At 75.4% G+C, this 41,923-nt stretch carries 43 protein-coding genes; 25 read left to right on the top strand and 18 right to left on the bottom strand.

What is annotated here, in order from left to right; translation table 11 throughout:
• Window positions 1-51: 51 nt before the first annotated feature.
• The 3 genes from CS2_RS08195 to ligD form a co-directional block, all read right to left on the bottom strand.
• Window positions 52-1,251 carry an App1 family protein phosphatidate phosphatase gene (locus CS2_RS08195; protein WP_082739974.1) on the bottom strand — a complete coding sequence of 400 codons (1,200 nt, stop codon included), beginning with the start codon at window positions 1,249-1,251 and terminating at the stop codon, window positions 52-54.
• Window positions 1,248-1,820 carry a Dps family protein gene (locus tag CS2_RS08200; protein WP_046528424.1) on the bottom strand — a complete coding sequence of 191 codons (573 nt, stop codon included), beginning with the start codon at window positions 1,818-1,820 and terminating at the stop codon, window positions 1,248-1,250. The genes CS2_RS08195 and CS2_RS08200 overlap by 4 nt, the downstream gene beginning before the upstream one ends.
• A gap of 117 nt (window positions 1,821-1,937) precedes the next feature.
• Window positions 1,938-2,864: a non-homologous end-joining DNA ligase gene (gene ligD, locus CS2_RS08205; protein WP_070319625.1), complete on the bottom strand. Its 927-nt coding sequence runs from the start codon at window positions 2,862-2,864 to the stop codon at window positions 1,938-1,940.
• A gap of 95 nt (window positions 2,865-2,959) precedes the next feature.
• Between ligD and ku the strand changes: the two genes are divergently transcribed.
• The 3 genes from ku to CS2_RS08220 all read left to right on the top strand — a co-directional run bounded on the left by ku (window position 2,960) and on the right by CS2_RS08220 (window position 5,514).
• Window positions 2,960-4,042, top strand: coding sequence for a non-homologous end joining protein Ku (gene ku, locus CS2_RS08210; protein ID WP_070319598.1), 1,083 nt, complete (start codon window positions 2,960-2,962; stop codon window positions 4,040-4,042).
• A 7-nt stretch (window positions 4,043-4,049) separates the two neighbouring features.
• The gene (locus CS2_RS08215; RefSeq protein WP_070319599.1) at window positions 4,050-5,096 is read left to right on the top strand and encodes a PHP domain-containing protein; all 1,047 of its coding nucleotides are present in this window, start codon (window positions 4,050-4,052) and stop codon (window positions 5,094-5,096) included.
• A 136-nt stretch (window positions 5,097-5,232) separates the two neighbouring features.
• Window positions 5,233-5,514, top strand: a complete 282-nt coding sequence (locus tag CS2_RS08220; protein WP_046528422.1) for an HU family DNA-binding protein — start codon at window positions 5,233-5,235, stop codon at window positions 5,512-5,514.
• An 87-nt stretch (window positions 5,515-5,601) separates the two neighbouring features.
• Here CS2_RS08220 and CS2_RS08225 read toward each other — a convergent pair whose 3' ends face one another.
• Window positions 5,602-6,156: a DUF6328 family protein gene (locus tag CS2_RS08225; protein WP_070319626.1), complete on the bottom strand. Its 555-nt coding sequence runs from the start codon at window positions 6,154-6,156 to the stop codon at window positions 5,602-5,604.
• Between the two features lie 35 nt (window positions 6,157-6,191).
• On the opposite strand from CS2_RS08225, the gene CS2_RS08230 reads away from it, so the two are divergent.
• Complete coding sequence (locus tag CS2_RS08230) at window positions 6,192-7,307, top strand: threonine aldolase family protein (protein ID WP_070319600.1); 1,116 nt, start codon at window positions 6,192-6,194, stop codon at window positions 7,305-7,307.
• A 76-nt stretch (window positions 7,308-7,383) separates the two neighbouring features.
• Here the strand turns inward: CS2_RS08230 and CS2_RS08235 are convergent, their stop codons facing one another.
• The 3 genes from CS2_RS08235 to CS2_RS08245 all read right to left on the bottom strand — a co-directional run bounded on the left by CS2_RS08235 (window position 7,384) and on the right by CS2_RS08245 (window position 12,564).
• Window positions 7,384-9,168 carry a cellulase family glycosylhydrolase gene (locus tag CS2_RS08235; RefSeq protein WP_070319601.1) on the bottom strand — a complete coding sequence of 595 codons (1,785 nt, stop codon included), beginning with the start codon at window positions 9,166-9,168 and terminating at the stop codon, window positions 7,384-7,386.
• Between the two features lie 133 nt (window positions 9,169-9,301).
• Window positions 9,302-11,203 (bottom strand): glycoside hydrolase family 6 protein, encoded by a 1,902-nt coding sequence (locus CS2_RS08240; RefSeq protein ID WP_070319602.1) that lies wholly within the window; start codon window positions 11,201-11,203, stop codon window positions 9,302-9,304.
• Window positions 11,204-11,469: 266 nt separating this feature from the next.
• The gene (locus CS2_RS08245; RefSeq protein WP_082131690.1) at window positions 11,470-12,564 is read right to left on the bottom strand and encodes a LacI family DNA-binding transcriptional regulator; all 1,095 of its coding nucleotides are present in this window, start codon (window positions 12,562-12,564) and stop codon (window positions 11,470-11,472) included.
• A 125-nt stretch (window positions 12,565-12,689) separates the two neighbouring features.
• Between CS2_RS08245 and CS2_RS08250 the strand changes: the two genes are divergently transcribed.
• A complete protein-coding gene (locus tag CS2_RS08250; protein WP_233421117.1) occupies window positions 12,690-15,299 on the top strand; it encodes a substrate-binding domain-containing protein in 2,610 nt (869 codons plus the stop codon).
• A 121-nt stretch (window positions 15,300-15,420) separates the two neighbouring features.
• Here the strand turns inward: CS2_RS08250 and CS2_RS08255 are convergent, their stop codons facing one another.
• Both CS2_RS08255 and CS2_RS08260 read right to left on the bottom strand, forming a co-directional pair.
• Window positions 15,421-17,193, bottom strand: coding sequence for a DEAD/DEAH box helicase (locus CS2_RS08255; RefSeq protein WP_070319604.1), 1,773 nt, complete (start codon window positions 17,191-17,193; stop codon window positions 15,421-15,423).
• A 277-nt stretch (window positions 17,194-17,470) separates the two neighbouring features.
• Window positions 17,471-17,887, bottom strand: a complete 417-nt coding sequence (locus tag CS2_RS08260) for a CoA-binding protein (protein ID WP_070319605.1) — start codon at window positions 17,885-17,887, stop codon at window positions 17,471-17,473.
• Between the two features lie 200 nt (window positions 17,888-18,087).
• Here CS2_RS08260 and CS2_RS08265 point away from each other — a divergent pair, with 200 nt between their 5' ends.
• The 8 genes from CS2_RS08265 (at window position 18,088) to CS2_RS08300 (ending at window position 23,699) form a co-directional block, all read left to right on the top strand.
• Window positions 18,088-18,642 (top strand): CDP-alcohol phosphatidyltransferase family protein, encoded by a 555-nt coding sequence (locus CS2_RS08265; protein WP_233421119.1) that lies wholly within the window; start codon window positions 18,088-18,090, stop codon window positions 18,640-18,642.
• On the top strand, window positions 18,639-19,592 hold the full coding sequence (locus tag CS2_RS08270; RefSeq protein WP_070319606.1) for a DUF881 domain-containing protein: 954 nt from the start codon (window positions 18,639-18,641) through the stop codon (window positions 19,590-19,592). Before CS2_RS08265 ends, CS2_RS08270 begins: the two co-directional genes overlap by 4 nt.
• Window positions 19,589-19,921, top strand: a complete 333-nt coding sequence (locus CS2_RS08275) for a small basic family protein (RefSeq protein ID WP_046528414.1) — start codon at window positions 19,589-19,591, stop codon at window positions 19,919-19,921. Before CS2_RS08270 ends, CS2_RS08275 begins: the two co-directional genes overlap by 4 nt.
• Entirely contained in the window at window positions 19,918-20,982 is a 1,065-nt protein-coding gene (locus tag CS2_RS08280; protein ID WP_070319607.1) for a DUF881 domain-containing protein, read from the top strand. The genes CS2_RS08275 and CS2_RS08280 overlap by 4 nt, the downstream gene beginning before the upstream one ends.
• A gap of 152 nt (window positions 20,983-21,134) precedes the next feature.
• The gene (locus tag CS2_RS08285; RefSeq protein WP_046528413.1) at window positions 21,135-21,605 is read left to right on the top strand and encodes an FHA domain-containing protein; all 471 of its coding nucleotides are present in this window, start codon (window positions 21,135-21,137) and stop codon (window positions 21,603-21,605) included.
• A 7-nt stretch (window positions 21,606-21,612) separates the two neighbouring features.
• Entirely contained in the window at window positions 21,613-22,359 is a 747-nt protein-coding gene (gene ftsR / locus CS2_RS08290) for a transcriptional regulator FtsR (RefSeq protein ID WP_070319627.1), read from the top strand.
• Between the two features lie 87 nt (window positions 22,360-22,446).
• Window positions 22,447-22,953 (top strand): bifunctional nuclease family protein, encoded by a 507-nt coding sequence (locus tag CS2_RS08295; RefSeq protein ID WP_046530533.1) that lies wholly within the window; start codon window positions 22,447-22,449, stop codon window positions 22,951-22,953.
• 164 nt (window positions 22,954-23,117) lie between these two features.
• Window positions 23,118-23,699: a MerR family transcriptional regulator gene (locus CS2_RS08300; RefSeq protein ID WP_070319608.1), complete on the top strand. Its 582-nt coding sequence runs from the start codon at window positions 23,118-23,120 to the stop codon at window positions 23,697-23,699.
• 95 nt (window positions 23,700-23,794) lie between these two features.
• Here the strand turns inward: CS2_RS08300 and CS2_RS08305 are convergent, their stop codons facing one another.
• Window positions 23,795-24,559: a ParA family protein gene (locus CS2_RS08305; RefSeq protein ID WP_046528411.1), complete on the bottom strand. Its 765-nt coding sequence runs from the start codon at window positions 24,557-24,559 to the stop codon at window positions 23,795-23,797.
• Between the two features lie 119 nt (window positions 24,560-24,678).
• Here CS2_RS08305 and CS2_RS08310 point away from each other — a divergent pair, with 119 nt between their 5' ends.
• The 4 genes from CS2_RS08310 to CS2_RS08320 all read left to right on the top strand — a co-directional run bounded on the left by CS2_RS08310 (window position 24,679) and on the right by CS2_RS08320 (window position 26,661).
• Complete coding sequence (locus CS2_RS08310; RefSeq protein WP_082739975.1) at window positions 24,679-25,320, top strand: MBL fold metallo-hydrolase; 642 nt, start codon at window positions 24,679-24,681, stop codon at window positions 25,318-25,320.
• Between the two features lie 87 nt (window positions 25,321-25,407).
• On the top strand, window positions 25,408-25,926 hold the full coding sequence (locus CS2_RS08315; RefSeq protein WP_206120071.1) for a GNAT family N-acetyltransferase: 519 nt from the start codon (window positions 25,408-25,410) through the stop codon (window positions 25,924-25,926).
• Between the two features lie 26 nt (window positions 25,927-25,952).
• Window positions 25,953-26,111: a hypothetical protein gene (locus tag CS2_RS19045; RefSeq protein WP_163274616.1), complete on the top strand. Its 159-nt coding sequence runs from the start codon at window positions 25,953-25,955 to the stop codon at window positions 26,109-26,111.
• Between the two features lie 46 nt (window positions 26,112-26,157).
• A complete protein-coding gene (locus CS2_RS08320; protein ID WP_046530531.1) occupies window positions 26,158-26,661 on the top strand; it encodes a GNAT family N-acetyltransferase in 504 nt (167 codons plus the stop codon).
• Window positions 26,662-26,682: 21 nt separating this feature from the next.
• Here the strand turns inward: CS2_RS08320 and CS2_RS08325 are convergent, their stop codons facing one another.
• The 3 genes from CS2_RS08325 to CS2_RS08335 all read right to left on the bottom strand — a co-directional run bounded on the left by CS2_RS08325 (window position 26,683) and on the right by CS2_RS08335 (window position 29,041).
• Entirely contained in the window at window positions 26,683-27,231 is a 549-nt protein-coding gene (locus tag CS2_RS08325; RefSeq protein ID WP_070319610.1) for a VanZ family protein, read from the bottom strand.
• Between the two features lie 135 nt (window positions 27,232-27,366).
• A complete protein-coding gene (locus CS2_RS08330; protein ID WP_070319611.1) occupies window positions 27,367-28,122 on the bottom strand; it encodes an ABC transporter permease in 756 nt (251 codons plus the stop codon).
• A gap of 1 nt (window position 28,123) precedes the next feature.
• A complete protein-coding gene (locus CS2_RS08335; RefSeq protein WP_070319612.1) occupies window positions 28,124-29,041 on the bottom strand; it encodes an ABC transporter ATP-binding protein in 918 nt (305 codons plus the stop codon).
• Window positions 29,042-29,118: 77 nt separating this feature from the next.
• Between CS2_RS08335 and CS2_RS08340 the strand changes: the two genes are divergently transcribed.
• From CS2_RS08340 to CS2_RS08370, 7 genes are all read left to right on the top strand, one after another.
• Complete coding sequence (locus CS2_RS08340) at window positions 29,119-29,772, top strand: TetR/AcrR family transcriptional regulator (RefSeq protein WP_070319613.1); 654 nt, start codon at window positions 29,119-29,121, stop codon at window positions 29,770-29,772.
• On the top strand, window positions 29,769-30,290 hold the full coding sequence (locus CS2_RS18805; protein ID WP_070319614.1) for a hypothetical protein: 522 nt from the start codon (window positions 29,769-29,771) through the stop codon (window positions 30,288-30,290). The genes CS2_RS08340 and CS2_RS18805 overlap by 4 nt, the downstream gene beginning before the upstream one ends.
• Window positions 30,291-30,342: 52 nt before the next feature.
• Window positions 30,343-31,239 carry an oxidoreductase gene (locus CS2_RS08350; RefSeq protein ID WP_070319615.1) on the top strand — a complete coding sequence of 299 codons (897 nt, stop codon included), beginning with the start codon at window positions 30,343-30,345 and terminating at the stop codon, window positions 31,237-31,239.
• A 106-nt stretch (window positions 31,240-31,345) separates the two neighbouring features.
• Window positions 31,346-31,678, top strand: a complete 333-nt coding sequence (locus tag CS2_RS08355) for a hypothetical protein (RefSeq protein ID WP_070319616.1) — start codon at window positions 31,346-31,348, stop codon at window positions 31,676-31,678.
• A gap of 166 nt (window positions 31,679-31,844) precedes the next feature.
• A complete protein-coding gene (locus tag CS2_RS08360) occupies window positions 31,845-32,489 on the top strand; it encodes an HAD family hydrolase (RefSeq protein WP_070319617.1) in 645 nt (214 codons plus the stop codon).
• Window positions 32,490-32,875: 386 nt separating this feature from the next.
• Window positions 32,876-33,091: a hypothetical protein gene (locus tag CS2_RS08365; RefSeq protein ID WP_134852322.1), complete on the top strand. Its 216-nt coding sequence runs from the start codon at window positions 32,876-32,878 to the stop codon at window positions 33,089-33,091.
• A 146-nt stretch (window positions 33,092-33,237) separates the two neighbouring features.
• On the top strand, window positions 33,238-33,684 hold the full coding sequence (locus CS2_RS08370; protein WP_070319619.1) for a hypothetical protein: 447 nt from the start codon (window positions 33,238-33,240) through the stop codon (window positions 33,682-33,684).
• Window positions 33,685-33,728: 44 nt separating this feature from the next.
• Here CS2_RS08370 and CS2_RS08375 read toward each other — a convergent pair whose 3' ends face one another.
• Both CS2_RS08375 and CS2_RS08380 read right to left on the bottom strand, forming a co-directional pair.
• Complete coding sequence (locus CS2_RS08375) at window positions 33,729-34,256, bottom strand: ASCH domain-containing protein (protein WP_070319620.1); 528 nt, start codon at window positions 34,254-34,256, stop codon at window positions 33,729-33,731.
• Between the two features lie 199 nt (window positions 34,257-34,455).
• The gene (locus CS2_RS08380) at window positions 34,456-35,403 is read right to left on the bottom strand and encodes an aldo/keto reductase (protein WP_070319628.1); all 948 of its coding nucleotides are present in this window, start codon (window positions 35,401-35,403) and stop codon (window positions 34,456-34,458) included.
• A gap of 220 nt (window positions 35,404-35,623) precedes the next feature.
• On the opposite strand from CS2_RS08380, the gene CS2_RS08385 reads away from it, so the two are divergent.
• Complete coding sequence (locus CS2_RS08385) at window positions 35,624-35,968, top strand: RNA polymerase-binding protein RbpA (protein WP_046528400.1); 345 nt, start codon at window positions 35,624-35,626, stop codon at window positions 35,966-35,968.
• Window positions 35,969-36,192: 224 nt separating this feature from the next.
• Here the strand turns inward: CS2_RS08385 and lnt are convergent, their stop codons facing one another.
• The 3 genes from lnt to CS2_RS08400 all read right to left on the bottom strand — a co-directional run.
• Window positions 36,193-37,761 (bottom strand): apolipoprotein N-acyltransferase, encoded by a 1,569-nt coding sequence (lnt, locus tag CS2_RS08390; protein ID WP_070319621.1) that lies wholly within the window; start codon window positions 37,759-37,761, stop codon window positions 36,193-36,195.
• A 411-nt stretch (window positions 37,762-38,172) separates the two neighbouring features.
• A complete protein-coding gene (locus CS2_RS08395; RefSeq protein WP_070319622.1) occupies window positions 38,173-39,804 on the bottom strand; it encodes an amidohydrolase in 1,632 nt (543 codons plus the stop codon).
• A gap of 96 nt (window positions 39,805-39,900) precedes the next feature.
• A partial coding sequence (locus CS2_RS08400) for a DEAD/DEAH box helicase (protein ID WP_070319623.1) occupies window positions 39,901-41,923 on the bottom strand: 2,023 nt, incomplete at its 5' end.

A 41,923-nucleotide genomic window follows, 5' to 3' on the forward strand; every position in this document is an offset into this window, starting at 1 on the left:
GGGCCGACCTCGTCGGTCGGCCCCCGCGGGTCCACGGCTCGTCGGCCGAGGTCAGTCCACCAGCCCTGCCTCGCGCGCCCGGGCCAGCAGCTCCTCGCCGTCGGCCCCCTGCAGCAGCACGACCCCCGGGGCGTCGGCGCTCTCCTCGGACTCCTCCTGCTGCGCCGTCGCCCCGGGCAGACCGTGCGACAGCACGTGCTCGGCGGCCGTGAGCTGCCGGATCAGCACGCCCGCGACGCGGTCGCGGTGGTGCTCGACGGCGCCTGCGTAGATCTGCGGGTCGTGCTGGCCGTCGTCGCCCACGAGCAGCCAGCGCACCTGCGGCAGCTCGGCGAACAGCCGTCGCAGCTGCGTGACCTTGTGCCGCTGCCCGCTGCGGAACACGCCCGTGTTGGTGGGGCCCCAGTCCGTCAGCAGCAGCGGACCGGCGGGGTAGTCGTGCCGGCGCAGGAAGCGGCCGATCGCGGGCGCGGCGTTCCACGCCCCGGTCGACAGGTACACCACGGGGGAGTCGGGGCGCGTCGCGCGCAGCTCGTGGTAGAGCCGCGCCATGCCGGGCACGGCCTCGCGCGCGTTCTCGTGCCGCACGAACTGGTTCCACGCCGCGACCAGCGGACGTGGCAGTCGCGTGACCATGACGGTGTCGTCGACGTCGCTGACGATCCCGACGGTGGGCTCGGGCCCGACGACCACCACGCGTGCGGTCGTGCGCGCGTCGTCGATCGACGTCAGGGTGACGTCGTGCCACCCGGGTGCGAGGTCGGCCTCGACGACCGCGTCGAGGTAGCCGCCGCGGTCGGTCGTGAGGCGGTGCGTGCGGCCGCCGACGGTCACCTCGACGGGCGCACCGGCGACCGACGCCGTGAAGAACGACCGCCACCCGCGCACCGAGGGCGCGGGACGCTCGCCGGCCTGCGCCGCACCGCCCGCGTCGGGCAGGTCGCGCTCGTGCACCTGCGGGGACGCGAGCAGCGTGCGCGCGAGCACGCGCACACGCCCCGCGGTGCCGTAGCCCACGAAGCCGACGATGCGCACCGTCCAGCCGCGGCGGCGCAGAACGCCCGCGAGCGCGGCGTCGAACCTGTCCTCGAGGCGTGCCGCGAGGTGCGGGCGCCGCACGGGCGAGCCGTCGGGGTTCTCCAGGGGTGGCGTGACGCGGCCCGTACGCAGGCCGTCCCCGCCGGGCGTCGTGGCCCGGGCGGGGACGGGAGCTGCGGTGGGCGGCGCCGCCGAGCGGTGCCGTGCCGTCACGGTGCCGTGCGAGCGGCCGACGCGGCGGCCTGCGCCGCGCCTTCCTCGGTGCTCTCGCCGTCGGTCGACAGCGCGCCGCCCGAGGACTCGAGGTGCGCGCGGACGAACCAGTGGAACAGCTCGAGCTCGTGCAGGTGCCCGACCAGCAGGTCGTTGGTGACGGTGTCGAGCTCCTCCGTCGCGGCGGCGGCCTCGCGGTGGTCGGTGATGACGCCGACGTAGACCTCGTCGAGCGCGCCGAGGTGCTCGGTCGTGCTGGCGCGGCCGATCGAGTAGTCGTCCCACGTGCGGGCCTTCACGAGGGCGCCGGGCGTGCCGACGGGCGCGACGCCGAGCGTCGCGATGCGCTCGGCGATCGCGTCGACCATGAGGCGCACGGCGTCGACCTGCGGGTCGAGCATCTCGTGCACCGCGATGAAGTGCGGGCCGACGACGTTCCAGTGGATGTGCTTGAGGGTCAGCGCGAGGTCGTTGAGCGCGTTGAGGCGTCCCTGCAGGATCTCCGCCACCTTCGCGCCGTCCTCGGGGGTGAGCGACGGGACGGTGTACTTCGGCAGATCGCGGGCCATGTCCACTCCTTCACGTGCGGGTACGGGCCGCTGCGGCCCGGGTGACGTCCACGCTGCCAGCACCGACGCGGCCTCGCCATCCGAGAGCGGCGCGTCGCGGCGTGGGTGCGCGGTCGCTCACTCCTGCTCCCACGGGTCGGGCGTCGTGTCGGTGCGCAGGCCCCGCACGACGGGCTGACGCAGCCGGCCCGACGGCGTGCGCACGAGGTACCGGGTGTCGACCAGGACGACGGGCTCGACCCACACGGTGCCGCGCGCGTCGACCGGTGGCACGGGGTCGGCGAACGGGCTGGTGGCGCGCTCGTGGGTCTGCAGCACGGTGCGCAGGCCGCGGGCTCCCAGCACCGTGAGGCCGGACCCGGCGCGCCCGAGGTACCGCAGGTCGCCCGCGGCGTCGGGTGCGCCGAGCAGCACGGCGCCGAGGTGACCGGTGCCGGTGGACTGCGGGCGCCAGCCGCCGACGAGCGCGGTGCGGGTGCGGCGGTGCGCGGCCTTGACCCAGTCCGCCGAGCGGCGCCCGGCACGGTAGGGCGCGTCGCGGCGCTTGGCGACGACGCCCTCGAGCCCGTGCGCGCGGGTGACCTGCCACAGGTCGTCGCCGTCGTCGTACCAGGGGGAGGCCTGCACGTGGTCGGGCAGGTCGAGCGCGTCGAGCACGGCGCGGCGCGTCTCGAGGGGCAGCGGCGCGAGGTCGTGGCCGTCGCGGCGCAGGACGTCGAACACGAGGTAGGTCACGGGCCGGGCGGCGGCGAGCGCGGCGGCGCGGCGCGGCTCGCGCACGTGCATGCGCTCGGCGAGGGCCGCGAAGGACGGGACGCCCGCGTCGAGGAGCACGACCTCGCCATCGAGGAGCACGTCGCCGAGGTCCGCGAGCGCCGCGAGCTCGGGGTAGGCGGGCGTGACGTCGCGGCCGTTGCGGCTCGTGAGGTGCAGCGTGCCGTCGCGGACGTCGGCGAGGACCCGGACGCCGTCCCACTTGACCTCGAACACCCACGCTGCGCCCCGCGGCAGCGCGGTGCCTCTCGGCGCTGGGGTGGCGAGCATGGGCTCCACGGGTCCATCCTGCCCGGGGACGGTGCTGCGGGCGCGGTGTGCGCCCAGGTGCGGCGCTGCACGGGCGGCGACGAGGAGGACGTGGCGTGCGGGCGATCTGGAAGGGCGCCGTGGCCTTCGGCCTGGTGAACGTGCCGGTGCGGCTGTACGCCGCGACGGGGGAGCACGAGGTGCGGCTGCACCAGGTGCACCGCGAGGACGGTGGCCGCATCCGCTACCGCAAGGTCTGCAGCCTGGACGGCGAGCAGGTCGAGTGGGCCGACATCGCGAAGGGGTACGAGACCGAGGACGGTGAGCTGGTCGTGCTCACGGACGAGGACTTCGACCAGCTGCCGCTGTCGACCGAGCGCGAGATCGAGGTGCTGGAGTTCGTGCCGGCCGAGCAGGTCGACCCGATCCTGCTGCAGAAGACGTACTACCTGGAGCCGGACCGCACGGCGGCGAAGCCGTACGCGCTGCTGCGCGGTGCGCTCGAGCAGACGGACCGCGTCGCGGTGGTGAAGGTCGCGATCCGGCAGCGCGAGTCGATGGCGGTGCTGCGCGTGCGGGACAAGGTCATCGTGCTGCAGACGCTGCTGTGGCCGGACGAGGTGCGCGAGGCCGACTTCCCGGTGCTCGACGACGACGTGAGCGTGCGCCCGCAGGAGCTGACGATGGCGTCGTCGCTCGTGGAGTCGCTCGCGGCCGACTTCGACCCGTCGCAGTACGAGGACGCGTACGTCACGGCCCTCGAGGAGCTCATCGCGGCGAAGGTGTCGTCGGGGGACACGCGGGCCCCCGCGGCGCCGCCGGAGGAGGAGGGCTCGTCCGAGGGCGGGGCGGAGGTCGTGGACCTGCTGGCGGCGCTGCAGCGGTCGGTCGACAAGGCGCGTGCCGCGCGCGGCGAGGACGCGGACGAGGGCTCGGCGGGTGCGGGCGCGGGTTCGCAGAAGTCGTCGAGGCGGTCGGCGTCGACGGCGCGCGGCGCGACGGGCGGCGCGGCGAAGGGCCGCGCGAGCACGTCGTCGTCATCCACCGCGAAGGGCACGGCGAAGGGCGCGGCGAAGGACGCGCCCGCGAGCAAGGCGCCCGCGAAGAAGACCGCGGCGAAGAAGGCGCCGGCGAAGAAGTCCGCCGACGACGGGGACGCGACCCCCGCGCGCCGCAAGGCACGCAGCAAGGCCTCGTGACGACGTCGTGACGGACGACGACCCGCACGGTCGCGTCGCCGACGCGGTCGCGACGCTGCGGCGCGTCGCGCTCCTGCTCGAGCGCGCGCAGGCGAGCGGCTACCGCTCGGAGGCCTACCGCACGGCGGCGCGCACGGTCGAGGCGCAGCCCGCCGACCGCGTCGCCGCGCTGGCGGACGCGGGCTCGCTCACCGACCTGCCGGGCGTCGGGGCCACGACCGCCGACGTCGTCGCACGCGTGCTCGCGGGCCGCGACGTCCCGACGCTCGACGAGCTCGAGGCGCAGGCCCGGGCCGCCGACGACGCACTGCCGGACGCCGCGGCCCGGCTGCACGGTGCGCTGCGCGGCGACCTGCACACGCACACCGAGGCGAGCGACGGCTCGGCGCCCGTGCAGGAGATGGTGCTGGCGGCCCTCGAGCTGGGGCGCGAGTACGTCGCGGTCACCGACCACTCGCCGCGCCTCACGGTCGCCCACGGGCTCAGCGCCGCACGCCTGCGGGCCCAGCTCGACCAGCTCGCCGCGCTGCGCCCCGCGGTCGCGCCGTTCGAGGTGCTGAGCGGCATCGAGGTCGACGTCCTCGACGACGGCACGCTCGACCAGGACCCCGACCTGCTCGACGAGCTCGACGTGGTCGTCGCGTCGGTGCACTCGAAGCTCCGCATGGACCGTGACGCGATGACGCGCCGCATGCTCGCCGCGGTGCGGGACCCGCGCACCGACGTGCTCGGGCACTGCACGGGCCGCCGCCTGACCGGGCGCCCGCGGCCGCCCAGCGACTTCGACGCCCGTGCGGTGTTCGACGCGTGCGCCGAGCACGGCGTCGCCGTCGAGATCAACAGCCGGCCCGACCGGCTCGACCCGCCGCACGCGCTGCTGCAGGTCGCCGTCGACGCGGGCTGCGAGTTCACGATCGACTCCGACGCGCACGCCCCCGGGCAGCTCGACTGGCTCCGCGCGGGCTGCGAGCGCGCCGCCGCGCACGGCATCGGACCCGAGCGCGTCGTGACGACGCGCAGCGCGCAGGAGGTCCGCGCGCGGGGCCGACGTTGACGCGACACGCCCGTCGCGGTGCGCCGAGCGGGCTCCGCGCCGTTAGGGTCGGAGGCCGTGCGCACGCGCGTCGTGCGGCACCGCCCCGGCCGGTGATCGACCGGGGCAGCGAACCGAGTACCAAGGAGCACCCGACGTGAGCGTCAACCGCACCGAGCTCGTCCAGGCCGTCGCGGCCAAGGCCGGCCTGACCAACACCGACGCCGACAAGGCCCTCAAGGCCTTCCAGGAGGTCGTCGTGGAGCAGCTCGCCGCCGGTGGCGGCGTGTCCATCCCCGGCTTCCTCGCGGTGGCCAGCGCGGACCGCGCCGCCCGCACGGGTGTCAACCCGCAGACCGGCGAGAAGCTCGAGATCCCGGCGGGTCACCGCGTGAAGATCACCGCGGGCAGCGCCCTCAAGCGCGCCGTCCAGGGCTGACGCACGCCCCTGACGCCCCGGTCCGCCGCGCGCGGGCCGGGGCGTCGTCGCGTCCGGGCCCGGTCGCCCGGGTCGTCGGCGGCGACGTCAGGCCCGGTGGTCGCCTCCGGGTCGCGCCTCGGGGTCGTCGTCGGCGCGGCGCGCGATGACGTGCGGCAGCACGACCCACGCGAGCGTGATGACGACCACGAGCACGCCCGCGGACACCCGGCCCGCCGTGCGCGTGAGCACGACGTCGAACAGCAGCATGACCGCACCCGTGAGCACGAGCGCGAGGGCCGCGAGGCCGCCGCGCGCGAACCGGTGGCCCGCGTCGACGAGCTGCGGCTTGAGGCGGCGGCGGAACAGCAGCCGGTGCAGCGACACGGGCGCGATGATCAGCACGGTCGCGAGCGCCGCGAGCACGACCAGCACGAGGTACAGGTCGCGCTGGTACGCGTCGAGGTCGGCGAACCCCGACTGGAACGGGATGGTCAGCAGGAACCCGGTGAGGATCTGCGCACCGGTCTGCGTCACGCGCAGCTCCTGGAGCAGCTCGTCCCAGTTGCGGTCCATGCGCTCGGTGTAGGTCTCGTGCCGGCCGTCGCCGGGGACGTCCGCGTCCGGGTCGGGACGGGGGTCGTCGGGGGCCGTGCGGGTCATGCCGTCCTCCTGCGCTGCGTCGGGCTGCACGGATCATGCCCGCGCCGTCCCGGCGGCGCACGACGAGCGCCGGACCACGCGTCCGCGTCGGCGAGACTGGTGCCGTGACCGACCCGCAGCCCGCCCGCCACTTCGCCTCCGACAACTACGCGGGGGTGCACCCCGAGGTCCTCGACGCGATCGTCGCCGCCAACGTCGGGCACGTCCCCGCGTACGGCGACGACCCCTGGACCGAGCGCCTGCAGGACGTCGTGCGGGGTCACCTCGGCGAGTCGGCCACCGCGTACCCGGTGCTCAACGGCACGGGTGCCAACGTCGTCGCGCTGCAGGCGATGCTGCCGCGCTGGGGTGCGGTCGTGTGCACCGAGGCCGCGCACGTGCAGAACGACGAGAACGCGGCGCCGGAGCGCGTCGGCGGCCTCAAGCTGCTCACGGTCCCCGCACCCGACGGACGCCTGACGCCCGAGCTCGTCGAGCGGCAGGCGTGGGGCTTCGGCGACGTGCACCGCGCGCAGCCGGGCGTCGTGTCGCTCACGCAGTCCACCGAGCTCGGCACGGTGTACACGCCCGACCAGGTGCGCGCGCTGTGCGACCAGGCCCACGCGCTCGGCATGCGCGTGCACGTCGACGGTGCGCGGCTCGCGAACGCGGCTGCGAGCCTCGGGCTGCCGCTGCGCGCGCTGACCACGGACTGCGGCGTCGACGTCGTGTCGCTCGGCGGCACCAAGAACGGGCTGCTGCTCGGCGAGGCCGTCGTCGTGCTCGACCCGGCCGCGGTCGACGGCGTGGGGTACCTGCGCAAGTCCGGCATGCAGCTCGCCTCGAAGATGCGGTTCGTGTCGGCGCAGCTCGTCGCGCTGCTCGAGGGCGACCTGTGGCTGCGCTCGGCCGCGCACGCCAACGCGATGGCCGCGCGCCTGCGCGCGGGCGTCGACGCGATCGGGACCCTCGACGTCACGCAGCCCACCGAGGCGAACGCGGTGTTCGTCCGCCTGCCGGCCGCGGTCGCGGCCGAGCTGCGCCGCCGCTGGCGGTTCTACGACTGGGACCACGCCGACGGCACCGTGCGCCTCATGTGCGCGTTCGACACCACCGCGCAGGACGTCGACGACCTCCTCGCAGCGCTGCGGGACGCGCTCGCGCGCGCCTGAGACCCGGCGCCCGGCCTCGCCGCGCGCGACGGCCCGCCACCCCGCGTGCAGGTGGCGGGCCGTCGCGCGTGCGTCGTCAGGCCGTGGTGCAGGTGGCGCCGTCGAGCGTGAAGCCGGACGCGGCGGCCGGCGTGCCGCCGCCGTGCGACGCGTTGAACCCGATCTCGGCCGTGCCGCCGCTCGCGAGGGCGCCGTTCCAGGCCGCGCTCGTGACCGTCACGGTCGCGCCCGTCTGGGACCACGTGCCGCCCCAGCCCTGCGTGACCGTGACGCCGGCGGGGAGCGTGAAGCGCAGCGTCCAGGACTGCCGCGCCGCGCCCGTGTTCGTCAGCCGCACCGCACCCGTCAGCCCCGAGCTCCACGAGCTCGCGGTGTAGCGCACCGTGCACGAGCCCGTGGGCGTGGTGGGGCTCGCGGTCGGCGTGGGTGTGGTGGTCGGGGTGGGGGTGACGCTCGGCGTCGGCGTCGGCGTCGGCGTCGGCGTGGGGGTGGGCGTGGGCGTCGGCGTGGGGGTGGGCGTGGCGGTCGGGGACGGGCCGCCGCCCGTGGCCTGCGACAGCGATATGCCGGTCGCGCTGCCGACGCCGCCGAGGGGCACGTCGTGGTCGAGCCCCACGAACTTGCCGCCCTGCTGCCACAGCGCGGGCTTCAGCAGCGCGTACTTCTCCTCGTCCCACGTCGCCCAGTCGTAGCCGAGCAGACCACCGGTGTCGCCGGAGTTCGGGTTGAGCACCCAGAACGTGTGGCTCAGGCGACGGTCGGCGATGAGGTCGCGCAGCGCGACCATCCAGCGCTCGTTGCGGCCGCCGTCCATGAACCCGCCCCACTCGCCGATGAGCAGCGGAGCGGTGTTCTCCTTGTGGAGGTACAGCCAGTTCGGGTCCCACACGTCGCGCTCGAGGCTCGCGCGGTCGAAGTCGCCCGCGAACCACTTCTGCTCGTACACGAGCGGTCCGTAGTCGTGCGGCGAGTACACGAGCTGGTCCTGGTTCGCCCCGAGGTCGATCGGGAAGTCCCGCACGCCGCGCAGGTTCCCGCCCCACCACGTGCCGTAGTAGTCCGTCAGGCCGGTCGACGTCCACGGCACGCCCGGCTTGGGGTAGACCTCGACGCCCTCGATGAAGACCAGCCAGTTCGGGTTGATCGCGAGCACCTTGCGCGACGCGGTCTGCGCGAAGTGCTTGAAGTTGTCCTTGTCGGTCGACCCGTCCCACTTGGCGCGCTCGGTGGCGCCCTGCGTGCCGTGCGGCTCGTTCTTGATGTCCGCGCCGATGATCGTGTCGTCGTCCTTCCAGCGCGTCGCGGCCCACTCCCACCCGGTGTACACGTCCTCGGTGGTGATGTCGCCCTTCCACCACACGGGGTGGACGTGGCCGGAGTTGTCGGCCTCCGCGCTGTGCACGTCGAGGAAGACCTTGAGGCCGTACTCCTCGCACATGTCGAGCCACTTCTCGAAGATCTGCAGGCTGTTGAGGCCCGCGAGCTCGGGGTTGGCGTACTCGTTGACGTTCGGCTTGAGGAACGTGCCGGCCTTCCACTCGAGCAGCAGCTGCGTCGAGATCGGCACGCGCACGACGTTCATGCCGCGGTCGGCGATGCCCTTGGTCAGCGTGCGCATGTTCGCCGACCACAGGCCGTGGAACACGCGCTCGGAGGCGTTGAAGCCGAACCAGTTGACGCCGGTCAGCCACACCTCCTTGCCGGAGGCGTCGACGATCTGGTTGCCGCGCGTGTGCAGCCAGTCGGGTGTCGCGGCGGCCTGCGCGGGGGCTGCCGACAGTGCGAGGGGGAGGGCGAGGGCGCCGGCGGCGAGGACGCCTCCGAGCGCGGTGCGCACGCGGCGCACGCGAGAGCTGGTCACGGTTCTCCTGGGTGCGAGGAGCGGGTCGGGGGAGCGGGGCCGCCGGTGGCGGACCCGCCGCGAAGGGCCCTCCCGGAGCGGTCCGGGAGGGCCCTTCGTCGTCACGTCGGACGCGTCGGCGTCCGGGGGCTCGTCAGCCCACCTGGCAGGTGGTGCCGTTGAGCGTGAAGGACGTCGGTGCCGTGTTGGTGCCCGAGTGGGAGCCGTTGAAGCCGATGTCCACCGACGCGCCCGGCGCGAGCGCACCGTTCCACGCCGCGTTGGTCGCCGTCACCGTGGAGCCGGACTGCGCCCACGTGGCGCTCCAGCCCTGCTGCACGGTCTGGCCGTTCGCGAACGCGAACCTCAGCGTCCAGCCCGACAGCGCGGTCGTGCCCGTGTTCTTCACGCGCACCGAGGCCGTGAAGCCCGAGTTCCAGCTGCTGGCCGTGTAGCTCACGCTGCACGTGCCGCCCGGGTTCTGCGTGGGCGTGGGCGTGGGGGTCGGCGTCACGGTCGGCGTCGGGGTCGGGGTGACCGTCGGCGTCGGCGTGGGCGTCGGGGTGACCGTCGGTGTCGGCGTCGGGGTGGGCGTCGGCGTGACCGTCGGCGTGGGCGTCGGGGTCGGCGTGGGCGTCGTGCCGTCGGCCGGGATGACCGGGTACGCGTTCTTGACCAGCGTCTTGAACTGCGCCTCGAACCACTGGCCCGCGAGCGGAGCGTCGGGCGTGGCGCCCGTCGGCAGGTTGCTCAGCTTGGGGGCGACGTAGGTCGGGTCGCACATGCGGTCGAAGCTCTTGCCCTGGTCGTTCGGGATCTCCTTCGACGCGCCGTCGGACTCGCCCGGGGGCTTGATCCACACGTACGCGTCGAGGTAGGAGTCCGCCGGCGCGTCGGCCGGCGTGGCCCGCGGGAGCTCGCCGATGCCGGCGCCCAGCGGGTTGCACCACGCACCGCGGTGGTTGCGGCGGTCGATGCGCGACTCGTTGACGTAGGTGTCGACGTTGGTGCTGGTCGAGACCTTCGTCGGACGGTCCGGGCCGCCCCAGCCGTTGCGCGAGGTGTCGATGAGCATGCCCGTCGACGCCGGGAAGCCCTCCGCGACCAGCAGGCGGTGCAGCTGCGCGGTCCACGCGTGCTCGCCGAAGTCCGGGTTCCACTCGTAGAACTTGGCCGAGCGGACCTGAGCCGAGCCGACCTGGAGGTTCGGGTTCGGCAGGAACGGCTCGGCGAGCGGCGTCGAGTTCGCGGTGTTCGTGACGAAGCCGTCGATCGACGCGAAGCCCTTCTTGGTGCTCTTCGCGACCTCCGCGAACAGCTTGGCGGTCGGGCCCGAGTTCGAGTCCCAGCCCAGCCAGCCGGAGTGCGCCGCGTCGAGGTACGTGTAGACGTTCGGCAGCGTCTTGAGCTCGTCGAGCGCGTACTTGACGCCCTCGCGGTAGTACGGCGCGGACTGCTGGCACGCCTGCTCGGAGATGTTCGTCACCAGGTTCGGCAGCGAGTCCGGCTCGATGGTCGCCGCGATCCGCAGGTCCTGGTACTTCGGGTCGGACAGCAGGTCGACGATCGGGTCGATGTACTCGGTCTGGTAGCGGGTCAGACCGGCGGCGGTGGCGGGCAGCTCGCCGTTCGACGCGAGCGCGAAGCAGTCGCGTCCGGGCAGGTTGTAGATCACGAGGTTGAAGACCAGCGGCTGGCTGCCGGACTTCTGCTTGAGCGCCTCGTCGAGGTGGAACTTCAGGCCGTTGCCGTCCGCGTTGCCGGTGATCGCGCTGATGCGGTCCATCCACACGGCGGTCGGCTGCTTGGCCACCGTGCGCATCTGGGCCGCCAGCGTCGGGTCGCCGGCACGTGTGGCAGCGCTCTCAACCGTCGCCGCCCACGTGGGGTTCACGTACTGCTTGGCGCCGGCGTACGGGTTGTCGACGTGCGCCTCGGCGGCCGTGGCCGCCGTGCTCGCGAGCGTCAGCGGCACTGCGACGAGCGCCGTCGCCGTCGCCGCGGTCGCGACGGCGCGCCAGCGCCGTCGAGCCGTTCGATTGCCGTGTGTGGACACGGGTCCTCCGCAGGGTCGGTGGTCGTACCCGGCCCTCGGCGGCGACGGGTACGCGTCGCCCAGGACGAGTCCTCGGCGACTGCTGCGCATTCCTTCACGGCGCGGCGTCGACGGGATCGTCGCGAATCGTTTAGGGACGGTCGCGTTACCCAATCGTTATCCGAGGTTCACCCGCTCTGAGGTGCATCCGCGCAGGTCAGAGCCAAGTGAGCGCTCACTCGGGCCACGTCCGCGCGACCGTCCGAGCCGGCGGTCCACCCCTCGGCTCACCGCGAGCGCGGACCCGTGCTGCCCCGCACCGCCAGACCACCGATCTCGATGTGCCGCACGGGTGACGGCTGCTGGTCGAGCACCGCCAGCACGGCCTCGCCGACGGCCGTCCCCAGGTCGGCGTGCACCGAGGGGAGCGCCGTGATCGAAGGCGTGGCCAGCCGGCACAGCGGCGAGTCCGACAGCGCGACCACCGACACGTCCCACGGCACGGCCAGTCCGGTGCGACGCGCGACGTCGAGCGCGGCCACGGCCATGTGGTCGGTGTCGAACACCACGGCCGTGGGCGGCTGGTCCCCGGTGAGCAGGCGACGCGCGGCGGCGGCCGCCTCCTCCGGCGAGCCGGCGGTCGGCTCGTGCACCAGCACGGCGCCGCCCGCGTCGAGCGCGTGCTGCAGCCCGGCGGTCCGCGCGCGCGTCCGCAGGAGCGCGGCCGGCCCCGTGACCACCCCGACACGACGGTGCCCGAGCTCGATGAGGTAGCGGCCGACCCGCTCGGCGGCGAGCTCGTCGTCGACGTGGACGTTCGCGACCTCGCCCGGCACGTCGCCGCCGCCGACGACCACCGCCGGGATCCTCAGGCGCCGCAGCGCGTCGAGCCGAGGGTCCTCGGCGCGCACGTCGGTGACGACCATGACGTCGAACCGCCGCTCTGCCCACCACTCGCCGTAGAGGCCGACCGCCGCCGGCAGGTCCTCGACGACCTGGAGCACGAGCGCGAGCCCGCGCGTCGCGAGCACCTCCTGGAGCGCGACCACGAGCTCGAGGACGTGCGCGCCGTACCCGGCCGGGCCGGTCAGCCCGCGGTCGACGACGAGCCCGACCGCGCGGGGGCCCGAGCGCATCGAGCGCGCGGCCGCGCTGGGGCGCCACCCGAACTCGTCCGCGACGCGCAGCACGCGCTCGCGCGTCGCGGCCGACACGCCGGGGCGGCCGTTGAGCGCGTACGACACGACGGCGATCGACACCCCCGCGGCCTTGGCGACGTCGGTGATGGTCGGACGGCGGGCCCCGGGGCCGCCGACGACGGGCTGCGCCCCGGTCGCGGGAGAGACAGCATCTTTGCCGGTGTCATGTGCAGGAGTGACCACGATCACCTAGTCTTGCGCCCGTTGCGGGTGAAATGCATCAGCTCGGCTCCGACGGCGTGGGCGAGAGGTGGGACATGGTGACGGTCCGACGGGGGGTTCCCGCCACGGTGCGACGGACGATCGGCGTGCTGTCGCCGGTCGTCGGCGGGTTCTACTTCGGGGCGCTGATCGCCGGCGTGGCGCGCGCCGCACGCGGTGCCGGCCACCGGGTCGTCGCCGTCCAGACGTACCCCGCGGGGCTGGACCGGGAGCGCTACCCCGACGAGTCGGTCCTCGACACGCCGGTCGCGCTGGGGGCGGTGGACGGGCTCGTCGTCATCGGCAAGTCGCTCAGCGCCGAGCGGCTCGCGGCCGTGCGCGAATGGGGCGTCCCGGTCGTCCTCATCAGCGAGGACCCGGCCCACCCGGACGACCCCGTGGTCGTGCCGGACAACGTCGGCGGCGTCCGGGAGGCGGTCGAGCACCTGCTGTGGCACGGGCACACCGCGATCGGGTTCCTGGGGAACCTCGGCCAGCGCGACATGCGCGAGCGGTTCGCCGCCTACCGGTCGACGCTCGCCGAGCACGGCATCGAGTCGGACGACGCGTGGTGGTACGAGGCCTCGGACAACCAGGAGCTCGGAGGTGCCGACGCCGCGGCGCGCATGCTCGCCGCCGGCACGCCGACCACCGCGGTCATCGCCGCGACCGACCGCAACGCGGTCGGCTTCCAGCGCGCGCTGCGGTCGCACGGCCTGGTCCTGCCGCGTGACCAGGCGGTCGTGGCGTTCGACCACGCCGACTCGGGCGCGCGCGTCAGCCCGCGGCTGTCGACCGTCGACCCGCACTTCGGCCGCGTCGGGGAGCAGGCCGTGCACCTGCTGCTCGCGCGCATGCACGGCGACGACGTCGCCCCGGGCGAGCACCGCGTGGCGTCCTCGCTCGTGGTCCGCGAGTCGTGCGGGTGCACCGAGGTGACGTCCCCCGCGACGGCGGTGCCCGTCGACGAGGACACCGTCGGGGGAGCGCTCCTGCGCCGGCTCGCGGACGTCGCGTTCGCCGGTCCCGTCGGGTCCGGCACGGCGCGGCGGTCGGGCCACGACGCGCGCGAGGCGTGGTGGCGCGCGGTGGAGGAGCCCCTCGACGTGGCCGCCGAGCGCGGGACGGCGCCGGCGCCCGCCGCGCTCGGGCGGTTGTCGGACCTCACGGCGGCCCTGCAGCCGCACCCCGAGGCGCTCGAGCAGATGGTCACGGTGCTGCGCACGGTCGAGTGCCGGCGGGTCGCGGCGCTGCCGCCCGCGCGCGCCGACAACGCGCCGGCCCTGCGCCGCGCGGTGACCGACGTCCTGCTCGCCGTGACGAAGGGCTGCACGCGCGCGATGCTCGCGCGCAGCGGCCAGCTCGAGCGCACGATCGTCGACCAGTACGAGGTCGACATGGACCTGCTGCGCGGCGACGGGGCGAGCCCCCGCGCGCTGGGCTGGCTGCCGCGCGGCGTGCGCGGCCACGCGTGCCTCGGGCTGTGGGCCAGCAACGACCGCGGCCCGGGCGACCGCGAGATGGAGATCGTGGGCGTGCACGACACGACGGGCACGCTCTCGCGGCTCGTGGGCGTGCGGACCACCGCGAGCCAGTTCCCGCCGCCCGCGCTCACCCGGGCGGGCACGGTCGGCTCGAACGAGCTGACGTTCGTCGTCCCCGTCACGTTCGGCGGCAGCGACTGGGGCCTGCTCGCGATCGACGGCACGGTGGAGACCCGCTCGACGCAGCCGCGGGACCGGTTCAACCACTGGGCGGCGCTGCTCGCGGTCGCGCTCGACCAGGAGCGGCTGCTCGCGTCGCTGCGCGAGCAGCGCAAGGCCCTCGAGCAGGCCGCGGCGCGCGAGCGCGCGCTGGCCGACACGGTGCGTGAGAGCGAGGAGCGGTACGCGCTCGCGTCGATGGCCGCGCACGACGGCACGTGGGACTGGGACGTGTCGGCCGGCACGGTCTACTACTCGCCGCGCTGGAAGCAGACCCTCGGCTACGCGGACGAGGTGATCGGCGACCAGCCCGCCGAGTGGCTCGAGCGCGTGCACCCGGCCGACCGGGACGAGCTGTCCGCGGCCATCGCGGCGCAGCTCGGCGGCGGCGGCACACCGCTGGAGCTCGAGCACCGCGTGCGCACGCAGTCGGGCGACTACCGCTGGATGATGTGCCGTGCCGTCACGGTCCTGGACGACGCGGGCTGCCCCGCCCGGCTCGTGGGCACCCTCGTGGACGTGACCGAGCGCAAGGAGGCCGAGATCGCGCTGCAGCGCGACGCGCTGCACGACCCCGAGACGGGGCTCGTCAACCGCCTGCTGCTGCTCGACCGGCTGGGGGCCGCGCTGCTGCGCTGCCGACGGTCGCCCTCGTACGACTGCGCGGTCGCGCTCGTGCGCGTCCAGGAGCGCGTCGGCGACGACGACCCCGGCCCGGACGTGCACCGCGAGGTCGTGCGTCAGCTGCGCCGCCCGCTGCGCGAGGGCGACACCACCGCGCGCACGGCCGAGGACGACTTCGTGATCCTCGTCGACGACGTCGGCCCCGACGGCATGCCGGAGCGGCTGAAGGAGCTGCTCGAGCGCCTGCGGCGGGACGTCGGGCCGCGGCTCGCGGTCGGCGTGCTGGGCTCGGTGCGCGGTCTGCGCGACGCGCACGAGGTGCTGCGTGAGGTGGAGATGGTGCTGCTGCGCGCCCAGGCGAGGACGGACCCGCGGACCGCGCTGCGCTGAGACCGCGACCCCGCACCACCGGGACGGCCGTGGCCCGGCGGCGTCGTGCCGGTGCGAGGCCCGGGACGGCACGAGGGGCGCCACCGTGGCGGTGGCGCCCCTCGTGCGTGCGTGCGTCGTGTCAGTGCGTGCGGTGCACGCGGTCCCCGCGCGACGGGCGACGCGCGCCCTGGGGGCCGGTCGGGCCGCCGGTGTCGACGCGGATGTGCAGCGGCCGGCCCGCCACGCGCGTGCGGGCGAGCTTGTCGACGGCCTCGGGCGTCAGGCCGTTGGGGATGTCGACGAGCGCGAAGCTGCCGTAGATGTCGATGCGGCCCACGTCCTTGCCGGTGAGGCCGCCCTCGCCGGTGAGCGCCCCGACGAGCGCACCCGGCTGCAGGCCGTCGCGGTGCCCGACGGCCACGCGGTAGCGCGGGTTGCCGCTGGGGCCCGTGGTCGTCGCGCGCCGCCGCGCCCCGGCGACGTGACCGCCGCGGGACTCCTCGGTGCGCGTCTCGCGCGCGTGCTGCACGGCGCTGTCCAGGTCCTCGCCGTCGGTCGCGGCGACCGGACCGTCGTCGCCCACCGCGAGCGCGGCGACGGCGGTGAGCAGGTCGACGAGGTCGATGCCCGGGTTCGCCTCGATGTGCTCGCACACGGCGTCGCGCACGACCTCGAGGCGTCCGGCGGCGATGCGGTCGGCGGTCTTGCCGAGCAGTGCGGCGGCGCGGTGGGCGCTGACCTGCGCGGGCGTCGGGATGGTGATCTCGGTGAGCGACGTGCGGGTGGTCCGCTCGATCTGCCGCAGGCGCGAGCGCTCGGCGGGCGTGACGAACGTCAGCGCCTCGCCCGAGCGGCCCGCGCGGCCGGTGCGCCCGATGCGGTGCACGTAGGCCTCGGGCTCGCGCGGCAGGTCGAGGTTGACGACCAGGCCGATGCGCTCGACGTCGAGGCCGCGCGCGGCGACGTCGGTCGCGACGAGGACGTCGAGCTGGCCCGAGCGCAGCCGCTCGACGATCCGCTCGCGGTCCGCCTGCGCGACGTCGCCCGAGATGTGGGCCGCGGCGACGCCGCGCTGCACGAGCGCGTTGCCGACCTCCTCGGCGTTCTCGCGGGTGCGGACGAACACGATCGCCGCCTCGGCCTCGCTCACGGCGAGCACGCGCGCGAGCGCGCCGGTCTTGTGGCGGAACGGCACCACGGCGTACGTCTGGCGGACCGACTCGACCGTCGACGACTGGCGCGAGACGGCCACCGACACGGGGTCGACCAGGTGCTTGTCGGCGACGCGGCGGATCTGCGGGGGCATGGTCGCGGAGAAGAGCGCGACCTGGCGGCCCGCGGGGGTCCCCGACAGGACGCGGTCGACGTCCTCGGCGAAGCCCATGCGCAGCATCTCGTCGGCCTCGTCGAGCACGAGGAACTTGACGTCGGCGAGCTTGAGCGTGCGGCGGTCGATGTGGTCGATGACGCGGCCCGGCGTGCCCACGACGACCTGGGCGCCGCGCGCGAGGGCGCGCTGCTGCGGCAGGTACGGCGAGCCGCCGTACACCGCGACGACCTGCAGGCCGTCGATGTCGGCGGCGAACGACGTGATCGCGTCGGCGACCTGCATCGCGAGCTCACGCGTCGGCGTCAGCACGACCACCTGCACGGCGGCGAGGGTCGGGTCGACGCGCTGCAGCAGCGGCAGGCCGAACGCCGCGGTCTTGCCGGTGCCCGTCTGGGCGACGCCGACGACGTCGCGGCCCGCGAGCAGCGCGGGGATCGTGCGGGCCTGCACCGGGGTCGGCGCGGTGAAGCCGAGGCGCGTGACGGCGGACAGGATGTCGGGGGCCAGGCCCAGGTCGGCGAACGTGCCGGTCTCGGGGGCCGTGGCGGACGTGGGGAGGGCAGCGGGCAGCGCAGAGCTCATGCGGGAAACCGTTCCGGTGGCAGTGGGGGAGGTCCGGGGCGTCGTCACGACGGTGCCCGACGTCGCTCGCCCCGGTTCCAGACCACGCGCCGATCCGACGGCGCACGCACGTTGCACGATGCGGGCGGTGGCTGCCGGCTGCGCCGGCGTCCGCCCCACGAGAGGGGATGCGACAGACTCCAGTTGTCCTGGACAGCCTACCGCCCGTGTCGAGCGCATCCCCGGACGGCGCCGGGTGACGTCGCGCACAGGGGGCGACGACCGCGCGCCGTCCGCGTCACCCGAGGCCGCGCGCGCGGCCTTCGATCGCGGGGCAGGCGTCCTGCACGACCAGCAGGCCCGCGGCGCGGGCGCGGGCCACGGCGGCGTCGGCGTGCACGCCGAGCTGCAGCCAGACCGCCCCGGCGCCGACCGCCACCGCCTCGTCGACCACCGCGGCGGCGCGCGCGCTGTTGACGAAGACGTCGACGACGTCGGGCGGCTCCGGCAGGTCGCGCAGCCGTGCGTGGCCGCGCGCACCGTGCACGGTCGGTGCCGCCGGGTGGACGGGGACGATCGTGTGACCGAGCCGCTGCAGGTACGCCGCGACGCCGTACGCGGCACGCCCGGTGTTCCCGGACAGGCCGACGATCGCCCAGCGCGCGGGCGTGCGCAGCAGCCGGTCGATCGCGGCGGCGGACGGCTCGTCGGTCATGCGTCGAGCCTGCCAGCCGCCGACCGGTCACGCGCGGGACGTCGGGCCGCGGGACGCGTCGGCGGCTGCCGCGCGAGCCCGCGCCGTGGACGCGGCACCGCCCGCGACCTGCGCAGGCATAGGATCACCGCAGGACGTCGACGGGGGAGGTCGTGGCGGAGGACTCGCCGGTCAGTGCACGCGTGCTCACCGTGCCGAACGTGATCAGCCTGGCGCGGCTGCTGCTGGTGCCGGTCTTCGCGTGGCTCGTGGCGGAGGGCCATGACGCGTGGGCCCTCGTCGTGCTCGCGGTCTCCGGCGCGAGCGACTGGCTCGACGGCGTGCTCGCGCGCCGCATGCACCAGGTCACACGGCTCGGGCAGATGCTCGACCCCGCGGCCGACCGGCTGTTCATCCTCGTCACGCTCGTCGCGCTCGCGTGGCGCGGCATCGTGCCGCTGTGGCTCGTGGTCGTGCTCGTCGCGCGCGACGTCGTGCTCGCCGTGATGCTGCTCGTCCTCGCGCGCGCCGGCTACCCGCCGCTGCGGGTGCACCTCGCGGGCAAGGCCGGGACCTTCGCGATCATGTACGCGTTCCCGCTGCTGCTGCTGTCCGAGTGGCCGTCGGCCGTCGGCATCGCCGCCGGCGTCGTGGGCTGGGCGTGCGCGCTGTGGGGCGTCGGCCTGTACTGGTTCGCCGGCGCGCTGTACCTGACGCAGGCGGCCGCGGTGATGCACGCGGACGCCCGCGCGTCGCGCGCGACGAGGACGCCGTGAACCGTCGGCACGCGCAGGCCACGTCCCGCGCCGCCGACGCGTCGATGACCCTCATCAACGAGGTCTACCGCCGGCCGCTCGACCCGGGGTACCAGGAGGCCGCGGCGCGCCGCGCCGACGGGCTGGCGCCGCGCCGGACGGCCCGCGGCGCGGTCGCGCTGCTCGTCCTCGCGGTCGCGCTCGGCGGGTTCGCGGCGACGGCCGCCGTGGCGCTGCGGCGACCGGCGCCCGAGGCGTTGCAGGCGCGCACGCTCCTGGAGAACGAGATCCGCGAGAGGACCGCGACCGCCGACGAGCTGCGTCGCGGGAACGCGGCGCTCTCCGCCGAGATCGCCCGCCTGCAGCAGCGGGCGGCGTCGACCGACGACCCCGAGCTGTTCGCGCAGCTGCAGCGCGACGCGGTCGCCGCGGGCGTCGTGCCCGTCACCGGCCCGGGCGTGCGCGTGGTGCTGACCGACGGCGTCCCCGACGCGAACGCTGCGGCGGACGACGCGAGCTCCTACGTGCTCGACGTCGACCTGCAGGTCCTGGTCAACGGGCTGTGGGCCGCGGGGGCCGAGGCCGTCGCGGTGAACGGCGAGCGGATCACGTCGACGACGGCGATCCGCAGCGCGGGCGCCGCGGTGCTCGTCGACAGCACCGCGCTGAGCAGCCCGTACACGGTCGAGGCGATCGGTGACGCCGTCGCCATGCAGACGGCCCTGGCACGGACGTCCGCCGGGCAGCACCTCGCGTCGCTGTCGCAGTACGGCATCGACGTCGCGATGTCGTCGCAGCGCACGCTCGACCTGCCCGGTCGCGGGCAGATCGCGCTGCGCTCCGCCCGCGTCGCGGGTGCCGACGAGACGACGGATGACGCGGACCCGGCGCCCGAGGAGCACGACGTCCTTGGGTCGTCCCCGCGGGATGTGGCAGGGTCGTCCCGTCCCGACCAGGAGGAGGCCCGGTGATCGCGCTGATCGGTCTCGTGCTCGGGGTCGTCGCGGGCCTCGTCATCGAGCCGACCGTCCCGGCCGAGCTCCAGCCGTACCTGCCGATCGCGGTGGTCGCGGCGCTCGACGCGCTGTTCGGCGGCCTGCGCGCCTATCTCGACGGGATCTTCGACGAGCGTGTCTTCCTCACGTCGTTCCTGTCGAACGTCGTGGTCGCGGCCCTCGTGGTGTTCCTCGGCGACCAGCTCGGCGTCGGGTCGCAGATGACGACCGCGGTGATCGTCGTGCTCGGCATCCGCATCTTCTCGAACGCGGCCTCGATCCGTCGGCACCTGTTCAAGGCATGACCGACGACCAGGCGCCCCGGCCCGCGGACGACTGGCCCGGTGGACGTGAGCTTCCCGACGAGGGACCGGTGATCGACCCGTCGGACCCGCTCGGCCTGGGCGGTGACGCGGTCGATCGCTCCGACGCCGTGCGCGAGGCGCCGCCGACCGTGCCCGTGCGTCGCGTCGTGCCGGCGAAGGCTCGCGCCGACGGCGGTGCCCAGGACCCCACGACGGACACGTCCGCCGGCGAGCGCCCTGCGGCCGAGGGGCCGGCCGCCGAGGGGCCCGCCGCCACGGACCCCGCAGCCGAGGGGAGCGCCGCCGGCGGGACGCCGCACGGGCCCGTCGTGCGTCCCGCGCGCTCGGGCTGGTCGCGCCTCGGCCACGCGATGCGCCCGCGGACGACGCAGGGTCAGCTGCTCACCGCGGCCCTGTGCGCTCTGCTCGGCTTCGCGCTCGTCGTGCAGGTGCGGCAGACCTCCGAGACGCAGCTCGGCGCGCTGCGGCAGAACGACCTCGTGCGCCTGCTCGACGAGACCACGACCCGCACCGACGAGCTCGAGCGCGAGTCGCGCGACCTGCAGCGCGAGCGCGACGAGCTGCTGTCGGGGTCCGACCGGCAGCAGGCCGCCCTCGACGCCGCGCGCCGCACGGCCGCGATGCAGGGCATCCTCACCGGGCGCCTGCCGGCGACCGGCCCCGGCGTGCGGATCACGCTGACCGACGTCGACGGGGCGATCCGCCCCGCCACCATGCTGCACGTCCTCGAGGAGCTGCGGAACGCGGGCGCCGAGGCGATCGAGCTCAACGGGCAGCGGATCACCGCGAGCAGCGCGTTCACGGGCGGCCGCGACGGGGTCCTGCTGGACGGCGTCGCGCTGGAGTCGCCGTACCGCTGGACGGTCATCGGCGACCCCGACACGATCGCCCCCGCGCTCGAGATCCCCGGCGGCGCCGCCGCGCGCGTGCGTGCGGACGGCGGCCGCGCGACCGTCGAGAAGTCGGACCACGTGGAGGTCTCGGCGGTCCGTGTGCTGCCGGACCCGGTCCACGCGACGCCCGTCGAGGGCGGCGACTGATCCCGGGCGCACCGAGCAGCACGGGGTGTCACCCGCGTGGCGGGCGTCGTGGGCTGCGCACCTGCGTCGACACCGCATAGGGTGAGTCCCGCACAGGCCGGGCCCGGGGCGAGAACGCCGCGCCGCGCCCGAGACCGACACGGGAGGTGCGCATGAGCGACGATCGACGGCTGCCGGACGGCGGCCTGCCGGCGTACCGGGGGGACGGCCCCGACACGACCGTCAGCTTCGGCTCGGTGGAGCCGGTCGACGTCGAGGCCCCGGCGGTCGGCCTCACGAGCGACGAGTCCGCGGCGGTGCACGCGCTGCCGCCCACGTCGGCGCTGCTGATCATGCAGCGCGGGCCGAGCTCGGGCGCGCGGTTCCTGCTGGACGCCGAGCGGACGACCGCGGGCCGCAGCACGAGCGCCGACATCTTCCTCGACGACGTCACGGTGTCCCGCAAGCACGCCGAGTTCGTGCGTGACGGGCTGCAGTTCGTGGTGCGGGACATCGGCTCGCTCAACGGCACGTACGTCAACCGGACCCGCATCGACGCGGTCGCCCTGCGCCCGGGCGACGAGGTCCAGATCGGCAAGTACCGCATGACGTTCCACCCCAGCCCGCACCGTGACGCGTCCTGAGCGCGCGGTGACGCAGGCCGCGACCGAGGGCGAGGTCGCGGGGGAGACGACGCCCGAGCCGTGGCCGCGGGGCATCTCGCGGCGCGCGTCGATGCGGATCTCGGACGTGCTCGCCGCGCTGCGGATCGAGTTCCCGGCGGTGACGACGTCGAAGCTGCGGTTCCTCGAGGAGCAGGGCCTGGTCGCGCCCGTGCGCACGCCCGCGGGCTACCGGCAGTACTCGCCCGCGGACGTCGAGCGGCTGCGGTTCGTGCTGCGCCAGCAGCGGGACAAGTACATGCCGCTCAAGGTCATCGGCGAACGGCTCGCGGCGCTCGACGCGGGTGTCGACGACGAGGCGCCGCCGCGCGCCCGTCTCGCGACGCGCGACGGGATCGCGCCGACGCCCGACCGGCTCACGGCGGCGCGGCTCGCGCAGGACGCGGGCGTCGACGTCGAGGTGGTCGACGAGCTCGTGAGCCAAGGGGTGCTCCGGCCCGGGCCGCGCGGCGTCTTCGACCCGTGGGCGCGCGAGGTCGTGCTGGTGGCGGCCGCGCTGGCGGACCACGGCATCGACCCGCGGCACCTGCGGGCGTTCCGTGCCGCGGCCGACCGGCAGGCGGACCTCGTCGACCAGGTCGTCGCACCGTGGCGCGGGCAGCGCAGCGTCTCCGCCCGCGCGCGGGCCGGGACGCTCGCCGCCGAGGTCGGCGAGCTGTGCGCGCGCATGCACACCGCGCTGGTGCGTTCCGCGGTCCACGACATCGCGCCCTGACCGGGCGCCTGCCGCATCCGGTCCCTCGGGCGGCCGGGGAGCGGACGGGGACGTAGCGTGGGGGGCGTGGGCGGCGTCGAACCCGAGATGGTCCCGGTCGAGGTCGTCGGCGTGCGCACGCACCTGGCCGACGACGAGATCGTCGTGCTCCTGCTGGACCCGGACGCCGCGCTGATCGTGCCGATCCTCATCGGCCCGGCCGAGGCGTCGGCGATCGCGTCGGCGCAGGCCGGGATCGTGCCGCCGCGCCCCATGACGCACGACCTGCTGCGGGACGCCCTCCTCGCCGTGGGGGCCCGCGTCGGGCACGTGGAGATCACGCGGCTCGAGGACGGCGTGTTCCACGCGGCGCTCGTGCTCACGACGGGGCGTCGGGTCGACGCGCGCGCGTCCGACGCGATCGCCGTCGCGCTGCGGTTCGCGTGCCCCGTGCTGTGCTCCGCGGAGGTCGTCGCGCTGGCGGGGGTGGAGGTCCGGCCGGCCGCGGACGAGGACGACCTCGCCGAGTTCCGCGAGTTCCTCGACCACGTCTCGGCCCAGGACTTCGAGACGGGGCAGGAGCCGGGTCCCGACGCCGGTGGCCGTGGCGGTTGACCCGACCGGGTGACGCCAACCTTCGACGTCCACCTGAGGGTGAGACGTGGCGCACGCGACACGCCGGGAGTCGTTCGTTGCGCCCCCGACCCCGCGGGCCTAGCGTTGCAGAAGTTCCGGAAGAGAGCGTCCGCCACACCGGTGGACGTCGAGGGAGGACCCCCGTGATCAGCAACGAGAGCGCCGACGGCGCCGGCGCGATCCCGCACCACGCGCAGGGTCTCCTGTTCGACGACGACCTGCCGGACCTCGACGTCGCCACCGGCTACCGCGGGCCCACGGCCTGCCGGGCCGCCGGCATCACCTACCGCCAGCTCGACTACTGGGCGCGCACGGGGCTGGTCGAGCCGTCCGTCCGGCCCGCCACGGGCTCCGGCACGCAGCGGTTGTACTCCTTCCGCGACATCCTCGTCCTCAAGGTGGTCAAGCGGCTCCTCGACACCGGGGTCTCGCTGCAGCAGATCCGCTCGGCCGTCGGGCACCTGCGGGAGCGCGGCGTCGAGGACCTCGCCCAGATCACGCTGATGTCCGACGGCGCGAGCGTCTACGAGTGCACGTCCGCCGACGAGGTCATCGACCTCGTGCAGGGCGGCCAGGGCGTCTTCGGCATCGCCGTCGGCCGGGTGTGGCGCGAGGTCGAGGGCACGCTCGCGCAGCTGCCGACCGAGCGCGCCGACGACGACACCGCGGCCCCCGCGCCGCAGGACGAGCTCGCGCTGCGGCGCCAGGCGCGGTCGGCCGGCTGACCCGTACGACGTCACGAGGTCCGGTACCCCTTCGGGGTGGCCGGACCTCGTCGCGTGCGCGGCTCCAGGCCTGGGTCGCCGCTCGGCGGGAGGCGTCAGCGACGCGGCGCGCGCAGCGCGCGCTCGAGCAGCTGGTCGAACACGCCCGCGAGCTCGGCCGCGGCGGCCCCGGGCCACGCGTGCACCGGCTGGGCCGCGCCCTGGGCCTGCTGGAGCGCCGCGCGCTCGGGGATGCTCGGGGACAGCACGAGCGGCCCGTACAGCGTCTGGAGCTCCTCGAGGCGGTACGCCTGCTCGATCGAGCGGGCGCGGACCCGGTTGACCGCGATGCCGAGCGGCTGCAGCGACGGCGCCGGGCCGCGCCGCAGCTCGTCGATCGTCCGCATGGCGCGGCCGACCGCCATCACGGCGAACAGCCCCGGCTCGGTCACCACCACGGCGCGGTCGCACGCGGTCAGCCCGGTGCGCGTGAGCCCGCCGAGCGAGGGCGGGCAGTCGATGAGCACGAGGTCGTAGCCGCTCACCCACGACAGCGCGTAGCGCAGCCGGTCGGCGTCCGCGTCGTCGATGCGGTCGTGCATGACGGAGCGCTCGGAGCCGACCAGCACGTCGAGGCCGTGCTGCGCCCAGGACGACGGCGCGGTCGCGCCCGCCACGGACTCGGCCGACGGGTCGTCGAGCACCGACGCCACGTCGCCCGTGCCGCGCGCCGTGCCCAGCGCCATGGTCGAGTCGCCCTGCGGGTCGAGGTCGACCACGAGCGTGCGCAGGCCGCGCTCGAGCGCCGCGGAGGCGAGCCCCAGCGTCACGGAGGTCTTGCCCACTCCACCCTTGAGGCTGCACACACCGAGGACCAGCACGCCGCAACCGTATCCGGGCGGGTGGGCCCGCACGAAACCCCGGCGCGACACGGCGTGCCTGCGTCGCGCCGCGCCGTCCCGGAAGGGCGGACTCGTCCGGATCTCGGCAGGATGGCCCCATGAGCCTCACGTTGACCAGGTACGGACACGCGTGCGTGCGTGTCACCACCGACAGCGGCGCGTTCGTCGTGGACCCCGGGTCGTTCAGCGACGTCGAGACCGCGCTCGACGGCGTCGAGCACGTCCTCGTGACCCACGCGCACCCGGACCACCTCGACGCGGCCGCCGTCGCGGCCCGCGACGTGCACGTGCACGGGCCCGCGCAGGTGCTCGACACGCTCGCCGACGCGGGCGTCCCCGACGAGCGTCGCCACCTGCTGACGCCGGGCGACCGGCTCGAGGTGGCCGGGGCTGTCGTCGAGGTGCTCGACGCGCCGCACGAGGTCATCCACCCGGAGGTGCCGCTGCCGACGAACGTCGCGCTGCTCGTCGACGGGGTCGTGCTGCACCCCGGCGACGCGTTCGTCCGGCCGCCGGCCGGCGTGGCGATCGACGTGCTGCTCGAGCCCGTCGGGGCGCCCTGGCTGCGGGTGGCGGACATGGTGGAGCACGTGCGGGCGGTGCAGCCGCGTCGTGTGGTCCCCGTGCACGACGGCACCCTCAGCGACGCCGGGCGCTCGCTCGCGCTGACGTTGCTCGGCAACCTCACGGAGGCCGAGGTGCTGACGCCGGCGCCGGGGGAGCCCGTGCGCGTCGACTGACGCCCGGCGCCTCAGGTGCGCGAGTCCGTCGCCCGGCTGCTGCCCGACGGGACGACTCGGTGGGGACGACTCGGGCATGCTGGTGCGGTGACGACGTCCGACCCCGAGCCGCACGCATCGCCCGCGTTGGCGGTCCGACGGTACGCACGTCCGGACGAGCCGTGGGTGCGCGCGTGGTTCCGTGATCCGGAGCTCGACCGGTGGCTCGGCCCGCTCGACGACAACTGGTGTGCGCACGTCGAGACCGAGACGACGGGCGTGCAGCTCGTCGTCGAGCACGAGGGTCGCCCGATCGCGCTCGTGGGGGTGGAGTGGGACCCCCTCGGGGACCGGCACGCCGTCACCGACGTCGCGGTCGACCCGTCGCGACGGCGGTCCGGGGTGGGTCGCGTCGCGCTCGACGCGGCGCTCGCCTGGTCCGGTCATCCGGCGGCGACCGGGTGGGTGGCGTTCGTCGACCCCGACAACGCCGTGGCCCTCGGCTTCTTCGACGCGCTCGCCTGGACGGCGGGCGCGGTCGACGACGGACTGCGGTGCATGACGAGCCCGGCGGGCTGCGCGCACCGTGGCGTCCGTGCGGTCGCCGGCCCGCGGCCGCGCGGTTAGCGTGAGCGCGGCGGAAGGAGCCGGAGATGTCCGAGTCGTTCGACGTGCAGGTGCCGGAGCTCGAGTACGACGAGACCGTGCCGCCGCGCCCCGAGGAGGAGGTCGCCGACGTCGCACGCGCGACGCCGGACCCCGCGGGGCACGGCGACGCGCAGGACGCGCACGCGGTCGGTCCGGAGGCATGAGGCGCGCCGCGAGTCACGGAGGTCGCGCGTGGGGCATGCTGTGGCGGTGCTGATCCGACGCGTCGACGAGGACGACTGGCCCATCGTGCGCGACGTGCGCCTGCGGGCGCTGCGGGAGTCGCCGGAGGCGTTCGGCGCGTCGCTGGCCCGCGAGGAGCGGTTCACCGAGTCGCACTGGCGGATGCGCCTGCGGACGAGCCCCACGTGGGTCGCGGTCGACGACGACGACGTGCCCAAGGCGCTCGTCTCGCTCGTGCCCGAGCCGGGGTCGCCCGAGGACGACCGCCACGTCGTCTCGCTGTGGGTCGCGCCCGAGGTGCGTCGCCGCGGCACCGGCTGGGCGCTGCTCGACACCGTCGTGCGGGCCGGCGCCGCCGACGGGGCGCGCACCGTGTCGCTGTGGGTCGTCGACGACAACGCCGAGGCCGTCGACCTCTACGTGCGCGCCGGGTTCACGCGCACGGGCGAGACGCAGGCGCTGCCGCGCGACCCCTCGCGCACCGAGGAGAGGTACGAGCGCGTCACGAGCCCTCGCGGGCTGGTCGGCTGACACGCGGCCGCCGCGGGGGCGTCACGCGTCCGCCGGCCGCCAGCGGAAGTGCTCGACCAGCGCACCGAGGCGCGGGACGCGCTGCACGCCGAGCAGCAGCGCGAAGCCCGCGAGCCCGCCGAGGACGTTGAACAGCAGGTCGTTGACGTCGGCGACGTGACCCCCGCCGAGCAGGACCGCCGTGACGAGCTGGGTCAGCTCGATGGTGAGGCTGAAGCCCGCGACGGCGGCGAGCACGCGCGGCCACGTCGGCCGCGCGAGCACCAGCGCCAGCAGCGCGCCGAGCGGGACGAACACCGCGACGTTCATCGCGGCGTCGCCGGTCTCGTAGCCGACGACCGGCACCAGCTGGAGCGACGAGTGCCACACGCCCTCGCGCGCGGGCTTGTCGAGGAAGATCGGGAAGACCGTGTTGGCGACCACCCCGGCCACGTAGACGCACAGCGCGAGCGCGACGGCCGCGCGCGCCACGGTCAGCCGACCGCGGAGGCGCAGGTGCCACAGCATCGCCCCCAGAGCGACGGTGGCGAGGGGGACGACGACCGGGAGGACCGGGACCTGCTGGAACACGCGCGTGCTGCTCTCTGTCGGTGGGGAGGGAGGCCGCGGCGGTGGGGCCGGTCGACCCTCGCACCCGCGCCGGGTGCGCGGCGTCCCCCCGGGGGTGGACGCGGCCGTGGCCCCGTCGGGCGACGGGGGGACGGGTCAGGCGTCGCGCGCGCGGAGGGTCGCCGCCGCCGCGACGGTGGTCCACAGCGTGAACACGGCCATGACGGCGAGGCCGCCGACGGGGGAGAGCACGCCGATGCCGTCCCGCGTGTAGGAGGCCTGGCCGGCGGTCGTCGGCCAGTACGAGGCCGCGAGGTCGCCGACGGCCCCCGGCAGGCCGGGGGCGAGCGCGGGGACGAGCAGGGCCACCGTCACGACGATCGCGAGCGTGCCGGCCGAGCTGCGGGTGAGCGTGCCGAAGCCGACGCCGAGCACGGCCGTCAGGACCAGGTAGGCCGTGGCGCACAGGAGCGCCCGCACGGTCGCGGGGTCGCCGAGGTCGGCGGACGGCAGGCCCGCGGCCGCGAGCGCGCCCTGGCTCGCGGCGTGGGCGACGACGACCGTGACGACGGCGGTGGCGGTGGCGATCAGCGCGGCGACCGCCGTCTTCGCGGCCAGCAGCGCCGTGCGGCGCGGCGCGACGGTCAGGGTCGTGACGATCTGACCCGTCGCGTACTCGCCGGTCACGAGCTGCGCGCCGAGGCAGGCCACGAGGACCTGCCCGACGAGCACGCCCTTGAGGCCGACGGCGACGGGGTCGAGGTCGGCGGGCAGGGCGGTGCGCCACTCGGGGAGCAGCGCGCTCACGCCGAGCAGCCCGACCACCGCCGTCACCACGACCGTCGACACGGCGAGGAGCCACGTGCCGCGGACGCTGCGGGCCTTGATCCACTCGGAGGCGAGGAGGTCCATGTCAGGCGGCGTCCTTCCGTGCGGCGGTCATGGCGAGGAAGACCTCCTCGAGCGAGTCGCGGACGTCCGTGAGCTCGGCGAGGGCGACGCCGGTCGTCGCGGCGATCCGTCCGACCTCGTCGGTCGTGGTGCCCGTGACGTCGAGCGCGTCTGCGGCGACGGGATCGACGCGCGTCGTGACCCCGGCGCGGTCCAGCGCCGCGGCGAGGCGTTCGCGTTCGGGGCTCCGGGCACGCACGCGGCGCGTCGTCCGCTCGGCGACGAACGCCGTCAGCGGCTGGTCGGCCAGCAGCCGCCCGTGGTGGACGACGACGAGGTGGTCGGCGGTGAGCTCCATCTCGCCCATGAGGTGACTCGAGAACAGCACGGTGCGCCCTTCGCTCGCCAGGTCGCGCATGAGCGTGCGGGCCCACCGGATGCCCTCGGGGTCGAGCCCGTTGAGCGGCTCGTCGAGGATGACGACGCCGGGGTCGCCGACGAGCGCGGTCGCGATGCCGAGGCGCTGCTGCATGCCGAGCGAGAGCTCGCCCGCGGGGCGGTGTGCCGCGTCCGCGAGGCCGACGAGGCCGAGCACCTCGGGGACGCGACGCCGGTGGACGCCCCCGGCACGTGCGACCGCGAGGAGATGGTCGGTGGCGGTCCGCCGCGGGTGGACGGCGCGCGCGTCGAGCATCGCGCCCACGACACGCATCGCGCGCGGGGTCTCGGCGAGGCGCAGGCCGCCCACGGTCGCCGCGCCGCGGGTGGGTCGGTCGAGCCCGAGGAAGAGCCGCAGGGTCGTGGACTTGCCGGCCCCGTTGGGCCCGAGGAACCCCGTGACCACGCCGGGCCGGACCCGGAACGACAGGTCGTCGACGGCGGTGGTGCGACGGTAGCGCTTGGTGAGGGCGTGGGCCTCGAGGGTCGCGGAGGGGGTCATGGCGGCGACACTACACCGTGTGGTGTAGATCTACACCCGACGGTGTAGCGTGGGTCCCGACCGCGGGAAGGGGCACCATGACGACGCTCGACGAGAGGCCCGTGCGCGCCGGGCAGGCGCACAAGCGCGCCGCGATCCTGGCGGCCGCGCGCGAGCTGTTCGTGCAGTCCGGCGTGGACCGCACCAGCATGGACGCCGTCGCCGCACGGGCGGGCGTCTCGAAACGGACCGTCTACGACTACTACGGCGACAAGCGTCGGCTGCTCCTCGGTGTCGTCGAGGAGGCGGGGGAGCGGGCGCTCGAGACCCTCCGGGAGCACGTGGCGCACCGCCTCGGGGACGCGACGCCGCTGCGCGAGCCCGCCGCGCTCGAGCGGGCGTTCGTCGACCTCGCGTCCGACCTCGGCGACGCGCTGCTGCTGTCGGCCGACCACCTCGCCGCCGTCCGGCTCGTCACCGAGAACGAGCAGCAGCTGCCCGAGCTGGACGGCCACCCGCTCGACGAGGCGCAGACCCGGGTGCTCGCCGACCGTCTCGACGACCTCACCCGGGCGGGTCTGCTCGACGCGCCCGACCCCGCGCTCGCCGCCGAGCACTTCCACGCGCTGACGACGCTCCGGGTGCTCAACGAGCCCTCCCGCCGTCGCGCCGAGCGCACGCACGTCCTGCGGATCATGACCGACGGCGCCCGCGCGTTCGTGCGCGCCTACGCCGCGCGCCCGGGCGCATGAGCGACCACCGCTCCACGCCGCCCGACCGCGCGGACGCCGCCCACCGGGCAGCCGCGCTCAAGGAGCGGATCTACGTCGCGTTCACCGCGCTGGCCGTGATCCTCACGCTCCAGGCGCACGACGCCGACGCCTCGCCCGGGCGCGCCCTCGGCACGCTCGCCGTCGCGGTCGCAGCCACGGTCTGCACGGTGTACCTCGCCGACCTCCTGAGCCACGTCGTCGTGCACGCACGCGTCCCCACGGCCGCCGAGCACGGCCGCATGGCGGCCTCGACGCTGGGTGCCGCGACCGTCGTCGGCCCCGCGGTGGTGTCGCTCGCACTGGCGGCCTTCGGCGTCTACACGACCACCACCGGCCTGCTCGTCGCGACCGTCACCACGGTGACGACGCTGACCGCGGTGGGGCTGCTCGCGGTGCGCCGGCTGGCGCTGCCCCGGCGGCAGCGGGTCGTGGTCATGGCGTGCGAGGTCGTGCTCGCGCTGGCGGTGCTCGCGCTGGGCGTCCTGGCGCACGGGTAGGGGAGGGCGGGGCCGGGCCGTCCGGTCCGGCGACGTGGAGGGGAGACCTGCGATGACCGAGACGGACCTGCCGACGGTGGCGGTCGTGGGACCCGGCGCGATCGGGACCACGGTCGCGGTCGCGCTGCACGAGGGCGGCGCCGCGCCGTTCGTCGCCGGTCGCACGGCCCGCACCGAGCTGCGGCTCGACGTGGGCGGCTCGGTCGTGGTCGCGCCCGTCCCCGTCCGGACCGACCCGGACGACGCTCCGGGTGCCGTCGACCTGGTGGTCCTCGCGGTGAAGGCCACGCAGAACCCCGACGCCGCGCCGTGGCTCGCGCGGCTCTGCCGCCCGGGCACGGTCGTGTGCGTCCTGCAGAACGGCGTCGAGCAGCGACAGGCGGTGGCGCCGCTCGCGCCGGGCGCGACCGTCGTGCCGGCCGTGGTGTGGTTCCCCGCGGAGCGCCTGCCTGACGCGACCGTGCGGCTGCTCGCCGAGCCGCGGCTCACCCTCCCGGACGCACCCGGGTCCGACGTCGTCGTCCGCGCGCTGCAGGGGTCGCGGTGCGCGGTCGGCACGACGTCGGACTTCGCGTCCGCCGCGTGGCGCAAGCTGCTGCAGAACGCGGCCGCGGGACTCATGGCGCTGACGGGTCGGCGCTCGGGCGTGTTCGGCAGGGACGACGTCGGTGCGCTCACGCTGGCCTACCTGCGCGAGTGCCTCGCCGTCGCGCGCGCCGAGGGCGCGGACCTGGGGGAGGGCGAGCCGCAGCGCGTCCTCGACGCCTTCCGCGGCGCGCCACCGGAGCGCGGTACGTCGATCCTGGCGGACCGCGAGGCGGGGCGGCCGCTCGAGTGGGACGTCCGCAACGGCGTCGTGCGCCGCCTCGGGCGCGCGCACGGCATCCCGACGCCGATCAGCGACGTGCTCGTGCCGCTGCTCGCCGCGGCGAGCGACGGGCCGGGCTGAGGGAGGCGGCCCGCGGGCGCCAGGACGTGCGGTCCCGCACGGCGGGCGGGTCGAGGCGGGACCAAGGTGCGCAGCGAGGCAGCGGAGCGCGTGCCACGCTGACCACGTGCCGACACCGCCGGACCCGACGACCGCGGACGCCCTGCTGCGCGAGCTCTGCCGGCAGCTGGCCGCCATGGCGGGCTGGGACCGGTCGGTCGGTGACGACACCCCCCGGTTCGGGCTGATGTTCCGGGAGCGCGCGGACGGCCTGCTGGTCGCGGCACGCGCGCTCGCCGCGCACCCGTCGCTGGTCGGGGACGACGACCTGAGGAGTCGTGTCGACGAGCTGGACCGCGCGGTGGCGCGGCACGTCGAGGACCCGTGGTTCAACCGCGAGGTCGTCGCGGCGACGCACGAGGTCGCCGAGCGCACCGAGGACCTGCTCGGCATCGGGTAGGGCGATCCGCGGGTCGTCGAGGTGCCGCCGACGACGTGAGTCGCGTCGGTCGCGCGGAGGGCGACGTCGTCCCGAGGGGAACCGGCCGGACGTTGCGGCACCTCTGCGTCTCAAGGATCCGTCGTCCTCCGACCCGCCGTCGGCAGACGTGCGGCATGCTGCTGCCGTGACCGCCGGCCTCGTCCTCACCGACCTGCGCGCTGTCGTGTTCGACGTAGGGGAGACCCTTGTCGATGAGTCGCGAGCGTGGAGCGAACAGGCAAGGGTCGCCGGCGTCACCCCGTTCAGCCTCATGGCGGCGATCGGCTCCGTGATCAGCCAGGGGCGCGACCATCGCGATGCGTGGGCGCTGCTCGGAGCCGCGCCGCCGGATTCCGTGCCTGACATCGGCCGCGGCGACTTGTATCCCGATGCGCTCGAGTGCCTTCGAGCGGTGGGCCAGGCCGGGCTGGTGGTGGGGGTCGCCGGAAACCAGCCCAGCGGAGCGGAAGTGGCCCTGACGACAGCCGGCGTCCACGTCGACTTCGTGGCCGCCTCCGCGACGTGGGGCGTCGCGAAGCCGTCGCTCGCGTTCTTCCGACGCGTCGTCGCCGAGACGCAGGCCGATCCCCACCGCGTCTTTTACGTCGGCGACCGGCTGGACAACGACATCCGTCCTGCACGCGCCGCAGGTCTACGAACGGCATGGCTGCGACGCGGACCATGGGCGTACCTGCAGCAACCTCACGCAGACGAGGTGCGGCCAGACATCGAGCTGCGCGACCTGACGCAGCTCACCGAGGTGCTGAAGCGAAGCACCGGGGGCAGGTGAGGCTCGCGCGGGGCACAGGTGTCCTCTGGCGCCGAGCGAGGGCATCGGACCGACGTCGTTGCCGTTCGCGGAGTCGCGCAGTCGATGAAGTGACATAATGCACATTATCGGCGTTGGTGGAGAACGGGCGGAGAGCCCGCCGAGCGGCGCTCAGGCGGTGACGACTAGGGGTCGTGTGCTGGCGACCACCCTCGTGTCTCTGGCGGTCACCTGGCCATGGTGCGCGCGGGTCCCGGCCGGCGCGCCGCGAGTCGCCCCTGAGCCGTCTCGTGGCGTGGTGCACGGCCGCGGGACCCGGGTCCCGCCGCCGTGCCGACAGCGTGTGAGAAGGTGCGGACGACGCCCGCGCACCGGACCGGGCGCCGTCATCACCGGGAGGCGTGCTCGTGGACGCGGCACAGCAGTCGGGCAGCACCGTCGACGTCACGCAGGAGCGTCGGTCCCGCCGCGCGACGGCCGCGATCCTCCTGCTCGCGGCGCTCGCCGTGGTCGTGGCCGTCTCGGTGCTCGCCGAGGGCGGCCGTCCCGCGGTGGCCGTGACGTTCGGCGTGGCGGGCGCGCTGGGCCTCGCGTTCGCCCCCCGCCTGTGGCGTCGCCCCTGACGCACGCCCCGCGCGTCCCGCCTGCCACGCGCCTGTCTGCTCGGTGGCCGCGCCGAGCCGACCACAAGAACGTCGAACACGTGTTCGAACCACAGTGGGCGTCGGCCACTCTCCGTCGAGGTGCACCGCTCCCCCAGGCTCGCGTCATGCACGACGACACGAGCTGGTCCGCACCCGGGCCCGACGACGACCTTCCCGCCCTGCCCACCGCACCGCTCCTGCACGACGACGCGGTGCTCGACGCCGCGCTCGCGCTGATCGGTCCCGAGCGTGCCGGACCCCCGGCGCTGTGGCTCCTGCTCCTCGACGCGGACGCGCGCCTGCTGCCCGTCGTGCTCCCGCTGGTCGGCATCCCGTTGCAGCCGGTGCCCGGTGACGTGCGGCAGGTGATGGTGGCGATCGACGACGTCCTGCGGCACGAGGCGCCGGGCGGCGCGCTCGTCGTCGCCGTCGTGCGTGCCGCAGGAGGTGACCGTGGTGCGTTCGAGCGCACGTGGGAGGCCGCGGTGCGCGAGGCCGCCGACGACCGGGGCGTGCCCGTGCGGGTCGTCCTGGCGGTCGGTGAGCACCGCGCGCGCGTCCTGCGCCCGTGAGGTGGGTGGTCGGCCGGGCGGTAGCCGGCCGACCACCGTGGGGCTCAGGCCTGCGGCGCGTCCGCGAGCTCGGGCGGCCAGACGACGGAGAACCGCTCGCAGACGATCTCGTCGCTCTCCGACCACGTCGCACCACGGGCGGCGCACGTCCGGGTCCAGTACGTGCGGTGCTCGCGGCGCCAGCTCTCGAGCGACCGGTCGTCCTCGCCCTCGGCGTACGCGAAGTCGGCGTCGACCTGGTCGAACGTGAGGATGCGCAGGTCCGTGCTGCGGATGACGATCGCCGGCGCTCCCGTGCTGTCGCACGCGATCCAGTGGCTGCCGACGCGCGGCAGCTCGTCACCCCGCGCGCGGTACTCGCTCGTCAGCTCCGCGGTACCGCGCTTCGGGCCGTGCGTCACGGTCCGCAGCAGCTCGTCCGCCAGGCGCGGGTTGTCGCCGAAGTACTCGACCGTGTAGTCCGAGCACGCCGCGACGGCGGCCGGGTGCGCGGCGGCGTAGTCCGCCCAGAACGCGTCGGCCGCGGCGCGGTCGACGGGGGGCAGGGCGGTGGGCTGGTCCTCGTGAGCCATGCCACCCACGCTACGCAACCGCTGATCGCCGCGACGAGCGCATACCGCCGTGACGGAGCGTGACCGTCGTCTCAGACGGGCCGCGGTCCGTGCGCGGCGGACGCACGGCCGGGTCCGTGCGGGCGATTCCGCCCGGGACCGTGCGCACGGTCCCGGGCGGGCGCGTCGGCGCGTGGACCGCCGACGCGCCCGCAGCGCCTCAGGCCGGCCCGGGCGACGCGTCGTCGATGGCTGCGAGCTGCTCGAGCGTCGGCTCCCACAGCGCCGACGCGACGTTCGCGCGCACCTGCTCCGGCGTGCGAGCGCCCGAGATGATCGACGCGACGGCGGGCTGGGCAGCCAGGCCGCCGAGCGCGAGCGTCGGCAGGTCGACGTCCCAGTCCTGCGCGAGCGCGGCGAGCGCCTCGATGCGGTCGAAGTCCGCGGCCGCGAGGCGCTGCGGCATCCGCGACAGGCGGCTGCCCTCGGGCGCCTCCTGACCACGGCGGTACTTGCCCGTCAGCAGGCCCGACGCGAGCGGCACGTACGGCAGGATCCCCACGCCGACCTGCTCGGCCGCCGGCACGAGCTCCGCCTCCGCGCCGCGGTCCAGGAGGTTGTACCGGTTCTGCGCCGACACGAACGGCGTCGTGCCCGCCGACCGGGCCGACCAGTCGGCGTCGACGACCTGCCAGGCGGCGAAGTTCGAGGACCCGACGTAGCGCACCTTGCCTTCCACGACCAGCTCGTGCAGCGCCGCGAGCGTCTCCTCGATGGGCGTGCCCGGGTCCGGTGCGTGCAGCTGGTACAGGTCGACGTGGTCCGTCCCGAGACGCCGCAGCGACCCCTCGATCGCGCGCCGCACGTACCGGCGCGACCCGCGCGCGCCCCAGTCCGCGCCGTTGAGCCCACCGACGTCCATGCCGAACTTCGTCGCGACCACGACGTCGTCGCGGTGACCGCGCAACGCCGCACCGAGCAGCTCCTCGCTCTGGCCCGGCTCGCCGCCGTACACGTCGGCCGTGTCGAAGAACGTCACGCCCGCGTCCAGGGCGGCGCTCACGACCTCCCCCACGCCGTCGGGGGCGAGCGTCGCCCCGAACGTGTTGCACCCGAGCCCTGCCGTGGACACCGTCAGGCCGCTGTCGCCGAGGCGGCGGTACGTCATCGTCATGCCACCCACCCTAGGCAGCACGAGGTCGCCGCCGCTCCCCCGGTGCCGACGCGCGCGACGACGCCGTTCCTGCCACAGTGTGTGTTCACCAGACCTTCACCGCGGGTCGGAACATCGCCGTCCCTCCCCGCGTTGACGAACAGGAAGCGGAACGATTCGATCTGGAATCCGGCAGGGCGCGAGCTGCCGGAACCACACGGCACGGAGGTCCCTCATGGCCAACAGGTCCCTGCGCGGCATGCGCATCGGGTCCCACAGCATGGAGACCGAGCAGGGCGTCGACTTCGCCCCTCGTCTCCAGGCGTACTACGACTGCCCGAACGGGCACACCATCATCCTGCCGTTCTCGGTCGAGGCGGACGTCCCCGTGGTGTGGGAGTGCCGCTGCGGCACCGAGGCGCTGCTGCGCGACGCGTCGAAGCCCGAGGTGAAGGCGGGCAAGCCGCCGCGCACGCACTGGGACATGCTCCTCGAGCGGCGCACGGTCAACGAGCTGCAGGAGCTGCTCGACGAGCGGCTCGACCTGCTGCGTGCGGGCAAGCTGCGCCGCAGCGCCTGACACCCGCTCCCCCGATGCCCCCGGTGCCCGCACCGGGGGCATCGTGCTGTCCGGGTCCGGGTCCGGGTCCGGGTCCGGGTCCGGGTCCGGGTCCGGGTCCGGGTCCGGGTCGCGGTCGGCGAGCCAGACCCGCGCCGAGCAGGAGCATGCCTCGTCCGACCGCGTCGGCGAGCAACCCGGTGCCACCCGGTCGCGGCGCGCCCGGGACACGGTCGGACTACGGGTCAGGCGGGACCCTCGGGTCGGTCGTCGCGCCGCAGCCGCGCGGCGCCGACCATGCCCGCGAGCACGACCCACACCGCGAGCACGCACGCGACCCGCGCCGGCCAGTCCCCGGCGCGTGCGGCCGGTGTCAGCGAGTCCCGCAGCGGCAGGTCCGCGATCATCTGGTCGGCGGTGAACAGCTCGGTGCGCTGCGTGACCACCCCGTTGGGCGCGATCACGGCGCTCACGCCGACCGTCGAGATCTGCACGGTCGCACGCCCCAGCTCGACCGCCCGCAGGCGCGCCATCGCGAGCTGCTGGGTCGACTCGTCGGACCACCCGAAGGACGCGTTGTTGGTCTGCACGACCAGCAGCTCGCCGCCCTCGGTCACGGCCTCGCGGACGATCGCGTCGTACGCGACCTCGAAGCAGATGACGTCCCCGAGCACGACGGTGCGTCCCAGGCGCTCGGACGCCAGCGGGATCACCCCGGGCTTCGTGCCGGGCAGCATGTCGCGCGTCACGAGGTCGACCGCGTCGGAGAAGTGCCGCACGAACGAACGCATCGGGATGTACTCGGCGAACGGTGCGGGCCGCTGCTTCGAGTAGGTCGCGACCGGGCCGACGCCCGGCTCCCACAGCACGGCGGTGTTGTAGCGGCCGCCGGAGTCCGGGTACTGCACGGTCCCCACCAGCAGCGGGGCGGCGACCTCCTGCGCGACGCCGTCGATGAGCCCCGCCGCCTCGGCGTCGACCTGCGGGTCGATGTCGGAGCCGTTCTCGGGCCACAGCACGACGTCGAGGTCGCCGGGTGCGGTCCGCTCGAGCAGCGCGCGCGTGCCCGCGACGTGGTTGTCGAGGACCTGCCGGCGCTGCCCGAACGCGTCGAGCCGGCCCGGTTCGGGGACGTTGCCCTGCACGGCCCCGACGCGGAGCGTGCCGGTCTGCGCGGCGGTGTCGAGCGGGATCACGAGGGACCCCGCGACGACCGCGCCCACGGCGGCGAGCGCGCCGACCGTCCGGACGAACGCGACCTGCCCCGCGGCCAGCGCGGCGCGGGCCAGGAGCACGCCGAGGCCCGCGACCACGGCGCTGAGCAGCGGTGTGCCGCCCACCCACATGAACGCCGCGAGCGGTGAGTCCGCCTGCGAGAACGCGAGCCGCCCCCACGGGAAGCCGCCGAAGGGCCAGCTCGAGCGGAGCTCTTCGACGCCCACCCAGAGGACGACGAAGACGAGCAGCTGCCAGAACCCGCCGCGCCACACGGCGTGGCCGCGCCGCGCCCACGCCCACGCGGCGCCGAACAGCGCGACGTACGACGCCTCGAGGACGGTCAGCGCGAGCCACGGGACCAGCCCCACGGCCTCGTCGGCCCACGTGATCATCGGGCCGAAGCACGTCAGGCCCCACACGAGGCCCACGAGCGCGTTCCAGCGAGCCGAGTCGCGTCGCAGCGCCAGGTACAGCAGCGTCACGCCGACGGGGGCGAGCAGGCTCCAGCCCGGGTCGGGGAACGCGAGGCGGGTGAAGAAGCCGCCGGCCGCCGCGAAGACGAGCGTCAGCCAGCGGGCGGACGGCGGGAGAGGCACCGCAGCAGGGTACGTCAGCCAGCCGTGAGCGCGGCGCCCCGCACCGGCCGGGGCTCCGACCGACCGGCCCGCGCGCCCTTCGTACCGGCGAGGCGCTGCCTGCCGTTCTCTGTTGGACGCGCGGGCCCGGTCGGAGCTCATGCGGCGCGGCGCCGCGCAGGCCTCGTGAGTCCCCCCGGCACCCGCGACGGCGGGCCACACGCGAAACTACTAGCCTCGGAAACGCTGTCAAGAGGACGTTCGGGCAGGTCAGCGGGATCACCGCAGGTCAGCGCGTCCCGAATGCCCGACGTCCGATCCCGTCGCTCGGCGTGTCGTCAGCGTGTCGCGCGCCGACCCCGCGCGGTCGCCCTGGGGCCGGCGAGCCGTGGCCTGAAGTTCACCCGAACGAGCCGGCGCTCGCGCTCGCCGTCAGCCCAGCGCGTCGTGCAGGACGACACCCGCGCGCACCGTGCGCAGGCACCGCGGCGCGGGTGCGTCGGGCGACAGGTCCGGCAGGAGCGGGCTGCCGGCGCGTGCGTCGGCGCTCCAGGCGGACGTGCGCGACGCCTGCACGACGAGGTGCTCGGCACGCCACACCGCGAGGTGCGCGGGCGCACCGACGCGCAGCTCCCCCGCCCCCGTGTGGTCGAGGCCGGCCAGGCGCCACCCGCCGCGCGTCGCGGCACGGAACGCGGCACGCACCGAGATCCGCTGGTCCGGCTCGTGGTGAGCGGCGGCGGCGCGCACGCCCGCCCACGGGTCCAGCGGGGTCACGGGTGCGTCCGAGCCGAGCGCGAGCGGCACGCCGGCCGCCGCGAGGTCGGCGAACGGGTTCATCGCCGCGGCGCGGCCGGGGCCGACGCGCCGCGCGTACATGCCGTCCGGCCCGCCCCACGCGGCGTCGAACGCGGGCTGGACCGACAGGCGCAGCCCGAGCAGCACGATCTGCGCGAGCGAGTGCGCGTCGACCATCTCCGCGTGCTCGACCCGGTGCCCGGCCGCGGCGATCGCCGCGGTGCCCTCGACGTCGGCGGCCGCACGCAGCCCGAGGAGCAGCTCGTCGAGCGCCCGGTCGCCGATGACGTGGAACGCGGCGTGCGACCCCGCACGGGTCACCGCCGTGACGTGGTTGGCGATCTGCTCGGCCGTCAGGTGCAGCGTGCCCGTCACGCCCGGAGCGTCCGCGTACGGGTGCCGCAGCGCCGCCGTGCGCGACCCGAGCGACCCGTCGACGTTGAGGTCGCCGCCGATGCCCGTCAGGCCCGGCACGTCGGCGAGCAGCGCGCGCGCGTCGTCCACGGTCACGCACGCCTCGGCGCGGTACCCCACGACGAGCGGCAGGGCCGACGCGGGGTCGGCGGTCATGGCGAGCAGCCGCCGCAGGCCCGCACGCGTGTCGACGTGCGGCGCGGACTGCTCGTGCACCGCGGCGATCCCCGCCGCGGCGGCCTGCGCGAGCGCCGACCGGTATGCCGCCTCGCGCTCGTCGTCGGCCACGGCCAGCGCGACGTCGCGCGCCGCGTGGTGGGCCGCGCCCACGACCCGGCCGTCGTCCGACCAGCCGGGCAGGCCGCGCAGCCCCGCGAGGTCCGCCAGCGCGCCGGACACCACCGCCGAGTGCACGTCGACCCGGGCCAGGTAGACCGGCAGACCCTGTCCCGCGGCGTCGAGCTCCGCGGCGGTCGGGGGGCGCCCCTCGGGCCACGTGCCCTCGTCCCACCCCGTGCCGTGCACGGGGCGCCGGTCCCCCGGTGCGCGCGCGGCCGCGACGCGGGCCACGGCGTCGAGCACGTCGCCCAGCCCGCGCACCCCGTTCTCGGCCGTCAGGTCGAGGCCGGCGCTCGCCAACGCCGTCTCGAGCAGGTGCACGTGCGCGTCGACGAACGCGGGCGCGACGAGCGCGCCGTCGAGCTCGACGACCTCGTCGACACCGGCGACGAGACCGTCGGCCGTGTCGTCGGAGCCCATCCAGGCGACGGTGCCGTCCTCGACGAGCAGGGCCTCGGCGAACGGGTCGGCCGGCGAGTGCACGACGCCGTGCCGGTACAGGGTCGAGCTCACAACCCGACACGATAGGGCCCGCCGCGCCGGGGCGCGGCCCGGGACCACGCCCCGGGCGTCGTGACCTGCGCCTCAGCGGCGCGCGCCGGACCGCCGTCAGACCGCCGAGTACGCGACCACGCCGCGGCGCAGCCCCAGCACGGCACGCTCCGCGGTCGTCCGCAGGCGGGCCGTCGGCGCGGCCCCCGCGACCTGGTCGAGCACGTCGATGACCTGCTTGCACCACCGCACGAAGTCGCCGGCCGCGAGGTCCGACCCCCGCAGCACCGCGTCGAGGCTGCGGCCCGCGGCCCACCGGTGGATCGGCTCGACCAGGCCGAGGTCGAGCGGCTGGATCGTCTCGAGCCGCGCCGCGTGCTCGAGGTCCTCGAGCTGGGACCACGCACGCACGGCGGCGTCCAGCGCCCGACCGAGACGGCCGTCGGGCCCGCCGGGGACGTGCGCGCCGGTGTCGTCGTCCCGCCGCGACCGGTACACGAGCGTCGACACGGCGGCCGCGAGGCCCGGCGCGTCGAGCTCGTCCCACACGCCCTGCCGCAGGCACTCGGCGAGCACGAGGTCGTTCTCGGCGTAGAGGCGGCGCAGCCACTGCCCGTCCGGCGTCACGGCGAGCGTGCCGTCGTCGTCGAGAGCGAGGTAGCCGAGGGTCCGCAGCACGTCGCACGTGCGGTCGAACACGGCGGCGATCGAGCCGGTACGGCCCGCGATGCGCCGCACGAGCGCCGCGTGCTCGTCGCGCAGCCGCTCCCACCGCTCGGCCCACCGCGCGTGGTCCTCACGGTCGGGGCAGCGGTGGCAGGGGTGCGCCCGCAGCTCGCGGCGCAGCGCCTCCAGCGCGGCGTCCTCCGCGGCGGCCGTCCGCGCCCGGTCGCGGCGTCCCCCCGGGCGCCCCGAGGGGGTCACGTCGAGCTCGTCGAGCCGCGACCGCAGGCGCGCCGCGAGGTCGCGACGCGCGGCCGGGACCCGGACCTGGAAGCCGCCCGGCACCTTCAGCCGGCCGACCGTCCGCAGGCCCGTGCCGACGTCGGCCACCGTGAGCCGGCGCACCTGGCGGTCCGTCGTCAGCACGGTCGGCCGCGGACCGTCGAACCCGCCCGGCCCGCCCGGGTCCACCACGACCGCGTGCTGCGCCCGCCTGCCCACGGGGATCTCGACGACGTCACCGGTCTTCAGGCCGTCGAGCGTGCGCGCGACGTCCGCGCGGCGCGCCGCGGCCGCGTCCTTGGCCAGGCCGCGCTCGCGGTCGGTGATCGCGCGTCGCAGGCCCATGTACTGCGCGAAGTCCCCGAGGTGGCACGACATGGCCTCGGCGTACCCCTCGAGCGCCTCGGCGTGCGTCTGCGCCTGCCGCGCGAGCCCGACGACGCCGCGGTCGGCCTGGAACTGCGCGAACGAGGTCTCGAGCACCTCGCGCGCGCGTTCACGCCCGACCTGCGCGACGAGGTTGACGGACATGTTGTACGTCGGCCGGAACGACGAGCGCAGCGGGTACAGGCGGCGCGAGGCCAGGCCCGCGAGCTGCACGGGGTCGAGGCCCGCGTGCGCGACGACGACCGCGTGCCCCTCGGTGTCGATGCCGCGGCGGCCGGCACGGCCCGTGAGCTGCGTGTACTCCCCCGGCGTGATGTCGACGTGCGCGCTGCCGTCCCACTTGACGAGCTTCTCGAGCACGACCGAGCGCGCGGGCATGTTGATGCCGAGCGCGAGGGTCTCGGTCGCGAACACGACCTTGACCCAGCCGCGCGAGAACAGGTCCTCGACGGTCTCCTTGAACAGCGGCAGCATGCCGGCGTGGTGCGCCGCGACGCCGCGCACGGCGGCCTCGACGAACCGGTCGTACCCCAGCACGGCGAGGTCCTCGGGCGGGATCGCCGCGCAGCGCTCCTCGACGAGGAGGCGGATCTCGGACTGCTCGCGGGGGTTCGTCAGCCGGACGCCGGCGCGCAGGCACTGCTCGACGGCGGACTCGCACCCGGCGCGCGAGAAGATGAACACGATCGCGGGCAGCAGGTCGGCCTGCGCGAGCTCGTCGACCACGACGAACCGGGGCGTGGGGCGCACGCCCCCGCCGCCCCGGTGCGGGCCGGGGCCGCCGCGTCCGCGGCCGCCGCGGTCGCCG

The sequence above is a fragment of the Cellulomonas iranensis NBRC 101100 = JCM 18110 genome, assembly GCF_001552375.1.
GTDB classification, from domain to species: domain Bacteria; phylum Actinomycetota; class Actinomycetes; order Actinomycetales; family Cellulomonadaceae; genus Cellulomonas; species Cellulomonas iranensis.

What these genes read in the sequence shown, in the direction of transcription:
- CS2_RS08200 (WP_046528424.1), bottom strand. Translation starts at nt 1,820, where the DNA reads ATGGCCCGCGATCTGCCGAAGTACACCGTCCCGTCGCTCACCCCCGAG.
- ligD (WP_070319625.1), bottom strand. Translation starts at nt 2,864, where the DNA reads ATGCTCGCCACCCCAGCGCCGAGAGGCACCGCGCTGCCGCGGGGCGCA.
- CS2_RS08340 (WP_070319613.1), top strand. Translation starts at nt 29,119, where the DNA reads ATGACGACGCTCGACGAGAGGCCCGTGCGCGCCGGGCAGGCGCACAAG.
- CS2_RS08385 (WP_046528400.1), top strand. Translation starts at nt 35,624, where the DNA reads ATGGCCAACAGGTCCCTGCGCGGCATGCGCATCGGGTCCCACAGCATG.
- CS2_RS08380 (WP_070319628.1), bottom strand. Translation starts at nt 35,403, where the DNA reads ATGACGTACCGCCGCCTCGGCGACAGCGGCCTGACGGTGTCCACGGCA.
- CS2_RS08335 (WP_070319612.1), bottom strand. Translation starts at nt 29,041, where the DNA reads ATGACCCCCTCCGCGACCCTCGAGGCCCACGCCCTCACCAAGCGCTAC.
- CS2_RS19045 (WP_163274616.1), top strand. Translation starts at nt 25,953, where the DNA reads ATGTCCGAGTCGTTCGACGTGCAGGTGCCGGAGCTCGAGTACGACGAG.
- CS2_RS08255 (WP_070319604.1), bottom strand. Translation starts at nt 17,193, where the DNA reads ATGAGCTCTGCGCTGCCCGCTGCCCTCCCCACGTCCGCCACGGCCCCC.
- CS2_RS08330 (WP_070319611.1), bottom strand. Translation starts at nt 28,122, where the DNA reads ATGGACCTCCTCGCCTCCGAGTGGATCAAGGCCCGCAGCGTCCGCGGC.
- CS2_RS08285 (WP_046528413.1), top strand. Translation starts at nt 21,135, where the DNA reads ATGAGCGACGATCGACGGCTGCCGGACGGCGGCCTGCCGGCGTACCGG.
- CS2_RS08225 (WP_070319626.1), bottom strand. Translation starts at nt 6,156, where the DNA reads ATGACCCGCACGGCCCCCGACGACCCCCGTCCCGACCCGGACGCGGAC.
- CS2_RS18805 (WP_070319614.1), top strand. Translation starts at nt 29,769, where the DNA reads ATGAGCGACCACCGCTCCACGCCGCCCGACCGCGCGGACGCCGCCCAC.
- CS2_RS08310 (WP_082739975.1), top strand. Translation starts at nt 24,679, where the DNA reads ATGAGCCTCACGTTGACCAGGTACGGACACGCGTGCGTGCGTGTCACC.
- CS2_RS08350 (WP_070319615.1), top strand. Translation starts at nt 30,343, where the DNA reads ATGACCGAGACGGACCTGCCGACGGTGGCGGTCGTGGGACCCGGCGCG.
- CS2_RS08260 (WP_070319605.1), bottom strand. Translation starts at nt 17,887, where the DNA reads ATGACCGACGAGCCGTCCGCCGCCGCGATCGACCGGCTGCTGCGCACG.
- CS2_RS08370 (WP_070319619.1), top strand. Translation starts at nt 33,238, where the DNA reads ATGCACGACGACACGAGCTGGTCCGCACCCGGGCCCGACGACGACCTT.
- CS2_RS08230 (WP_070319600.1), top strand. Translation starts at nt 6,192, where the DNA reads ATGCCCGCGCCGTCCCGGCGGCGCACGACGAGCGCCGGACCACGCGTC.
- CS2_RS08375 (WP_070319620.1), bottom strand. Translation starts at nt 34,256, where the DNA reads ATGGCTCACGAGGACCAGCCCACCGCCCTGCCCCCCGTCGACCGCGCC.
- CS2_RS08280 (WP_070319607.1), top strand. Translation starts at nt 19,918, where the DNA reads ATGACCGACGACCAGGCGCCCCGGCCCGCGGACGACTGGCCCGGTGGA.
- CS2_RS08295 (WP_046530533.1), top strand. Translation starts at nt 22,447, where the DNA reads ATGGTCCCGGTCGAGGTCGTCGGCGTGCGCACGCACCTGGCCGACGAC.